This window comes from Lacrimispora sp., from assembly GCF_046972725.1.
In the GTDB taxonomy this organism is placed as follows: domain Bacteria; phylum Bacillota; class Clostridia; order Lachnospirales; family Lachnospiraceae; genus Lacrimispora.
This window is the reverse complement of record NZ_JBKVXF010000003.1, coordinates 234637-292307: the sequence shown is the minus strand read 5'-3', so window position 1 is coordinate 292307 and position 57671 is coordinate 234637. Positions and strand designations below refer to the sequence as shown.

At 41.5% G+C, this 57671-nt stretch carries 50 protein-coding genes (1 of these 50 running past the window's edge); 5 read left to right on the top strand and 45 right to left on the bottom strand.

Annotated elements, in window-relative coordinates:
- Nucleotides 1–288: the beginning of a hypothetical protein gene (locus ACLTWA_RS13815; protein ID WP_412328482.1), read on the bottom strand. Its footprint begins 1659 nt before the window's first position; 288 of the gene's 1947 nt are visible here — the first part of the coding sequence; its start codon is at nt 286–288; its stop codon lies off the left edge, out of view.
- Nucleotides 289–566: 278 nt separating this feature from the next.
- Between ACLTWA_RS13815 and ACLTWA_RS13810 the strand changes: the two genes are divergently transcribed.
- Complete coding sequence (locus ACLTWA_RS13810) at nt 567–1733, top strand: IS110 family transposase (protein ID WP_412327493.1); 1167 nt, start codon at nt 567–569, stop codon at nt 1731–1733.
- Nucleotides 1734–2659: 926 nt separating this feature from the next.
- Here the strand turns inward: ACLTWA_RS13810 and ACLTWA_RS13805 are convergent.
- The 15 genes from ACLTWA_RS13805 to ACLTWA_RS13735 form a co-directional block, all read right to left on the bottom strand.
- Complete coding sequence (locus ACLTWA_RS13805; RefSeq protein WP_412328481.1) at nt 2660–3118, bottom strand: GtrA family protein; 459 nt, start codon at nt 3116–3118, stop codon at nt 2660–2662.
- 4 nt (nt 3119–3122) lie between these two features.
- A complete protein-coding gene (locus tag ACLTWA_RS13800; RefSeq protein ID WP_412328480.1) occupies nt 3123–3830 on the bottom strand; it encodes a glycosyltransferase family 2 protein in 708 nt (235 codons plus the stop codon).
- Between the two features lie 88 nt (nt 3831–3918).
- Nucleotides 3919–5094 (bottom strand): glycosyltransferase family 4 protein, encoded by a 1176-nt coding sequence (locus tag ACLTWA_RS13795; RefSeq protein ID WP_412328479.1) that lies wholly within the window; start codon nt 5092–5094, stop codon nt 3919–3921.
- A gap of 4 nt (nt 5095–5098) precedes the next feature.
- Nucleotides 5099–6298 (bottom strand): glycosyltransferase family 4 protein, encoded by a 1200-nt coding sequence (locus ACLTWA_RS13790; RefSeq protein ID WP_412328478.1) that lies wholly within the window; start codon nt 6296–6298, stop codon nt 5099–5101.
- Nucleotide 6299: 1 nt separating this feature from the next.
- A complete protein-coding gene (locus ACLTWA_RS13785) occupies nt 6300–7376 on the bottom strand; it encodes a glycosyltransferase family 4 protein (RefSeq protein WP_412328477.1) in 1077 nt (358 codons plus the stop codon).
- 13 nt (nt 7377–7389) lie between these two features.
- Nucleotides 7390–7755, bottom strand: a complete 366-nt coding sequence (locus ACLTWA_RS13780) for a hypothetical protein (protein WP_412328476.1) — start codon at nt 7753–7755, stop codon at nt 7390–7392.
- Between the two features lie 68 nt (nt 7756–7823).
- On the bottom strand, nt 7824–8885 hold the full coding sequence (locus tag ACLTWA_RS13775; RefSeq protein ID WP_412328475.1) for a class I SAM-dependent methyltransferase: 1062 nt from the start codon (nt 8883–8885) through the stop codon (nt 7824–7826).
- Nucleotides 8869–10158 (bottom strand): ABC transporter ATP-binding protein, encoded by a 1290-nt coding sequence (locus tag ACLTWA_RS13770; RefSeq protein ID WP_412328474.1) that lies wholly within the window; start codon nt 10156–10158, stop codon nt 8869–8871. The genes ACLTWA_RS13775 and ACLTWA_RS13770 overlap by 17 nt, the downstream gene beginning before the upstream one ends.
- Nucleotides 10158–10934 (bottom strand): ABC transporter permease, encoded by a 777-nt coding sequence (locus ACLTWA_RS13765; RefSeq protein ID WP_412328473.1) that lies wholly within the window; start codon nt 10932–10934, stop codon nt 10158–10160. The genes ACLTWA_RS13770 and ACLTWA_RS13765 overlap by 1 nt, the downstream gene beginning before the upstream one ends.
- 15 nt (nt 10935–10949) lie before the next feature.
- Complete coding sequence (locus ACLTWA_RS13760; protein ID WP_412328472.1) at nt 10950–12119, bottom strand: glycosyltransferase family 4 protein; 1170 nt, start codon at nt 12117–12119, stop codon at nt 10950–10952.
- 6 nt (nt 12120–12125) lie between these two features.
- Complete coding sequence (locus ACLTWA_RS13755) at nt 12126–13385, bottom strand: glycosyltransferase family 4 protein (RefSeq protein WP_412328471.1); 1260 nt, start codon at nt 13383–13385, stop codon at nt 12126–12128.
- Nucleotides 13386–13473: 88 nt separating this feature from the next.
- Nucleotides 13474–14595 carry a glycosyltransferase gene (locus tag ACLTWA_RS13750; RefSeq protein WP_412328470.1) on the bottom strand — a complete coding sequence of 374 codons (1122 nt, stop codon included), beginning with the start codon at nt 14593–14595 and terminating at the stop codon, nt 13474–13476.
- Nucleotides 14567–15964 (bottom strand): exopolysaccharide biosynthesis polyprenyl glycosylphosphotransferase, encoded by a 1398-nt coding sequence (locus ACLTWA_RS13745; RefSeq protein WP_412328469.1) that lies wholly within the window; start codon nt 15962–15964, stop codon nt 14567–14569. Before ACLTWA_RS13745 ends, ACLTWA_RS13750 begins: the two co-directional genes overlap by 29 nt.
- A gap of 233 nt (nt 15965–16197) precedes the next feature.
- On the bottom strand, nt 16198–17763 hold the full coding sequence (locus ACLTWA_RS13740; protein WP_412328468.1) for an O-antigen ligase family protein: 1566 nt from the start codon (nt 17761–17763) through the stop codon (nt 16198–16200).
- 712 nt (nt 17764–18475) lie between these two features.
- Nucleotides 18476–20194, bottom strand: a complete 1719-nt coding sequence (locus ACLTWA_RS13735; RefSeq protein WP_412328467.1) for an N-acetylmuramoyl-L-alanine amidase family protein — start codon at nt 20192–20194, stop codon at nt 18476–18478.
- Between the two features lie 479 nt (nt 20195–20673).
- Between ACLTWA_RS13735 and ACLTWA_RS13730 the strand changes: the two genes are divergently transcribed.
- The 3 genes from ACLTWA_RS13730 (at nt 20674) to ACLTWA_RS13720 (ending at nt 25668) form a co-directional block, all read left to right on the top strand.
- On the top strand, nt 20674–22497 hold the full coding sequence (locus ACLTWA_RS13730) for a sugar phosphate nucleotidyltransferase (protein ID WP_412328466.1): 1824 nt from the start codon (nt 20674–20676) through the stop codon (nt 22495–22497).
- Nucleotides 22498–22616: 119 nt separating this feature from the next.
- Complete coding sequence (locus ACLTWA_RS13725; RefSeq protein WP_412328465.1) at nt 22617–23726, top strand: cell wall-binding protein; 1110 nt, start codon at nt 22617–22619, stop codon at nt 23724–23726.
- Nucleotides 23727–23868: 142 nt separating this feature from the next.
- Nucleotides 23869–25668, top strand: a complete 1800-nt coding sequence (locus tag ACLTWA_RS13720; protein ID WP_412328464.1) for a GH25 family lysozyme — start codon at nt 23869–23871, stop codon at nt 25666–25668.
- Nucleotides 25669–25856: 188 nt separating this feature from the next.
- Here ACLTWA_RS13720 and ACLTWA_RS13715 read toward each other — a convergent pair whose 3' ends face one another.
- The 19 genes from ACLTWA_RS13715 to ACLTWA_RS13625 form a co-directional block, all read right to left on the bottom strand.
- Complete coding sequence (locus ACLTWA_RS13715) at nt 25857–25958, bottom strand: putative holin-like toxin (protein ID WP_412328463.1); 102 nt, start codon at nt 25956–25958, stop codon at nt 25857–25859.
- A 137-nt stretch (nt 25959–26095) separates the two neighbouring features.
- Nucleotides 26096–27043 (bottom strand): glycosyltransferase family 2 protein, encoded by a 948-nt coding sequence (locus tag ACLTWA_RS13710; protein ID WP_412328462.1) that lies wholly within the window; start codon nt 27041–27043, stop codon nt 26096–26098.
- Between the two features lie 58 nt (nt 27044–27101).
- Nucleotides 27102–28484 carry a hypothetical protein gene (locus ACLTWA_RS13705; RefSeq protein ID WP_412328461.1) on the bottom strand — a complete coding sequence of 461 codons (1383 nt, stop codon included), beginning with the start codon at nt 28482–28484 and terminating at the stop codon, nt 27102–27104.
- 18 nt (nt 28485–28502) lie between these two features.
- A complete protein-coding gene (locus ACLTWA_RS13700; protein ID WP_412328460.1) occupies nt 28503–30332 on the bottom strand; it encodes a hypothetical protein in 1830 nt (609 codons plus the stop codon).
- Between the two features lie 20 nt (nt 30333–30352).
- The gene (locus tag ACLTWA_RS13695) at nt 30353–30988 is read right to left on the bottom strand and encodes an SIS domain-containing protein (protein ID WP_412328459.1); all 636 of its coding nucleotides are present in this window, start codon (nt 30986–30988) and stop codon (nt 30353–30355) included.
- Nucleotides 30976–31572 (bottom strand): D-glycero-alpha-D-manno-heptose-1,7-bisphosphate 7-phosphatase, encoded by a 597-nt coding sequence (locus ACLTWA_RS13690; protein WP_412328458.1) that lies wholly within the window; start codon nt 31570–31572, stop codon nt 30976–30978. Before ACLTWA_RS13690 ends, ACLTWA_RS13695 begins: the two co-directional genes overlap by 13 nt.
- Before the next feature lie 34 nt (nt 31573–31606).
- Nucleotides 31607–32677 carry a GHMP kinase gene (locus ACLTWA_RS13685; protein WP_412328457.1) on the bottom strand — a complete coding sequence of 357 codons (1071 nt, stop codon included), beginning with the start codon at nt 32675–32677 and terminating at the stop codon, nt 31607–31609.
- Complete coding sequence (locus ACLTWA_RS13680; RefSeq protein ID WP_412328456.1) at nt 32674–33381, bottom strand: nucleotidyltransferase family protein; 708 nt, start codon at nt 33379–33381, stop codon at nt 32674–32676. The genes ACLTWA_RS13685 and ACLTWA_RS13680 overlap by 4 nt, the downstream gene beginning before the upstream one ends.
- 93 nt (nt 33382–33474) lie before the next feature.
- Nucleotides 33475–36588 carry a glycosyltransferase gene (locus tag ACLTWA_RS13675; protein WP_412328455.1) on the bottom strand — a complete coding sequence of 1038 codons (3114 nt, stop codon included), beginning with the start codon at nt 36586–36588 and terminating at the stop codon, nt 33475–33477.
- Nucleotides 36575–37354, bottom strand: a complete 780-nt coding sequence (locus ACLTWA_RS13670) for a class I SAM-dependent methyltransferase (RefSeq protein ID WP_412328454.1) — start codon at nt 37352–37354, stop codon at nt 36575–36577. The genes ACLTWA_RS13675 and ACLTWA_RS13670 overlap by 14 nt, the downstream gene beginning before the upstream one ends.
- Before the next feature lie 13 nt (nt 37355–37367).
- The gene (locus ACLTWA_RS13665) at nt 37368–38687 is read right to left on the bottom strand and encodes an ABC transporter ATP-binding protein (protein WP_412328453.1); all 1320 of its coding nucleotides are present in this window, start codon (nt 38685–38687) and stop codon (nt 37368–37370) included.
- A 22-nt stretch (nt 38688–38709) separates the two neighbouring features.
- Entirely contained in the window at nt 38710–39522 is an 813-nt protein-coding gene (locus ACLTWA_RS13660; protein WP_412328452.1) for an ABC transporter permease, read from the bottom strand.
- A gap of 15 nt (nt 39523–39537) precedes the next feature.
- Nucleotides 39538–40092 (bottom strand): dTDP-4-dehydrorhamnose 3,5-epimerase, encoded by a 555-nt coding sequence (rfbC, locus tag ACLTWA_RS13655; RefSeq protein WP_412328451.1) that lies wholly within the window; start codon nt 40090–40092, stop codon nt 39538–39540.
- A 192-nt stretch (nt 40093–40284) separates the two neighbouring features.
- Entirely contained in the window at nt 40285–41262 is a 978-nt protein-coding gene (locus tag ACLTWA_RS13650) for a glycosyltransferase family 2 protein (protein ID WP_412328450.1), read from the bottom strand.
- A gap of 17 nt (nt 41263–41279) precedes the next feature.
- A complete protein-coding gene (locus tag ACLTWA_RS13645) occupies nt 41280–42884 on the bottom strand; it encodes a DUF2142 domain-containing protein (RefSeq protein ID WP_412328449.1) in 1605 nt (534 codons plus the stop codon).
- The gene (locus ACLTWA_RS13640; protein ID WP_412328448.1) at nt 42865–43236 is read right to left on the bottom strand and encodes a DUF2304 domain-containing protein; all 372 of its coding nucleotides are present in this window, start codon (nt 43234–43236) and stop codon (nt 42865–42867) included. The genes ACLTWA_RS13645 and ACLTWA_RS13640 overlap by 20 nt, the downstream gene beginning before the upstream one ends.
- Before the next feature lie 16 nt (nt 43237–43252).
- Nucleotides 43253–43951, bottom strand: coding sequence for a glycosyltransferase family 2 protein (locus ACLTWA_RS13635; protein ID WP_412328447.1), 699 nt, complete (start codon nt 43949–43951; stop codon nt 43253–43255).
- Nucleotides 43951–45195 carry a lipopolysaccharide biosynthesis protein gene (locus tag ACLTWA_RS13630; RefSeq protein ID WP_412328446.1) on the bottom strand — a complete coding sequence of 415 codons (1245 nt, stop codon included), beginning with the start codon at nt 45193–45195 and terminating at the stop codon, nt 43951–43953. Before ACLTWA_RS13630 ends, ACLTWA_RS13635 begins: the two co-directional genes overlap by 1 nt.
- A 92-nt stretch (nt 45196–45287) precedes the next feature.
- Nucleotides 45288–46730, bottom strand: a complete 1443-nt coding sequence (locus ACLTWA_RS13625) for a lipopolysaccharide biosynthesis protein (protein WP_412328445.1) — start codon at nt 46728–46730, stop codon at nt 45288–45290.
- A gap of 150 nt (nt 46731–46880) precedes the next feature.
- Here ACLTWA_RS13625 and ACLTWA_RS13620 point away from each other — a divergent pair, with 150 nt between their 5' ends.
- Nucleotides 46881–48317 (top strand): L,D-transpeptidase family protein, encoded by a 1437-nt coding sequence (locus ACLTWA_RS13620; protein ID WP_412328444.1) that lies wholly within the window; start codon nt 46881–46883, stop codon nt 48315–48317.
- A 102-nt stretch (nt 48318–48419) separates the two neighbouring features.
- On the opposite strand, the gene ACLTWA_RS13615 is transcribed toward ACLTWA_RS13620, so the two are convergent.
- The 10 genes from ACLTWA_RS13615 to ACLTWA_RS13570 all read right to left on the bottom strand — a co-directional run.
- On the bottom strand, nt 48420–49403 hold the full coding sequence (locus ACLTWA_RS13615) for a glycosyltransferase family 2 protein (RefSeq protein ID WP_412328443.1): 984 nt from the start codon (nt 49401–49403) through the stop codon (nt 48420–48422).
- Nucleotides 49400–50386 (bottom strand): ATP-grasp domain-containing protein, encoded by a 987-nt coding sequence (locus tag ACLTWA_RS13610; protein WP_412328442.1) that lies wholly within the window; start codon nt 50384–50386, stop codon nt 49400–49402. The genes ACLTWA_RS13615 and ACLTWA_RS13610 overlap by 4 nt, the downstream gene beginning before the upstream one ends.
- 59 nt (nt 50387–50445) lie before the next feature.
- A complete protein-coding gene (locus ACLTWA_RS13605) occupies nt 50446–51555 on the bottom strand; it encodes a DegT/DnrJ/EryC1/StrS family aminotransferase (RefSeq protein WP_412328441.1) in 1110 nt (369 codons plus the stop codon).
- Between the two features lie 39 nt (nt 51556–51594).
- Complete coding sequence (locus ACLTWA_RS13600) at nt 51595–52515, bottom strand: glycosyltransferase family 2 protein (protein ID WP_412328440.1); 921 nt, start codon at nt 52513–52515, stop codon at nt 51595–51597.
- Between the two features lie 35 nt (nt 52516–52550).
- Nucleotides 52551–53447, bottom strand: coding sequence for a glycosyltransferase family 2 protein (locus tag ACLTWA_RS13595; protein WP_412328439.1), 897 nt, complete (start codon nt 53445–53447; stop codon nt 52551–52553).
- A gap of 13 nt (nt 53448–53460) precedes the next feature.
- Nucleotides 53461–54438: a glycosyltransferase family 8 protein gene (locus ACLTWA_RS13590; RefSeq protein WP_412328438.1), complete on the bottom strand. Its 978-nt coding sequence runs from the start codon at nt 54436–54438 to the stop codon at nt 53461–53463.
- A 154-nt stretch (nt 54439–54592) separates the two neighbouring features.
- The gene (gene glf / locus ACLTWA_RS13585; protein ID WP_412328437.1) at nt 54593–55693 is read right to left on the bottom strand and encodes a UDP-galactopyranose mutase; all 1101 of its coding nucleotides are present in this window, start codon (nt 55691–55693) and stop codon (nt 54593–54595) included.
- Between the two features lie 221 nt (nt 55694–55914).
- Nucleotides 55915–56745, bottom strand: a complete 831-nt coding sequence (locus ACLTWA_RS13580) for a pyrroline-5-carboxylate reductase family protein (protein WP_412328436.1) — start codon at nt 56743–56745, stop codon at nt 55915–55917.
- A gap of 232 nt (nt 56746–56977) precedes the next feature.
- Entirely contained in the window at nt 56978–57379 is a 402-nt protein-coding gene (locus tag ACLTWA_RS13575; RefSeq protein WP_412328435.1) for a metal-dependent transcriptional regulator, read from the bottom strand.
- A partial coding sequence (locus ACLTWA_RS13570; RefSeq protein WP_412328434.1) for a hypothetical protein occupies nt 57366–57671 on the bottom strand: 306 nt, incomplete at its 5' end. The genes ACLTWA_RS13575 and ACLTWA_RS13570, both read right to left, overlap by 14 nt.

The window sequence follows — 57671 nt, the reverse complement described above, 5'->3', positions numbered from 1 at the left end:
ATAATGATTGCTGTACCTTGCATTGTCGCTTTCATGCATATGAATTTCATTATTATATTCTGCTTCAAGAGCCTCTGCTTCGTTGTAAAATTCTTCCTTTGCGTTACTTAAATCTTCTTCTGTAATCCCAAATGAAAAATGATTTTGAAAAGCTACAGTCTGCATAATATATTCTTTACCATCACCTTGAACACCTGGTGTAACAGTGAGTAAACGCAATGCCGCTCCGATAACAAAAACAACAATTAATATTACAGAATATTTGTTGCTCTTAAGAGTTATTTTCATATGTTCCCTTGTATGATAATTAGGAAGTTAATTATCACACGTTCCTTTCTTTTTAATATCGTGGTTATAATACATTCAGATACTGTGGACTTTTGATTTTTTCCTGTAGCTTTGACTACTCAACTGGAGTGTATTGCCGCTACCTTTATCTGAATTGTTTATATGCTGGATGTACCGGAGCACTTTGTTCCAATGAGTACTTATTTCAATCAAGTCTACGATGATAATCGCTGGTGGATATCACGGTATCAGATCTTACGAAAGGGAGGTACAACCTCATGATTTACGTTGGTATTGATATTGCCAAACTTAACCATTTCGCCGCTGCCGTTTCTTCGGAGGGCGAGATACTCATTGAGCCGTTCAAATTCACTAATGACGCTGATGGCTTCCAACTGCTGATTTCCAAAATCGAATCATTCGATAAGGACAGCACCATCATCGGTCTTGAGTCCACGGCACACTACGGTGACAACCTTGTTCGATACCTTGTTGCCAATCTTTACAAAGTGTGTGTTCTCAACCCTATTAAGACGTCTCAGATGCGAAAGAACAACATTCGCAAAACTAAGACAGATAAGGTCGACACTTACGTTATTGCTAAAACTCTAATGATGCAGGATTCCTTACGGTTCGTCAGCTTCTATGATCTTGATCTGATGGACTTAAAAGCTCTTGGACGCTTTCGCCAGAAAACGATAAAACAGCGAACCCGCCTTAAAATCCAACTGACAACCTATGTTGATCAGGTCTTCCCGGAATTGCAATACTTCTTTAAATCCGGTCTGCATCAGAATGCTGTCTATGCCCTTCTTAATGAAGCACCTTCTCCTAACAAGATTGCTTCCATGCATATGACTCATCTGGCAAATCTGCTCAAAGTGAAGTCTCATGGTCACTTTACAAAGGAGCAGGCCAAAGAATTAAGAGTTCTGGCACAGAAGTCTGTCGGTGCAAACGACAGCGCTATATCTATTCAGATAACCCAGACCATTCAACAAATCGAGTTACTGGATAGCCAATTAAATAAGATTGAAGCAGAGATGACGGACATCATGAATTTCAATGAATCAGTCATCATGACCATTCCTGGTATCGGATACATAAATGGCGGAATGATTCTTGGTGAAATAGGTGATATTCACCGTTTCTTAAGTCCTAACAAGCTGCTTGCTTTTGCTGGTTTAGATCCGTCCGTATATCAGTCTGGAAACTTTCAGGCTAAACGAACTCGTATGTCCAAACGTGGCTCTCGTGTACTGCGATATGCCTTAGTAAATGCAGCTTGGAACGTTGTAAGAAACAACGACACCTTCAAGGCTTATTATGATGCCAAGAGGGCAGAAGGCCGAACTCACTATAATGCCCTTGGGCACTGTTCCGGCAAGTTAGTCAGAATCATCTGGAAGATGCTCACTGACGAAGTTGAATTTAACCTCGAATAAGAGGTCTGTATACCAATATCGATAGATTTTGAAAAAGCACCCTCAGGGAGCTCTATTAAAGTTACCCTATTTTACCATCGATACGAAATAGAATTTTTTGCTAATTTATGATTGACTTTTCATAGCTGGTCTCCTTTAATAACTGCACTTATATTTTTTTAAGTCAGAAGTTTGCTTGCAACATGATTAGGTATAATGCCCAAGACATTTGCCACTATTTTCACGACCATAACATTGATAAGCAGTCTTTCTCCCCCACATACACAGCCAATCTACTATTCCTTAGCCCGTTCTGCATGCAAAGAATGAAATGGGTTCGTGCATAAGTACTTTTTTAGTTGAAGCCGCACTTTGAAAAACCTTTTTTCAATTTATCACATAGACAAAGAATACTGCTATCGCACAGACAATAATAGTACTAACCATTGTGCTTGCCCCTAACAGATGATCCATCACCCAATATACAACTATATGCACTACCGTTATGCAAGCACCGAAAATAAATAGGGAATAATATCCTTTTATTTTTAATATAACTTTCATATATTCATATTAATCACGTATTTCTTTATTAATCACCCAAAAATCTTAAAGTGCCTACTGGCCAATTTTAACAATTCGGGGAACATTTATTAAATTCACATCTCCTTGTCTTAGTCTAAAAGAAATATCAACAAATTTCATTTTTTTAAATCAGAAAATGGAGCATTTATATCAGGTATCTTAACACAAAATTACAAGTGCAAAAGAAAGCATACGATACGCTCCACATATGCTCTTCAATCTCCACGAGCAGCACATTTTCTGATAACTGCATTGCATTCCGTTCTTATTTTCCAAAACACTTTAAAATCTATTCACTTTATCAGCCCATTGGGATCAATCTTAAAAATATAATCTGCTTCATTTTAAATGACTAATCATCGTTATCTAGACATTATCACCTCATCATTCTTCGTTCCCTCTCTATACTTATTTTTTTTCTTAAATATAACAAGCTTGCTTGCCAAATAATTCAAGATAATCACAACTATATTAGCAACAAGTTTCACTAAAACATCATCCAACACGAAAATTTCTACGAAAATGAACATACAAGCCCAGTCAAAAACACCTGTTGCTAATCTGCAACAAAAAAAAGAAACCATTTCTCTCAAAATTCCACAGGTTCCTTTTACTTCACTATAAAAAACCCATTTTCTATTAGTGACATAAGCAAATAAAACTGCTACAATCCAGGAAATTATTGTACTGAGCATAGTTGAAGCGTTCAACAAATGTGCTATCAACCAGTAAATCACTACATTGACTAGTGTTGTACAAATTCCCAAAAGCAAATATGGCATTATATCTTTGTATTTACCATAAATTTTTTTAATATCCATATTGCTATTTTATTCCCTTCTTAAGTAATTTGAAATCTCCTAAAGATTTCCAGCCTATTTTCAAAATTTTAGGAATATTAATTGAATTAACTCCGCCCTGACGAGGTTTAAAGGTAATTGTCTTAAATGTCATCTTTTCTTTGTAATATGCAAAGTATGTAGTCATCATAATATTAGGCAAATTATAAGTTGATGGCATCTTGTACAAATACTTCTTTACGATATTGGCCTTCATCAAACGAAACGGTGCATTCGCATCCGGAATTTTTACTCCAAAATATATTTTAAGCAAAAAGCATACAACATGTTCTACAAAGGCTCTTGATTTCCCATCACCTCTAACAACACGTTTACCAAATATACCATCATAATGATTTCTCATATTCCAAAACGCGATAAACTCATCAGGATTTGTCTGTCCATCAGAATCTGTCTGAAAAATATAATCTGCCCCCTCTTTAATTGAATAATCATAAAGAGCAATCACTTTGGGTCCATGCTGTTTTCCTGTATCTGACAGAATAACTAATCTCGGAAATTTTTTTTGTAGTCTAAGCAAAATATCATGTGTTAAATCAAGACTTCCACTATCTGCAATAACTAATCTCGACTTTTCGTTCTTTCCCTCTAATACTGTATACCATGACTTAACAGTCTCCTCAATATTCTCCTCTTCATTATAAGCAGGCATAACCACATACAAAATATCCATTTTATTTCCTCTCTCTCATTTCTTATGACACTTGGTTCACATTTATATAGTCTCTTTTTGAAAACATGGGTTGGGAAAATTGAGTAAATTAACTTTTAATAAAATCCAAATACTTTTTTGTTATCACTTCCCAAGAATAATTCTCCAACACAAATTTTCTCCCATTTTCTCCCATACTATTCGCTTTTTCTACATTGTCTATCAAATAATTTACACAGCCTTCAAATTCAAAATAATCTTTAAAATACAATCCTCCCTCTGCTTGTTCCGCAAAATAACTGGTAACATTACAATCTTGATGTACAATAATCGGACGACTACATAACCAGCTTTCCATAATAACTAAGGAAAAACTTTCATTCTTAGAAGGTTGACATAAACATAGTGAGGCAGTAAAAGCATCATATTTCTCCTGCATACTTACAAATCCTAAATCAATAACATCCGATCTTATATCTTTAGAAATCTCAATTTCTCCACCACCAATTAAAATAAGTTTAAGTTCATTTATATTTCTTTTCTTATATTCATTAAAATATTGCACTAATGTATCAACATTTTTTCCTTTATCTTTACGGCCTGCATACACAATAAACGGACTATTTATATTATACTTTTTTCTAAAAGCCGTTTCACTACCTTTAACATCCGTATAAACGCCTTCACCTAAAACTGCTTGTTTCACATTTTTAAAATTGAATACTCTATTTGCTAAATCATATTCAGGTTGAGCATGATAAATAATCCCTTTAATATGCTCAAATACATCTTTATATATATCTAAGTACAAATAACTCTCATCATGAAAACATGGAATTAAAATAGCTTTCTCTGGACATGCCTTGCAACCATAATATGTGGTTCCAAACATATACGGAATATAAATAAATGCATCATATTTATTACTGTTTTCATTAATATATCGGTACATTTCTGGAGAGTTTATCATTTCTTCTATATATGTTTTTTCTTCCGCTTTACTTATCTCTATTTGATTCATCAATTTGTAGTTAACTTGATCAAATAATCTAACATTTCTTTTTCTTACAGGAAAACGTCTTACTGGTATATCATATACAAATTCTATACCTTGCTTATAATAATTTTGATTCCAATCACTATTAAAATCCTTTACACAAGTTGTAATTACCTCAACATCAATATTGGCTTCATGAAGGTGTGTTGCCAGACCTCTAAGTTCCATTTCAGCACCTCCTGGTATATTTTCACCAAACCAAGGAGGTACAAAAGCAATTTTCTGCATACTATCACTCCCTTTCAGTACTATGTTCATTCAGCTCTGATATATAGTTTATAAGCTTTGTTAATTTACTTATAATAATATTCCATTGATAGTTATCTGCAACATACTTTCTTCCATTAATCCCCATATTACGTGCAATTTCTGAATGTTTTAAAAGAAAATTCAAACTGCCCTCAAACTCAAAATAATTATTGTAATAAAGGCCTGCATTACTTTTAATACAATGACCTTTTAATACATCACACCACTCATTAACCAAAACAGGAATTCCTAAAGCCATAGCTTCCAGAACCACTATAGATAAACTTTCAAATTTTGATGGCAATATCAATAATTTTGCGCCACTAATACCATTAAACTTCTCTTCGTCGCTAACATATCCCAAATCTAAAATATCTTCTCTTTCTGGCACATTAATTACACTTTTTCCCATCAAAACCAATTTAACATTATTCAAATTCCTTTTTTTATATTCGTTAAAATAGCAAAATAGCTCATGACAGTTTTTTCCTTCATCTATTCGACCAACATAAATGATGTATTCGTCTAATTGATATTTATCCTTAAACTGTTTTGAATCAACCTTATTGGGAATTTCAATCCCAGCACCCCCAATGTCACTTTTTATATTACTATTTTTAAATTTTTCATTTACTAATTTTTTTTCTTCAATAGTATTATAAAAAATTGCTCGGGGAGATTGGAATAATCTATTAACTATATTCATTTTTAAAAAAGGTTCATCATGCGCATCTGGAACTAATATAGCTTTATCTTTAACAAATTCAAGTCCAAAAATAGTTTGATAATAAAGATATGTGAAAAATACAAATACATCATATTTATTTCTGTTTTCAATTATATAATTCAATAAATCCGGTACTAGTGGACCCTGTTTTTCCATCCAATCTTTTTCTTCATCTTCCGTTAAACCCTGATATAAAAATCGTCCATTAATTTCATCAAACTCTTTTTGATTCCGCTGACATTTAACTGAAAAACGTCTTACCATTACACCATTAATATATTCCAATTTATGTACGTATTCATCTTTCCATGACATATAATCAATAGCCTTCGTTGTAATGACTTCAAGTTCAACACTTTCTTTTATATGTTCTGCAATTTGCCTACAATGAAGCTCTGCTCCCCCATTAACTTCCAAGCCATAACGCTGAACTACAAAACAAACTTTACGTTTCATTTCAATCCCCTATAAATTCTTTCAAATAGTTCATAAATAATTTTTCTACTCTTTTATTTGAAAAATATTCTAATCTTTCTTTTTGATTCATAATAATTCTACTTTTTAAATCAGTATCCTTCATAATTTTATTAATTAATTCAGCCGTAATTATCGGATCCTTTTCTTTTAATAATATCCCCCCCCCTCCTAACGTTTCTCCAATTGCACAATTATCATAAGCAATAATCGGGATTTCAAAATACATGGCTTCTACGAGAGGAACACAAAACCCTTCATGCTCGCTCATACACAAAAACAAATCTGCAATTTTATAGTAAGCTAAAATCTCATCAAATTTGACATGTCCTGTAAATATTACACCATCTAATTCTAAAAGTTTCACATATCGTTTTAGTTGTTTATCATAATTCTCTAATCCGTTACAGGATCCAACCAAAAATAATCTTGACTTTTTATTAATATAATTATGATAATAATAAAAAGCTTTAATAACGTCTTCTTGTTTTTTATTAGGTGCCATTCTCCCAGTAAATAAAATATTTATATATCCATCGTCTTTATATTTATTCAGAATATTGTCATTAGGCTTTTTGTCATAATCTTCGAAAGGAATAATAATAGGTAAAACATCAATATTCATCTTATATCCCATTTTTATCAATTCTTCTTTATTAAATGACGAATCAGCTAATACATATTCAACTTTATCATTTAAATATTCTGTTTCTTTTAATCCTTCTCTGCATAATTGTTCAAGTTCAGAACTATATCCACAAAAAAAATGGGAAGGAGTAATATTATGGTATATAACAATTTTTCTCGCTGAAAAAGTTTTTATCTTATAATTAAGTTTCGTTCCTGTAGATAAATGATAAATGATTATATCATTTTTAGTAACCTTTTTTAATTTTTTGATTGGATTCACAATAGTAGGAGACAATCTTTTATCAATATTTTCCGCATAAACTTCTGTTGAATAACCACTTTCAATTAATAAATTTTTAATGGCTAATACATCATTACTTACAGCGTCTCCATATGAAATCGTAGGTAATAACTGAATAATCCTCATCATTCTTTCTTTACTCCTAGTTGCTTTCATCTTTTTGATTAGCCATATAATTATCGATTTGATTCAAACAATTAACAACATATGAATTGAATAACTTTTGATCATTAATTATTGGGCGAAATATAATATAATATCCTTTCCGTACAATCCTTTTTAACACCTTTTTTATTCCCACACTATTATTACAAGAAGAATTATTAGCACTTAAATTAGCCATGTATAAATTATGTTTCCATTCACTTAATAAAAACTTATTTTTCTCCTCTACTTTTTCAATAACTACATCCGAAAAACTTAATATACTTTTATTATAACCTCTTTCTTGTATCTCTTTTCGTATCTCTTCCATTATTTTTTTTACATCAATTCCATTATCTTGCATATTCTCCCCTGTACCTTTCCATTAAGATATGGTTTGGCTTTCCTCTCTTAAAAAGTAACAATATAATTTTATTTTCTCACAATTAAAGTGTAATCGCAATATCCAAAAATATTATCATTGATTTTCTTTATGCTTTGATTAACATCTTCTAAATTTTCTATACAATTACTAATTACTTCAGGTATCTGAAATGGAGTTTTTGAAAATGGATTATAATATCTTTCTATTTCTTCAAATCCCGCTATTGTAAACCAATATTCTGCAGTAAGAATGTGAGTGGGCTTTATATGTGATGCATCCAAATAAAAATTCCAATACGTACTTAAATTTTGAGAATTTGGCGTTTCCATTATAAAGTAACTTCCCTTTTTCATTTTTTCGTATGCTTTTTTAATTAAAGAAATTGCATAATCGGTAGATAAATGTTCGATAACTTGAGACATAAAGATCCCATTTAAAGAATCATCTTCTAAGCTATTTAAATATGAAAGGGCATCTCCATACACCACATGAAGTCCCATATTATTACAGTAATCTACAAAAGGCTGATAATTATCAATCCCTACAGCTTTTACACCATTTTCTTTCAATAATTCTAAAAACTCTCCTCGTCCACTGCCAATTTCCAAAACGTTCCCAGAATCAAACTTAGTATAAAATTTAACATATTCTCTTTGACTAACTTTAATTACTTCCCTACTTCCTCTAAACTTATTTTCAAAATCAAAATAATCTATTTCCCCTTGTTCCAAAAGCTTTAAATCAGAAGAAATGTTTAATCTATTTTTGACATACTTTAAAACAGCATCTTGTTCTATTTTTTCTTTTTGAAGAAAATCTAGTTCCAATTTCATTTTATAAAATTGTTGTATCATTGAATCTATTATTTCATAATCTGTCTGAACCAGTTTTTCTAATATCTCAATAATATCATTATTATTTTTCCACCTTCCCCTCCATGGCATAAGTAATTTATGTGAGATAAAAATAAAAAATTTATTAATAAAACACTTATTAGAATTAAAACCTATAACCTCATTATTTTCTTTAACTTTAACAGCTTCTAAATTTTCCAAAAGATTTTCTAGTGTTTTTTTATATTCAAGGAAACCTTCAATATCTTTTTGCATTCTCTTCCTCCAACATATTCCAAGCATGATTAATTCGAAAGATTCCAACATCACTCAAAACAGAATATATTTGAATTTTATGTGCTGCTTTAAAATAATCAACAGGCGTTCCCATATCACTTTCAATTGCAAGATCGATAATATATTCCCCAGGTAATAATGGAACTTGAGAAAGTAAAATTTCAAAGCAACCCTTTTTTTCCAAATCAAATTCTGCCATGTTATCAATCCACGTATTAGTCCCATAACAATGCACCCCATCACTTCTGTAGATACCAATACCAAAAACTGCTTTTTTAACCTTTTTTTTAACTTCATACTCTATTCTTATACTAATATCTTCCCCAGTGCAAAAAACATTCTTTAAAGAATGTTCTTTATCATAACTATTAATTTTCACAATTCTTGCATATCCATTTCCCCATCTTTGTTTCTTATTCTCAAGAATTTCACTCTTATTCATTTCTTTTTCTTTATTTTTATTTCGAAATTTTTCTTCTAAATCTAATTCTTTTATCTCTATAGTATCGTTCCTCTTTTTTCCCATAAAATCCATATATGCAAAGTGTACATCTCTCGAAATTCCAGCCTGTACCACTCTACCATCCTGTATCCAAATACTCCGCTCACAAATTTGTTCAATTTGTCCTAATGAATGAGATACAATTACAATAGTCGTTCCATTTGCCTTTATTTCTCTCAATTTATTAAAGCACTTAGCTTGAAAATTAGTATCTCCCACCGCAAGAATCTCATCAATTAACAAAATATCCGCATCAACATTTATCGCAACTGAAAATGCCAGTCTCATATACATTCCTGACGAATAAGTTCTTACTGGGTTATCAATAAATTCTTCTAGTTCGGAAAAAGCTATAATATCATTTAACCTATCATCAATTTCTTTCCTTGTCAAACCAAATATAGAAGCATTCGTATATATATTCTGCCTTCCACTCATATCAGGATGAAAACCAGCGCCAAGCTCAATCAGACTAGATACTCTCCCCTTCATCTCAATGCTTCCCGAATCAGGGTACATGATTTTTGTTAGTAGCTTTAGTGTTGTACTCTTTCCGCAACCATTATGACCAATTAAGCCAACTGCTTCTCCTTTCTTCACCTCAAAGCTTATTCCCTTTAGTACTTCACGTTCCTCATATCTTCTACGTTTACTAAATAAAGCTATTTCTTTTAAGGTTCTTCCTTTATCCATGTATATTTTAAATTTCTTTGTTATATCATGTACTTCAATTGCATTCTCTGGTTTCATTATAGTTCCTCCGCAAAATGTCTTTTTAGTTTGGAAAATGTCACCAATCCAATTAATAACAATGCCAATCCTAAAAACCATGCATGTGCTAAAGTTTCTATTTCTGGTGCTTTTTTATAATATAAAATATCGCGATAAGCAACTATTATAGGTGTCATAGGATTCAAATTAAATATTGTACGAAATTTCTCTGGAACCATATCAACAGAATACATGACTGGAGTTAGAAACTGCCATGCCATAGTAACAATTCCGAGAATATACTCCACATCCCTTAAATATACTGTTATAGCAGAAGAAATCAAAGCCACACTCAAAGAAAGTATATACTCCACAATCATAATAATAGGTAGATATAAAAGCGCTATAGGATTAAGTCCTTTTCCAGAAAGAACTAATACTGCAAAAATAACCAAAAAGCTTAATAGCATATTTACGAATTGGCTTGTTACAAATGCTATAGGAAGAACTTCTCGTGGAAAGTATATCTTCTTCACCATTTCCTTTTGAGACCAAATGCAACTGGCTCCACCTGAAAGAGATGTATTAAAAAATATCCAGGGAATTAAAGCAACAAATAAAAATAAATAGTAATCCTCTATGCCACTTCTCATGATAACCGAAAAGACCATAGTATAAACCCCTAATTGCAGCAAAGGGTTAATAAACGTCCACAAAAATCCTAACGCAGATCCTTTATACCTTCCATTCAAATCTCTTCGAACTAAACTAAATATCATTTCTCTATAAGCATACAACTCTTTTAAAGTATTCATAGCATTTCTGTCCCTCTATAATTCTATCATTTCAATATATTTTTCAACAGTTTTATCCCAATTATAATTCTCTCTCACATATCGCTTACCTGCGATCTGCATTTTTTTATACTCCGTTTCATTATCAAGCAAAAATTCAAGACCGCTTTCAAATTCCTCATAAGATTTGTAACTAACCCCCGCCTTGCTCTTATTACAATGTCCTACAAGGACCTCACATGCTCCGTTTACAAGAACCGGAACGCCCATGGACATAGCCTCCAATACCACAAGAGAAAGGCTCTCATGCTCTGATGGCATTATTAATAATTTAGCACCGGCAATTGCAGAACATTTCTCTTCCTCACTAATAAATCCCAAGCAATGTATCCTTTTATCTTCCGGCTTAGCTATCATCATTTTTCCCACAACAACCAGTTTCAAATCCTTTTGTTTTGCTGTATTAAATCGAGAAAAAAAAGAAAACAGTTCATCACACTTCTTACTTGTATCGACACGCCCCACATAAACAGCATAATTAAAATCTATATTATATTTTTTTTTAAATAAACTCCCATCTACGTCATCACAAATATCAATACCAGCTCCTGCTACTCGATGTGGTATTTCTTCATTTTTAAATAAGCATTCCACAAACGTTTTTTCTTCATCAGTAAGATATACAATTCCCTTAGGGCTTTTAAAAAGCTTCCGGTATGTATTAAAATAGATGCAGTACTCATTATGAGCAGTAGGTACAAAAACAGACTTATCAGCTACTTCCGGTAACCCAGCAACTGTTGTATAATACAAATATGTGACAAAAATAAATACATCATAATTATTCTTTTCCTGCTTTATATACTTAACCAGTTCTGGACAATATGGACCCTGTGCTCTAATCCAGACAGGTTCTAATATTTTCCAAAGTGCCGGAAGGCTCTTAACTAACTTATTAAAAAGTTTAAACTCCAATACATTACGAGGTTTTTTCACAGCATATCTTCGAACCAACACCCCATCTACAATCTGAGTACCTTGTAAGTAATAGGGTGACCAGGTATCATAATCCAACGACGTAGTAGTTAATACCTCAACATCATAGTAATCTTTAAGATGTTCAGCAAGTTTTTTTGTATAATATTCAGAGCCTCCGTTAACTTCTGCACCATACCTCTGATTTACTATAGCAATCTTCTTTTTCATTATGCATCATTCCCTATATATATTATCAATCCTATTATTGATAATTTCTACTGCCTGAGCCATATTTAATCGTTTTTCAATATGTGCTTTAGCCTGTTTAGCCATCTTTTGATAAAACTCCGGCTTTTCATAAAGTTCTTTCATATAAAAAGCGGCCTGTTCCACATCAGGTTCCGCCCAATGATTTCCTTTTCTAAACAGACCCATATCTTGTTCTAATTCTATTAATTCGAAATCAACTAAACATGCGGTATCCTTTGTCATAAACTCCGTATTCGAAGACCAATTTGTAGCTATAACCGGAGTTCCCAAAGACATTGCCTCCGCCAGTACCAGACCAAATCCCTCTGCCCTATGAAGTGACACCACAACATCAACACACTTGATAAGACTATTCACCTGATCACGGTTCAAAACTTCTGTAATAAAATATACATTATTATAATTTTCCAACTCCAGCCTTAGTGCTTTTTCCTCTTCAGCCGTACAGTTATTTATCTTGATAACCAATCCCGTCCGATTTTCTTTACTAAAAGCCTTTTTATAAGCTTCTAATACTGCTCCCGGATTTTTCCTTTCCGTCATGCTTGTTCTGTCATACATCATTAAAAACAGAAATTTGTCTTCTGGCAAAACAAAATCTGATCTTTGATATTCCTTTTCCACCTGCACGGATACATGATATGGAATGGTTATAACCGGCAAATCTGTCTTTTTACGAATACTCTTACTAATAAATTCTGATGGTGTCCACACTTCATCTAATAAATGAAAACATGGCACCCATTCATCTGGAAACTCTTCCAGCTCCCAAAGCCAAAAACCTATATTGTACCTCTTATCCCAAAAAGATCGGTCCATTTGTAAAAATGCCAATCCCAGTTCATGTGGATTAATATGGATCAAATTAATATTATAAGGCAGATTATTTATTATTTTGGAATCGAACCTTGTATTAGTATTAGACATAAGACCCAACTGATTATATTGATAAATCGAATATGGCAGTTGACATTCCTCCAATTCGTCTGCAACCAAACGGCAACTCTGTCCCAATCCCGTATCGGCTTTTATATTACCAATTAAGTTAATACCATCTTTATATTCTCCTCGTTGAAAAGGCTTCCGTTCTATCTTCAAAATCTTTTTATAACTATCCTGTATCATCTTCCTCTTCATATGACGAAGCATCTCATACGGAAAAATTCTTAGAAGAACTGGTTTTAAATAGCCCGTCACATCCAGTAATACTCTCGATATATTCATATAGTTTCTCCATCAATCTAATAATCCATTTAAAACCACATTTGCTGTAGGAAAACACTTTTATACATATGCTCTTTCATCTATATCATTATGCTTTCAATAACTCCTCATATAATTTTAATATTTTATCAGACATAACATTTATTGTATAACAGCTCTCCAGCCTTTTTCTAGCTTCCTTCCCCATTATACACCGTTCTTCTGGATGATTTATAATCCATTGCATGGCATTTCTTAAATCCTGAACGTTTCCTGGCTCTACTGTCAAGCCTGTGATACCGTGAATACTAACTTCAGGAACCCCACTAGGTAGATTCGTATTAATCACTGGCTTGCCGTAAGCCATTGCCTCCAATTGAACCAAACCAAAAGCTTCACTTTTCTCTATTGAAGGTAATACAAATACATCACAACTTGAAAATGCATGGTAAAGTTGTTTTTCTTCAACTCTACCAAGAAAATGAATGCGGTCAGACATACCATGCTCATCTACATAACACTTTAACTTATCCTCTAGATTTCCACTGCCAATTACTGTCAGTTCTGCATCTTTTACCGCTGCAAAGGCCTGGAGTAAAATATCAATACCTTTATAATATACAAGCCTTCCAACAAACAAAAATCTGCAATATTTAGTCAAATTGGGAGCAGCGTCTTTTAAGTACTGTTTTCCTTTTTTTTCAATCTCATCATTAACGGCAAATGGAATTGTAATGCACTTGCTCTGATAAGGTTTTAAATAAGAAGATCCCTTAATAACCCCATCCGCTCCAACAATAATAGCATCTACCCGTTTAAGGAACAGCTTCATAATTGGCCGATATAAAATCATCAGTTTTTTTTGTTTTACTACATCACTATGCCAATATAGCACTACCTTTCCTTTGTAACTGGAAAGTAGAAATGCCAAATCCCCAAGAGGAAACGGAGCATGAAATTGAAGAATATCTTTTCCCCTTGCCTCTTTTCGCAATTCCCATAAGAAGCTAAAAGAAATTGGTAAAGAAAAAAGGATGCCAAAGCTTCCACAGCGGTGTACGGGAATACCATTAACAATTTCTTTCTTCCCTATCCCTTTTGGTTGACAGACCAAAATACTCATTTCCGTTTTTTCTTTCAAAGATTCTGCTATATGCTGAACAGTCCGTTCGATACCTCCAATATCCGGATAATATAACTTATTAACTTGTAATATCTTTATCTTCTTCACCATATTCTCCCGGAACTAATGTAGCAGTAGTTTGTCCTTCTGCCACCCCTTCTGTGCTATCCTTCATAAATATAACCTTCAATGTCATTAATATTAACTTTAAATCCAATCGAAAAGAATAATTTTCTATATACATTAAATCCATCTTTAGTTTATCATAGGGTGTTGTATTATATTTCCCATAAATCTGTGCATAGCCCGTTAATCCCCCTTTTACCTTTAAACGGTAATCGAATTCCGGCATATATTCCCGATATTCCGCAGCTATTTGAGGGCGCTCTGGCCTTGGGCCTACGAGAGACATTTCCCCTTTTAATATATTAAATAACTGCGGTAGTTCATCAATGCGGGTTCTTCTTATTAGCTTTCCAATAGGTGTTATTCGAACATCACCTTCTGCTGACAAACGAGCTATCCCATCCTTTTCTGCATTCATAATCATACTGCGGAATTTATATACGTCAAACTCCCTCCCTCCCATGGTGAGGCGTGTTTGTTTGTGTATAATTGTGCCGCCATCATATAGCTTAATCAGAACAGCCGTAATTAACATAATAGGAGAAGTTACTAAAATCATCAAAATTGAAAAAGCAATATCAGTTATACGTTTCAATAACTTCTGTTCAAATGTAAAACCATTATTTCTAGATATAAGTAATGGAGTATCAAATATATGCATGTCATCTGAACCTCTAAGAATAATATCAGAGATTTTAGGGGAAAGGTAGGTTCTAATTGATTTTTCAAAACAGTACTTCATTATTATATTTCGATATTGCGATGGAATATCACCGATAATAACCGCTTCATAATTTTCAACTCTTTTAAATATGTAATCCATGCCTTTCTTTATGTCTACAGTTTCACAAATATTGTATTTATCATTTCGAGTATTAATCTTAGCTTTCAATCCAAAAACGGATCTTTCCCCATAGATTAACAACATTTTCTTTGCCGGAAACACGAGACTATATATCCATTGAAATAAGTTTGTCCAAACAGTAATAATCATAAATTGAACAATTGTTAGAATTATAAGAGGTACAACATTTACAAAATGGCGATCCAGCAAACAAATCTGTAAGTATGTAACAGCATTTAAGCATATACCAGAAAGCACCTGCGAATAAATAATATCACCTTTCTTTAAATACCCTACCTTAAAACCACCATAGGTATTTGTAAAGAAAAAATACAATGCTCCATATAAAGTTACCATCAACCAATTTCCTTTGCGAAAAAATGGTAATTCAATATTTTCATTATAGCATTGTAGCCATACAATCCAGAACAAAACCATCTGTAATGATATGGATACCGCTGAAAACAAAAACTTTATTATTCGCTTAAACTGTTCTTTTTGATTCATATTTTTTAACCTCTATCCTTACGCTTACCTCCGCGACTCTAATAGTATAACATAACTAACCAGTTTAATACAATCTTCTCCATAACAAAATAGGATGTTATTATTTAAGAATTTATGAATATTCTTCCTCCAAAAAACTCAAGGTAATCAATGGATTACATAATATCCATCACATGCCTTGAGTTCACTCTTAAAATATATATTTGTTTCAATAAGAAGTCTATAAGTTATATTCATTCATATATCCTTTTATTAGCACTTAACCCAATTAATAACCAAAATACAGGCGTAGTTATAGGAAGGTTAAGATTAACAAACGCTTGAACGCTATAGCAAATAATTCCAAATACAATAGCTATAACAACGGGATTATTTTTATTTAGCCTTAATGAATTGACTATATTACTAACAATAAACATTAAATACGATCCTAAACCTGCAATACCGACGGTAATTAACAAATGTAAATACTCATTATGTGCACTATCAAATAATTCATTATATGGATTATTTGCAGTTCTCTGTAATATAAATATGCCAAACGTTTCAGGCCCAAAACCGATAAGTTTTTTAAAAAAAGAAAGTTCTGAAAAACGTTCCATTGCATTTCTCCAAATATATCCTCGATGAGTTCCCCAATCATCATTAAACACAAAATAGGAACTTAAATTACCATACTTTGTTGAATTATCCAGAATATTTATATCATACCAAATATACAATATGCTTATTAAAACAATTGCTAAAACTAAGAGCCAGATATATTTAATGGCATTTCCATATGTCTTATCATCTTTGTGCAGTTTAATATCCGCAACTTTCCAAATAAATATAACCACCCATAAGACAATCACTATAAAAGGTAATTCAGGTAGGTTAATAACCATATTGAATGCACTTTTTATACCTAATACTCTATCTCCCAAAAACTCATTTAGAAAACCGATAATTTGTACTACTGTAAAAAAGGTTGCAATAATAACCAAATACTTCCTTATTCCATTTTTACGATGAAACATGAAAAATGGCAGTAAAGAAAATAATGCTGCTAAACTGAGATATGCATTATCACTTACACCCATAATAATAGAAAAAAAACCTATAACCATACAAAAATAATAAAAAACAGATCTCTTGAATTCTTTATTCAAAGCAAATAATACTGTTGATATTGCCACTATAATACCTACGTAAGCAGTATAAGTATTAATATTACCAATTGTAGAAGTAAAAATTGCTCTTTGTTCTGGAACCATAGGAGCTTTAAACCCAAGAATATCCATTTTAAAGTAATCTGTAATTCCAAATAAGCATACAAGAATACCTGCTATAAGAATTATATCTATATGACCTGTTTTTAACTTCCACAGCTTACTCACACAAAAATACGACACCACATACCAAGTGATTAAAAACAACCCAGTAAATCTGCCTTCATTTCCCCAAAAAGCTTCATATACATAATCTGATGTAATAGTTGATAAAATGGCGATTAAATAAAATGCTAGAACAGAATAATCTGCAAGTGAAAAATTCATAAAAATGCTTTCAATAAAACTCTTTCCCGATAAATAGCCCCTTTTAATTCGCTGTGCAGCAAAACAACCAACGACTATAATAAACATTGTAATGGAACATATACAATAATAGTAATATTTAGCGGCAAGAATATCAAAGTATTTATCTCTTACAAACAAGGGCAGTCCTGCACCAACCAATATAACATACGCACTTATAGCAAAAGAAACCAAGGTATCACTTTCACCTTTCCTGTAATCGTTTCTATTGAATTCCATCATAATTTATACCCCTTCTACAAAGCCATATTTTTTCACTAAACATTTTTCATTTAGTAAGTATATCATTTCCTTATCTATAAAACAACATGACATTTTCTAAAATATACTTACAATATCTTTAATCATTCATTCCTAATGGACGTTTAGCCAATATGCTAATATTGTAATTTTATGATCTTGTTTCACGATAGTTCTCATCTTAGATTTGTACCATGGAACGCATACTAACCGAACATATAGCACATGCATAAAATTGAATAGAGCAAAACTTGTTCTATAATGAATATTGGGGTTTGCTTGAAAAGCATACTTTTTGTTATATTACAATACTTCTATAAGAAGCCTCTTAAATTTATTATCCCAATGAAAGTTTAATGATAGTGGAAGCCTCCCCTTGTAGATGTATCATAATTCTACAGCTAGCTCATATGAGGAAATATGTTTTTATGGCATCTGCCAGATGAATTCTTATCACGGACAGGAACAAGAATTCGATGACCGGATTTCTAATGCCAGAGGGTTTGCATTTCAGAATTCAAGAAATGTAAAAAATCTTCAATTTTTCAAGGAAAAACAGAGTGGGATCCAAAGAATCCCACCCCAACTATTGGCAAAGAGCCATATTAACAAAGAACCCGTTAAAAATACGGATAGACGCAGAGCAAAAGCTCCAAATCCCATATAGATTTGGAGCTTTTAGTTGTAGTAATTATTAGCTTTCTACAAATACTCTCTTGATCTCTTTATTAGACTTAACTTCATAGCAACGATCATCGCCATCTTTAGCTTTGCTCTTGCCCTTCTGTACTGTACCAGAAACATTCACAAGTCTATACTGAGTTGTTATAGTACCATCAGTGTGATCTTTTGCCAAATTCTCAACATCATAGTATTCATCATAATCTTTGTCTTTACCAGCAGGAATCACAGACGTAGCACCAATATCATCTAAGAATTGTTCTGTAGATAACATTTTAATCTCTTTGAATTTATCGCCGTCTTTAGTAATCTTAATCACGGAATACTTATCGTCTTTATCCGCTTTCATGAGCATACCACCTAAGTAGTATTTGTCATCATCAATACCGAACTTGCCCTGTCCTTTTGAACTTCCGGACTTATTAAACAGGAATGAGAAGCTATCGCCATCAATACTTACAGTTTGTTTGCCAGTTTTCATAGAACCGTCATCACTGCTTCCGAAATAATAAAGTCTGTAATCCATATTGTAGATATTAGACATATTTGCTTTAAAATCATCTTCAGTGTCGAAGTGATTATCAGCAATCTTATCGCTCTTCTTAATGTCCTCAATCTTAGTTGTGCTTCCTTCTACAAACTTAACAGCTCTTAAGCCATCCTGCATTGCACCATAATGATCAAATGCATATTTCTTACCATTAATGGTTTTAATCTCAGATGCAACCAGCTTACCATCTTTGTCTGAATAGTACCAATTGCTTGAATCATCATCATAATCACTTTCATTCAGGTAAGAATCAGGAACTACCTGGAACCAGCCTTTAGTAACTCTTGCACCGTCTTCTGGGCTTCCGTAATATCTGAAAGCAGTGGTATTTGTTGCAATTGCAGCTCTGTTTATAACGTTGCCATTTTCATCTTTTATTTCTGCCTGACTAGCAGTTGAAGGTGTAGCCTCCCAGTTTACCCACTCGGCATTCATACGGCCATATTTATCAAAGCTGTATTTTTTGCCATTGATGGTTTTGCCTTTTTCGTCAGTCATCTTCTTACCATTGCTCTTGAAGTAGAACCAACGTGTCTGATTTTCATCATCAAATACATTCTTGCTGGAGCCACCCTTCATGGCTTCTTCATAATCATTGTCTGTGATTTCTATAGAAACCCAGCCAATTGCCTGTGCACCATCATTTTCATCGCCACAATAGTACACACCATTCTGCCATTCATCTTCTTCAGTAGTTTCTCTCTCACCATCAGAATTGATCCAGCCATAAAGCATCTTGCCTTCATCATCAAAGATATATTTCTTGCCATTGATTGTCTTGAAAGAAGCACTTGTGCTTGTATCTGAGCTCTTATATGCCTTACCATTAGAGCCAAAATAGTACCAGTGATTTGCTGGTTCTTCATCATCATCGCCATAATCTTCATTCTCAACGGAAACCCACTTGTTGGTTACCATAGCACCGTTCTCATCTACATAGTAGTAGTTATCGTTGTACTCAACGATAGCATCGGTAGCCATCTCGCCATCTTCGTTTAAGTAGAACCAGTTGTCACCGGATTTCTCCCATTTCTCTGTTTCTAAATCTCCGCTCTTATCATAGTACACCCATGTACCGTTTTCTTCCTGCCAGCCTGTTGCTGCGAAAGAAGACATGGAAGCGCCTACTGCAAGCAGTGCTGCTGTAGATAAAACAGCAACTAATTTGGTCTGCTTTTTCATAATTAATGCACTCTCCTTTTTCTTTTTGATATACTTTTTGAAATTCCTAATTGCATTACGAGGTAATTATACTTCCTATAATGGAAATTATCAATACTTTTTTTACTTTTTTTGCATATTTTTCAAAAAGCAAAAAATATTTACATTTCCTCCAGAAGCTATCAATTCCTCCATCACATGGAACAGTATAATACATTTTTCAGGAAAATACTATAACATTTCTCTGTTCATTTTCTTACATAATCTTTACGAAATTGGATTTTATATGTAAAATTGTACTTTATTTCATACATGAAGGGGATTTTGCCCTGGATATGTATATTTTAGCAGGTTAAATCACTTTTTCTATCTATTTTTTACTATGCAAAACAGCTGTATTCCTATATTGCTTTTTACCTGCTGAATGGTATAATGTTCACATAGATCTTATAAGTTATTGATTTTGAACACATTCATTTTATATACGGAGGGTTAATTCTATGGACCGCAATGTCATTATCTGCCGCTCTATTTTGGAGAATCCGGCTGTTACACAGAGAGAGCTGGCAAAGGAGCTTCATGTTTCTCTTGGAACGGCCAACAGTCTGGTAAAGGAGTGCCTGGAGAAGAATCTGATTACAACCGGAAGGAAAAAGGATTCCTATGAGCTCCTGCCTAAGGGACAATCTTTATTAGATGAGAATAAAGTAGATGGGGCTGTTATTATTGCCGCAGGCTTTGGTTCCCGCTTTGTTCCCCTGACGTTTGAAATGCCAAAGGGGCTGCTTGAAGTATTCGGAGAGCGGATGATCGAACGTCAGATCCGCCAGCTTCATGAAGCCGGAATCACGGACATTACGATTGTGGTGGGATATTTAAAAGAGAAGTTTGAATATCTTATGGATAAATATCAGGTTAAGCTTTTGTATAATTCTGAATATTCAAAGAAAAATACGCTGGCAACTATTTATCATGCCCGTCACCTTCTGGAGGGACGGAATATGTATGTGCTCTCTTCGGATAACTGGATGAGACACAACATGTACCATGCTTATGAAAGCGGTGCCTGGTATTCTTCTTCTTATATAGAAGGGGAAACTTCTGAATGGTGCCTGAATTATAACAAAAAGGGACGGATCCTTGAGGTATTTGTCGGGGGGACCAATCAATGGGTGATGTACGGACCAGTGTTTTTTTCAAAGGAATTTTCCAGACAGTTTCTTCCCGTACTGGAGGGCTATTATCATCTCCCCGGAACAGAGCAGTTTTATTGGGAACATGTATATATGGAAATGCTTTCCGGAGAAGCTGCAAAAAGACTTCCAAAGCTGCCCCAGGCAAAACAGGAAATCCATATGTTTATCAACCGCAGACCGGCAGACGAGGTGTATGAATTTGAAAACCTGGAAGAGCTGCGCCGTTTTGACATTAAATATCAGCGTCATTCGGATAATGAAGCGATGGAACTGGTTGCCAGAGTGTTTGAAGTGCCGGAGTCAGACATTACGGAGATCCGGTGCTTAAAGGCGGGCATGACCAACAAATCATTTTTGTTTAAAGTTAAGAATAAACATTATATCTGCCGGATTCCGGGTCCGGGAACTGAGCTTTTGATCAACCGGCAGCAGGAAAAGGCGGTTTACGATGCACTCCATGGGATGGATATTACGGAAAAGGTGATTTATCTCAATGGGGAAACCGGTTATAAAATCGCAGAATTTTATGAAGGTGCTCATAACGCGGACGCGGAAAACGAAGAGGAAATCAAAAAATGTATGGCTCTTGTCCGGAAGTTTCACGGGTCCGGGTTAAAGGTTGAACATTCCTTTGATCTTAAGGAACGGATTGGATTCTATGAGAAGCTTTGCAAGGCCCAGGGGGATATTTTATTTGAAGATTACAGCATGGTGCGGCGGCAGATGTCAGAGCTTTTGGAACGGTTAGAGGGGCTGGGGCATAAAAAGGTTCTTTCTCACTTAGATACGGTGGTGGATAATTTTCTTATGCTGCCTGATGGATCGGTCCGTTTGATTGACTGGGAATATGCCGGCATGTGCGATCCCCTGGCTGACATTGCCATGTGTGCGATCTATTCCTATTATAATGAAGAACAGACTGACCGGCTTATGGAGATTTATTTTGAACGGAAACCTACTACGGAAGAGCGTTTTACCGTTTATGCCCATATGGCTCTCGGCGGTTTTTTATGGAGTCTTTGGGCGGTCTATAAGGCAGCGTTAGGAGAGGAATTTGGAGAATATACCATTATCATGTACCGGTATGCGAAAAGCTATTTTAAAAAGTGCAGCAATATTGTATTATAATGGCATTTTTGGAATTTTGTCTGCAAATCGTAATAAAATATTTAGGTATTATTACCTTTCCTATGCTATAATGGCATTATGTGTAAAAAGTAACGCTAGAACAGGAGGAAGAAATCGGTATGCGATATGGAAAAAAGGCGGCAGCTCTTTTGCTGGCAGGACTGATAGGGACTGCTTCCCTGGTACCAGCAAATACTGCCTGGGCGGCAACCGGATGGGTTTCGGAAGGATCTCAGTGGAAGTACCTTGACCAGGATGGGTCTGTTCATAAAGGATGGGTAAAGACATCAGACGGCACCTTTTATTTCCTTGATCTCTCCACTGGCTATATGGCTACCGGATGGAAACAGATCAACGGGAACTGGTACTACTTTCATTCCAATGGTGCCATGGCTACCAAGTGGATACAAAATGGCGGAAAATATTATTACCTGATGGATGATACCGGAATCCTTGTAAAGGGCTGGTTAAAGATCGGTAATGATTATTATTATATGAAGGGCGACGGCTCCATGGCCACCGGATGGCGGGAAATGGACGGCGGCTGGTATTATTTTAAAGAGAACGGAACATGTGTCATCGGTTGGGGGAAGGTTGGGAACGATTGGTTCTACTTCGGTTCTGACGGCAAGATGGTAACCGGATGGAAACAGATTGACAATTCTTATTATTATTTAAACGGGGATTCTAAGACTGTATTAGGAAAGATGCTGACCGGGTGGCTCAACGACGGCACCAATAAATATTACATGGATACCTCCAATGGGAAGATGGCTCATGGCTGGAAGCAAATCGACGGTTCCTGGTATTATTTTAATGATTCCGGACATATGATGACCGGCTGGATCCAGCTTTCCAATGTTTACTATTACCTTGATCCTTCTACCGGGAAGATGGCTGCTAACACAACGCTTACGATTGACGGAAAGAGTTATACATTTGCTTCTAACGGAGCATACCAGGGGAATGGATCGGTCCCGAATGCTGCTTCAGGAAATGAGCCTACGCCGTCTTCTACCCCTGCAGGCGGGGGGACAGGTACTGTACCGGGTGGCTCAGATTCCACAGGTTCCGGCAATTCCGGTCCGGGCGGGAGTTCCTCCGGCAATAATAATTTAAGCGGTACTCCTGGAAGTTCTACTAGCGACACACCGGGCGGCGGATCATCCAATCCTTCCAATAACGGTGTGTATCAATTGTCTCCGGGACTCACGACAGGTCCTGGCTGATCGAACTGATTGTTTATCTGTGTGGGTATCTGCACCTCGGCGCAGATATCCGCATTTTTTATTTCTACATTTTTTATTTCCGCATTATTTACTTAAGAAAAATGAAGTATAAAATAAACATTGTTGATAAGGAGGTTTCATTTTGAGACACAAAAAGATAGGGATGCGGTTTGCCGCAGCAGCGTTATACACCTTTATTGGAATATCGGCCGGATTCTATCCTGCTATGGATTCCTTTGCGGCGGCTGGTTACGAACGGGTCAACGGTTATTACCAGATGAGGGACGGTACTGTTCTTGACCGGGTCATTGCAAGAGGAATCGACGTTTCCAGGTGGCAGGGAAATATCGATTGGTCTGCAGTAGCGGCAGATGATGTCAGCTTCGTTATGCTGGGCACCCGTTCAAAGGGGATTGTAGACCCTTATTTTCACACCAATGTGCAGGGAGCTTCTGCGGCCGGACTGAAAGTGGGAGCCTACATCTACTCTCTGGCCACCACTCCTGAAATGGCAAGAGCGGAAGCGGATTTTGTTCTGGATCTGGTGAAGGAATATCCGATCTCATTTCCTATTGCATTTGACGCGGAGGACAGCGCAACACTTGGCACACTGCCTCCAAGCCAGGTAAGTGAAGTCATCAACGCATTTTGCAGCCGGATCGAAGAGGCAGGCTACTATCCCATTGTTTATGCCAATGACTACTGGCTGAGCAACAAGATCGATTTATCTCAGATGAATTACGATGTATGGGTCGCCCGCTATGAGGCAATGCACAAATATGCTGACCCCATCATGTGGCAGGTGACAAGTACCGGTTCCATTCAGGGAATCAACGGCAATGTTGATATCGATTTTCTTTATAAAGATTTAACGCCTAAGCTCCCTGGCAATCTGTGGAGGACCATTGGCAACAAAACCTATTATTATCAGAACTATTCTATCCAGAAGGATGCATGGATCAATGACGGGACCGGATGGTTTTATATGAATGGAGACGGCCAGAAAACAACGGGATGGTTTGAAAAGGATGATCAGCGTTATTATCTTGATGAAACTTCCGGACGAATGGCAACAGGCTGGAAGCAGCTTTCTGATCAATGGTATTTCTTTAACGGAAGCGGTGCCATGAACAAAGGCTGGCTTGAGGATAACGGCTCCCGCTATTATCTGAATTCTGATGGTTCCATGGCCTCCGGCTTTATGACGATCGACGGACAGCGTTATTATTTCAACGAATCCTCCGGCCATATGGCAGTGGGCTGGAAAAACCTGGACGGAAAATGGTATTACATGCATGACAACGGAGTTATGGCTACCGGCTGGCAGGATATTAACGGCAAACGGTACTTCTTGAAGGATGACGGAATTATGGCCACCGGCTGGCTGACGGAAGGGAATTCCAAATATTACTTATCGGACAGCGGAGCTATGACCACCGGCTGGGCGAAGCTTAACGACAGCTGGTATTACTTCCAGCCAAACGGAACCATGGCTACAGGTTGGATTAATGAAAACGGCACCTGGTATTATCTTGGAGCAGATGGCAGGATGCAGACCGGCTGGTTGGATGACCGGGGCACCAAATATTACTTAAGCACTTCTTCCGGTAAGATGACCGTTGGCTGGAGAGAAATCGACGGCAGCTGGTATTATTTCAATGAGGGCGGCGGTATGGCTACTGGTATGGCTGAGATCGGCGGCAAGCAGTATTATTTAAATCCGTCAGACGGTAAGATGGCTGCTTCCACTACCTTTGAGTTCAACGGCGTTTCTTATACGGCAGATTCTGATGGTGTCTGCACGGTAACACCACAGGAGACAGGTGATACAGGTTCTGCTCCGGCTTCGAATGAAACGGCTGCTCCTTCCGCACCTTCTTCCGATGAAGCTCCAAAGTCTTCGGAAAGTGCTGCAAAAGAAATCGGGCCTGGTATTCGATAAAAAAATGTAATAAAAAATACGATTTGAAAGGGTTTCTGCAAACCAGTCAAATCGTATTTTTTTCTTTACTTTTATTGCGGCATATGTTATATTTTATTTAGAGAGCAACCGCCCACAAGGTGGAAGCTTCCGGATGAAACTAATTAGCTCTCAAAGAGAGCCGCCTATCCTGCTGCTGACAGGGTAGGCTATTTTTTTGGCTTATTATCCCTATTATCTAAATAGGCAAGTAAAGCAATGAGGAAACTACCACCTAAAAACAATAATGTTAATATCTGATATGTATCCATCTGCCTCACCTCCCTTCTTTACCATGTTCCATATATGGAACACAGAAAATCCAGAAGGCAGCCACCCTGTACACGATTACTCCTGCCACTATTCTAACAATAAATTCTTAATATTACAATAAAAATCACTTCATTTTCTACCTTTTATCCTCTTCATCCACATTCATTGTCTCACCCACAATATAAATAGGCCTGTCTTTTAATTCTGCGAAAAGAATGGCGATATAATTCCCAATGATTCCTACAATCAGGAACAGGACTGAGAACATAAAGCATATCAGCACAATGGTGGTCGCATAGCCGTTGGGTGTGCCAATTCTGGCCCAGCTCCATATGGTATAGATCATCATGGCAAGGCCCATGATTCCGGCGCCACAGCCGGCATAAATACCCAGCTTCAGAGGGAGATTGGAAAAGCACATGATGGTATTTAAGGAAAAGGCAATGAGCTTTTTCATGCTGTATTTGCTCTCTCCTGCCACCCGCACTCTGGCTTCGTATTCAATGGTTGTGCGGCGAAAGCCGATGTTCTGCACATAACCGCGGAGGAAACGTACCTTTTCCCTGTAATTGTCCTTAAGCACTTTGCACGCCTTTTTCGATATTGCAAAAAAGTCAGAGGCATTGGGTTCAAACTTCACATCAGAAAGCACATTGATCAGATGATAGAAGGCAGAGGAAGCCAGATTTTTCACCCAGCCTGCAGATTCATTTTTAGTGCGGACCATATTTATGATATCATAGCCTTCTGTGAACTTCTTAACGATCTCCGGAAGATATTCCGGAGGATGCTGCAAATCCGCATCCATGCAGACAATGCCGTCTCCGGTGCTGTAATCAAGTCCTGCAATCATGGCAGCTTCATGACCGAAATTCCGGGAAAAGCTGATGACCTTTACGTTTGGATCTTCCAGGGACAGGCGGGTAAGCACTTCCATGGTGCTGTCCTGGCTTCCGTCATTGACAAAAATAAGTTCATAATCCCAGTCAAGTTTATTTAAAATACTGGCCGTTTCCTCATAGAACCGGTTGAGAGCCAGCTCTTCGTTGTAGCACGAGACTACGACCGATAGTGTTTTTTCCATATTTATGCTCCTCATGCAATGCCTTTTGTAATTCATCATTAAAAGGCCGCATCGTCGATTATTCTGCGCTTCCATCGGTGCGGAAGACACTATATCCGTTTTCCTTTAAAATCGTCAGCGCACTTCGCACCTTTGCACCGCTGTCTTTCCGGCCTGGACGGTATTCAAAATTTGCCCGAAGCTCGTCATCGGTATATTGTTCAAAATCACGGGCCATTGCTGCCCTTTTTTCAAAGTTCTCTAACCGGTAAGGGGCTTTTTTTATTTCGATATATGTGGTGTAACAATTCCCTGCCAGAAACAACGCACAGGCTCCGGCGGCGGCGAACCGCAGAAACGGAACGGCTTTCTTTCTTTTTACCGGAAGCACCAGAGCAAAGGTCAATAAAATTCCCAGAATTCCGGCCTGATACTGCAGTGCATATCTGGAACTCAGACCATAATTCTCCTTTAGGAATATCCATCTGGACAGTACGATGAGCACGTGATTGAGCCCGCCGGACACCAGGAGGATGAACGGAAGCACTGTCTTTTCATAAAGGCGGTATTTCCAGTTATACCAAAGAGCCAGCAGATAGAAACCTATGACCAGAAGTCCCAGTAAGAGAAAAGGAAAATTGGTATGAAAGATCTCTTCCGCCCGTTCTCCGCCGATGACCATGGAGGAAAAGGACTTTATAAAAAAGCGGACAAAAAATCCCGGGGTTTCTTTCAGCTGGTCGAATATCGAACCTGTGGCCGGTGCCGCATGATCCTCCACCGCGTAGGTATTGCTCCATAAATATAACAAAAGGGCAATCAGAGTGCTGATACCGTATATCAGATAACTCCCCTTTCCTTTTCCTTTTTTCATCAGAAAGAGAAATCCGCAGGCCAGAATGACAGTGACCGAGTAGATGGCACAGTATGGCCCTGCCACCAGCAGAGTGGTAACAAACGGAAGAAGAATTAGTATTCTCCGGTCCTTTGGTTTTTCTTCTCTGCTCCATACCCGGTCCAGAACCACGTAGTGGTAATAGAAGAAGGCAAAGGATAGGAAATGGGCCCAGCCGCTTCCATTGGTCAGCATCTCCCATTTATTCAGGCTGAATAATACCACCATCAGAACTCCAAACCAGAGAATGGAAAGATTTTTCCTGAAACAGTAGGCGGCCAGAACCATTCCCGATAATCCAAGGGCAAGAACACCTAAAACCCGGTCAAACATGATGTTATATCCGAAAAAGGATATATTGAGGATTCTTCCTATATAATTGACCGGTATCCGGGTCAGGATATCGGGCAGGAAAAACTTGTCCGGATTCCATACGTCAGGCAGATAACTGTTGACCAGGCGGACGTAATCAGAATAAATCCCGTCACAGGTAGCGGAAAAGACATACCAGAGGCCAAACACAGTCCCCAAAAGAGGGAAGAAATAATAAAGATATTTTCGATTCATGCCTTCACCTTCCGTCTTTTAATTTGCCGTTATATCAGCTACTACGGAAAGGCGGGTCTCCCCTCTCTGCTCCGTGGCTGCATCGTAATAAAAATTGCTTTCAAACGTTACTTCCGAAACCTGGGAGGGCGGTACATCGAATTCAGCGGTTACGGTGCTGGCATTGATGGGAATCACTCTCTGTTCACTGCCGTTGACCGTCACCACCATATGCTCCAGTCCGGTGATAACTCCGGGATAGTAGAATTTAAAGTAGATCTTTCCTTCTTTTCCTGCCATGATGCGGGCCTTGGCGCTCTGGTCCAGCCAGCCGTCTTCATAACAGCCATAGATCCGTTCAAACTTTAAGTTCCGCACAAAATCTGTAATATCCTGGAAGGCATCGTGAGCCGGATCCTCCCTTATAACCAGCATATTCGGGGTAATCAGACCGATGGAATTGATGGAGTCAATGAATGTGACTTCCGTTCCTTCTGCTGTCCTCTTTTTGTCAAAAGTCTTAAAAAAGGTCTGGGCGGTAAAGTCACTCATATCATAAGTATTGCCAAGGATGTATATCTTTTTCCCAAAAAGTTTTTCCTTGTATTTTCCGTAAGTCTCATCTGCAAGGGAGTTATAGCGGAGCTGGGAGGACCAGTAATACAGATTTTCGTATTTCCCCCGGTAAAAGCTCTCAATGGGAAGCATAAGAATCCCGTAAAGCAGAAACAGGCCGCAATACAAAAGGGGTCTGGTCAAATCTCCTGCTTCCTTTTTTGGTACTGTTACACCGCACATGTAAGCGGCAAACAGCCATGCAGCCGTCATGGATACATAGATCCATCTGGTTTCCACCCTTATGGTTACGCTTGAGGAGCCGATACAGAGTGCAAGGAATAAAAGGAACAGGCCAATGACCTTGAACCGTTTTTTCCGTTCTTTGCGCTCCCGGATCACAACGGCCAGGAAAATCACCGTCATTACAAGAAGAAAAAGGTCTGCCACCACCACAAAGACACGTACCCATGCAGGAGATGCGCTCCAGCTTAACCCATTTAGATGTTCCGGGCCTGCATTGATTCCAAAGATGTATAAGACCTGACTGAATGCATATGTTATAATGGATTGGATGCTGAAAGTGTCTGCCACTGTAGTTCCGCCGGTTCCGGCAGGAGAGATGCTTCCGATGGTGAAAAAACGGATGGCCTGAACGGCGGCAAACACAACGGTAATTAACAGCCACGGTGCTTTCCGGCGCTCCTTTTTCATAAGGTAAGCCGCATAAAAGAGAGGAAGGAGTACCATATAGCGTTCATGGATGAAGCAAACGCTGAAATACAGAAACATGGAAACAGGAATCAGGGCTTTTGGCGGCTTTTCCTCTGTCAGATAACGGTAAAGACAATAAAAAATGCCGATGGCCGCCCATAACGCCAGGCTTTCCATCAGGCCCCATACCTGGCTGATCTGATAATAAGACATTCGGGATAGCAGATATAAAATCCCACCCAAAAAGCCGATCGTCCATCTTCCGGACAGCCGTTTTGCAAACCGGTATACGGTAAATGCGATACAGACATTGATAAGTATATTTATAGGAACGAACCAGCCCATATGTCTGCCTACCACCATCAGCTCCAGCCATGCAGCCAGATTATAAACAAAACGGAACCGGGTGCTTCCTAAGGGGAAGACAAATTCACGGAACGACTGCTCTCCGTAACAGGACCAAAGATAGAGATCATCCATATAAAGCCCCTTTATCTCGATTCCCCGGTTTATGAAGAACGCAAAGGCCAGCAAAAGTACGGCTGCAATGACTTCGTCTTTCCATACCGCTTCCTTACCTATCCATTGTTTGTCTTTCATCTTATCCTCCTACCCGTAATTTAAAAAAACCGTTCTTCCAGCATCAGACAAAGTGCATGATAGATGGGAAGATGGAGTTCCTGAATCTTAAAGGTTTCTGTTTCCGGTACCACGATGGTCACACCGGCTGCTGTTTTCAGTTGTCCGCCGTCTTTTCCCGTAAGTCCGATGGTTTTCATGCCGAGAGCTTTGGCCGCTGCCATGGCATACATGACATTTTTAGAATTCCCGGACGTGGAGATTCCAAGAAGTACATCTCCTTTTTTCCCATAGCCATAGGTCTGCTGGGCAAAGATCAAATCTCCGTCCACATCGTTTAAGAATGCAGTGGAAAGGCCCGGGTGACCGGTCAGGGCAATGGCAGGAAGGCCGCCCTGAAGCTTTTGAGCCAGTTCTTTTCCCCGTTTGGGATCGGCTTCCATCAGTTTTTCTGCGAATTCTTCGGAAACAGCACGGCGTTTTACAAATCCCTTCATCAGCTCTCCGACGATATGCTCCGCATCGGCACAGCTTCCTCCGTTTCCGGCAATCAGAAGCTTTCCTCCGTTTTCATAGCAGGATTCCAGCACTTCATAGGCTTTTAAAATCTCAGCCCTGACACCGGTAAGGGCCGGATAACGCTCCATCAGTTCCTCCAGATACTTCATGGGTTCCATATGGTATTTCCTCCTTCTCGTAAGAGTATAAAATCAGCCGCTTCCTTCATGGAAGGGGCATAAAAATCGAAAGCCTTTTCTTTCTCTTCTTCCTTCATGGAGCCGTATAAATCCGCGCCATACCCGGTTCCTACCAATATGGAACTCACTCCATACCGTCTTCCGGCCTCCGTATCCAAAAGTTTATCCCCGATCATATAAGAATGAGCCTTATCCACGGAATAAAAGGCTTCTGCCATTTCAAACATTCCTGTCTCCGGCTTGCGGCAATGACATGCCTTTTTATATGGTCCGATTCCGTGTACCGGATGATGGGGGCAGTAGAAAAAATGGTCGATGGCAGCGCCTTCCCTTAAAAGATACTGATTTAAGGTCTGATGCAGGGACACCACATCTTCTTCCTTATAATATCCTCTTGCAACTCCTGCCTGATTGGTAACTACCACCAGCCGGAAGCCCTGTGCCTTTAAGCGTTTCAGGGCTTGTGCCACTGCCGGAAGGATCACAAGATCTTCCGGGCGGTGTAAATATTCCACTTCCTGATTGATGGTGCCGTCACGGTCTAAAAATACGATCTTATCCATAGCTTCCCGATTCTCCTGCTGCCTGATAACTTGATTACAGGTTAAAATGATATTCTCCGTCCGGTATCTTTACCCGGATATCCGGATAATCCCACCGGGTTTCATCAGTGATCCACGCCTGAGCTCCCCGGAGTTCAAAATTCCAGTCGGTCAGCTGTCCGCCCACAGCTTCCATACGGGCAGCCACCTTATGACGCACGTTATAAGGGCAGTATATCAGTAAGTATCCGCCGCCGCCGGCCCCTAACAGCTTTCCGCCGAGAGCACCTGCTTTTAATGCCTCCTCATAAAGTTCATCGATCTGAGGGGTGGTGATCTTGCTGCTCATACGTTTTTTGCTCTTCCAGCCATAATCCAACAGCTTTCCAAAGCTGTATAGATTCCCTTTCAAAAGCTCGTCCTTCATGGCGTATGCCAGTGCTTTTACTTCGCACATGGCATCAAAGGGATCTTTCTTTTCATAGTTCTTCACCTGATCCTTGATGATATTGGCAGACACGTGGATATTGCCGGTATAGCATAAAAGCAGGTTGTATTGAAGCTCGTGGATCACTTCTTTTTTGATTCTAAGGGGATTGACCACCACGTTGTTGCGTCCGTGGAATTCAATAAAGTTAAATCCTCCGAAGGTGGCCGCATACTGGTCCTGGTAGCCTCCGTCGATCTTTAAATCTTCCCGTTCCACCTTATATGCCAAGTCTGCCATGGCATAGCTGTCCAGCTCCACGCCCTTCCATTTGGCCATGGCGGTTAAAAGAGCCACCATAACCGTTGAGGAAGTGCCAAGACCGGAGCCTGGAGGTGCATCGCACTGGAGATATACTTCACAGCCCTGTTTGATGTCCATGGCCTTTAATGCTGCGGTCACAAGGTCCAGACGTCCGTCGTATACATAATTTTCATTGGTATTGTATTTGACAGTCATATCAAAGTCCAGGGAATGGACGATGATCTGGTCATCTTCTCTGGGAACGATGGAACAGTAGGCATATTTATTGATGGTGCTGCCGATGATGGCACCTCCCTGTTCTTCACAAAAAGGAGCTACATCCGTACCGCCTCCCCCAAAGCTTACCCGAAGGGGCGCACGTCCTCTGATTATCATACGATCACCGTTCCTTTCTTTATATCTTCCATGAACCGGTAATAATCCTCCGGCACGCCGATATCTATGAAATATCCGTCATTGACAATGCCTCCCAGCTTCTTTTCCTCAGCAATCCAGCGGGGGATCATGTCATGCTCTAAAGATACCTTTCCTTCCGGAATTGCATCGAGCAGGGAACGGCGAAGGTAATAAACGCCTCCATTGATGGTTCCCCGGCATTTTTCTTCGGTCTTCTCATCAAAGGTTTTTAACCAGCCATCTTCCAGTACAGCCTGTCCGTAACGGGATACATCAGGCACCTCTCTCAAAACAAGGGCCATATCAAGATCCCGCTCCTCACTGAGGGCCGTCAGCCGCTTGTAGTCAATCTGGTAAAAGGTATCTGCATTCAGCACGAAGAACCGGTCATCCGTCACCTTCTGTCCGGCATTCTTAATGGCTCCGGCTGTGCCCAGAAGTTCTTCTTCATAGGCATAAGAAACCTTAATCTCCCAGGGGGAACCGTCTTTAAAATATTCTTCCACCATAGAGCCTTTATAGCCAACGGCAAAAATGATCTCTGAAACTCCATGTTTTTTCAGTTCCAGAACAACATATTCCATAAAGGGCTTATCTTCAATCAGTGCCATAGGCTTTGGCCTGTCATTTACAACGGAACGGAGCCGTGTACCAAGACCTCCTGCCAGCAAAACTGCCTGCATACCAGTTTCCTCCTGTTCACCTTTTCATTGGTTCATTCAACGAAACATCCTTATTATATCACAGATTCTTTGTAACAATCTACTATCCTTCTTTTAGAAGTCTTCCCCAACCACGCTCCAGGCCGCATCCACGCTGTGATACCTGCGGATATAGCTCTGGGTCGCCCGGCTCATCTGCAGACAGCGGCCCCCATCCTGATACAGGGAGAGGACCTCCATGGCAAATTCCGCCGGGTCATCCTTTATGGCCATTACCTGTCCGGCATCAGGGATTCCTTCCGCACCGATGGAGGTGGTGACTACCGGAGCGCCGTGATACAACGCTTCTATGACCTTTCCCTTCACACCTGCACCGTAACGCAGGGGAACTACCACGATCCGGCAGCTGGCATAGAGTCTTTGAAGCTCTTCTTCAGATACAAAACCTTTTACCACGATTCCATTGCCCGGCTGTTCCAGGGCCTTGATTTCATCGGTCACCTTAGAGCCTACAATATAGAAATTCACCGGCATCCGTTCTCTTATCAGCGGGAATATATCCTGTGCAAACCATAACACGGCGTCGGCGTTTGGCGGATGGGCAAAGCCTCCCACAAACAGCAGTCCTTCCCGCTCTTCAAAATTCTCAGGAATATGGTTTAAAAACTTCTCAAATACATAAGCGACAATGGCTTTTACATGAATGGAGGGCTCGATCTCATGGATGGCATCCCGTTCCACATAAGACGGATAATAGGATACCGCGGCCTTTCTCATCAAACGCAGCTCCATGGATTTCCAGTACTCAGAGGCTTCCCTCTTTTCCGGATCTCCCGTCAGCTCGTATTCTCTGCCTTCCCGAAGGAAATGAAGGTCGTGACCGTAATAGATCACCTTCATGGCTGTCTTATTCTTAATGAAATCCACATATTTGGCGGCGATATGGGGACGGTTCAAATAGGCCACCTTGATGTCATCCCCATGTTCCTTTAACCAGTCCCAGATCTTTGCCTGATATTCTTTTCCATAGAGGATCTCGATGCCCATCTGCTGGAGCACCGTGGAATACGGCTCTTCATGCAGAAAGTTATCCCCAAGGAATTTAACAACATAGCCTTTTTCCACAAACATCTGCAAATACTGGAAGGTGGTCTTGGAGCCGGCATCCCGGTCATAGGTGGGTACATAGTGGTCGATTACAAGAATGATGTCCTTATTCTGGCTTCTCTCCCTTGCGCGGAAGGGGTCCGGATTTCCGTCATTCTCACTTTGTTTCTTGAATTCTTCTGCCCATTTTTCCCGTAACTTTAAGCTGTTTTCCACTTGATAGCGTTTTAGGCCGGAGCCGTTGACATCGGTGCCGTTTGAAATGCCCTCAAAGTGAATGACTTTGGAAAGGGGCTGGTAAACCACCCGGTACCCTGCTTTGCGCACTTCAAAGGCAAGGTCAGAATCTTCACAGTAAGCAGGTGCAAAACGCTCATCAAAACCGCCGATTTGTTTCCATAACTCATTGGATAAAAGAATGGCGGCACCGGAAATGTAGTCCACATCCTTGACATAGTTATACTCCGGCTTCTCCGGGTCATCCAAACGTCCGTAATTCCAGCCGGAGCCGTCGCTCCAGAGAATGCCTCCTGCTTCCTGCAAACGTCCGTCAGGATAAACCAGCTTAGAGCCTGTCATACCGATGGACGGATCCGATTCGATCAAATTCACCAGACTGGAAAGCCAGCCTTCTGTGACCTTGGTATCGTTATTGAGAAACATGATATACTTGCCTCTGGCTGCCCTGGCTGCCTGATTGCAGTTTTTTAAAAATCCCTGATTGGTCTCATTTCTGCAGATCACCACGTTTTCCGTAAACTTTTCCAGTTCCCTGGTCGCATCACTGGAAACGTCATCGGCAATGATCACCTCATAGACCACATCCTTTGTATGCTCCAGAATAGAGACCAGACAGGCATAGGTATAATGGATCTGGTTGTATACAGGGATGACAATGGAGACCATGGGGTGGCCTTCCCGGACAAAGCGAAGTTTGCCGTGGGTCCGGTACTGCTCTCCGATCTTCATATCTCCCTCGATCAGATTCCTTCCTTCCTCTGTGGTATAGAGACGGAAGGATTTCAGCGGATGAAGGAGTGTATTTTTCCCATAATAAAAATATTTCCGTTTTTTCGTTCCTTCCGGAAAACAGTCATTAAAAATCCGCTTTACCTTTCTTCCCACACGGTAGAACAAGGCTTCATGACGCCTTAAGCGGTCAATGATCTGCTGCATGTTCTCACAGTCCTGACGGAGCGTGTTTATGATCATCTCCTGATTGGTCACGTGGTTGTCTGTCAGCCGCTTGATCTCCTGCTGCTTTGTGATGGTCACATCCTTTTCATGGAGTTCCATTTCCATCTGGGAAATCCGTTCTTTGGTATCATCGATGATCTTAGAAAGCCGGAACATATCTTCCGGCAGCGCGTGAGTCTCATGCATGTAGTTGACCAGATAAATCTGCTGGTTCTCCCCGTGGACATACTCCTGAAAATGGTGTTCCATCTGAAGATAGGCCTGGGTCCGTTCTGGTTCCACACCGAATTCTTCTAAAAATGCCTCCATAGAAGCATAAGCCAAAATGCTCTTATACTGTTCATAAAAATAATAAAGCACCCGGAATTTTACAAAGGTGACCGGGACCGGGAAGGAAAATACCCACTCATAATCCAGACAGTAAGGGCCGTCTTCCGTTATCATGATGTTCTCAAAGAGACAGTCGATGTTGGAGGCCGTAAATGCCCAGTCTTTCTTGATGGATTCCTCTTCTTTGGAAAGTTCACCAAATACCTGAGTGAATTCGGGAGTGATATGAAACGGAAACATGCAGTCATCTTTTACACTTAAGATCATGGCAAGAGCATCTTCCATCGGTGCGACAGGCACTTTTCCATCGGTGATCTCTTTGCCCAGAAGTTCGGATAGGGTCTCTCCTTTTAAAAACTCAAACCGTGCCGTCCGGCCGTCGGGACTTACGGAAACCTCCGCTACCTTTAACCTCTGGTTTTGCTCCTTAAGACTTTTATATTTTTCTTCCAGGGATCTGATATGTCCGGTTCCTTCATCCCGCAGGGCTGTTTTTTCCACAAAGGGAATGCCGTTTTCTTCCACCAGACTGGTGCGGATCTGGAACGCTTCCCTGCGGGTCTTATTATATTTTACAAAGTTAATTTTCTTCATGGCAGCTCCAAATGGTTAAGAATGAATTGGCAAATGTTTCAAACTGTTTTCCTTCACATACCTCGTCAAACATCTTTCCTAAATCAAACCGGAGATATTTGGGATAATCATAGGCTAAAATGGCATGAGTCAGATCTCCCTTGGCCGGCAGATAAGCGTCGGAATACAAGGTTACCGGAAGTTTATAATCAGGCATGGGATAATAAAAAGAGACTTCTCCTTCTGCCTGTTCATTTCCGCATAACAGCTCCATAAGTTCTGTTCTTGACAGACGGATTTTATCCGGGACAGCACCTGCCTGATATTTCAGTCCCAGACGGTTGCATACAGAAATAATCAGCTTCCCGCCTGGTTTTAACAGGTTCTTTGCCTTTTCGATCTGTTCTTTTACTGGTTCTTTCAGAGAACCTGTCATGACCACATAATCAAAGGTTTCCTGGTGAATGGAGTCAAAATCTCCATTTACATACCGGATATTGTTACGGTCCTGATGGCGGAGACGGTTAAAGGAAAGGTTGTTCTGGTTTAAGTCAAGGACGGTCACATGGCTTACCCTGCGGCTGTATAATCCTGTAAGAGCGCCGTAATCAGAACCTGCCTGGAGCAAAGAAGCTGACGGTTCAAACGCATACCATTCCAGCAGATTTTCCCGGATATCTGACAGTGCATACAGATAGTCCGGATTGGGGTTTTCTGCCAGCAGCTTCTTAATATCTCCATTATATTTTAAATACAGATTCCTGATCTCAGGGCTTAAATCGTTCATCAATGCTTCCTCCTTACTTTCCTGCCCGGTGAAGCTCTAAGCTTACTTCCGGCTCCATATCGTAAACACCTACTGTATTTTTATTGGAAATGACCGTGATACTTACGATATCATACAGGCGGTGATAGACAACATGTTCTCCGTTCTCAAATCCGGTACAGCTCATGGAAAGCAGATACTCGCCTCCCTGAAGGGTCATTTTCTGTTTAAATTCCACCTCATATTCATCGCCGCTTTTTACCGCCTTTACATCGGCTGCCTCATACATGGTATTGGTTCCGGTCAGATCGGCTCCCCGCTTGTCCTTGATGGTATAAGTAAAAATAGGGGTCTTGATCTCTCCATGAAAGCGAATCCGCTCCCTGATGGAAAAATACTCTCCCTTTAATAAAAGGTTGGTCACATTTCCCCGCTCGTCAAGAAGACCGAAATCCACGATTTCCGCCTTCTTATCCCCATATTCGGTACGGTTTGGATTGACCGTAAGCTTTTCCTTCATAAGACCTTTTGGAAGGTCCTTTGCCGCCTCTTTTCTGGATATGGCCTTTTCCCCTGAAAAATCGTTTAGCTCCGATAAGTCATCCATCTGGTTGGCAAGGATCTTCTTATATAAATCCACCATTTTCCCAGGTTCTCCCTGAGCAATGAAATTTCCTTTATTGAGTACGACCACCTGGTCACAGTATTTAATAATCGCACCCATATCATGGGTCACCATCAGAATCGTGGTTCCATTTTGACGGATCTCCTCCATGCGGCGGTAGCATTTGGCCTGAAAAAACACATCTCCTACGGAAAGGGCTTCGTCAACGATCAAAATCTCCGGTTCCACATTGATGGCAAGAGCAAATGCCAGGCGGACGAACATACCGCTGGAGTAGGTTTTTACCGGCTGATAGACAAAATCTCCGATGTCGGCAAATTCCAGGATATCCTCAAGCTTTTCATCCATTTCTTTTCGGGAAAATCCCATCATGGTGCCGTTCATATAGATGTTCTCGATTCCGGTATAGTCCATGTTAAATCCGGCTCCCAGCTCCAGAAGGGCAGAAATGACACCGTTTACCTTAAGGCTTCCGGACGTAGGTGTCAGCACTCCGGTGATGATCTTTAAGATGGTGGACTTTCCTGAGCCGTTGGTACCGATGATTCCAACCGTCTCCCCTTTTTTTACATCAAAAGAAATGCCGTTTAAGGCATAGAAATCCCGGTGATAGTTTTTATGGGTGGGGCTTAAAGTCTCTTTTAAACGGTCAATGGGCTTTTCATATAACCGGTATATTTTTGTTACATCACTTACTGTTATTGCATTGTTGTTCGATTCTACGGACATTGAATCCTCCATACTAAGCAGATCACAGCACATCAGAGAAGTGCGGACGCAGCTTTTTAAATACTTTTAATCCTATGAGCATCAGGACAATGGTCACGGTCCAGAAATACAGGCCAAGGGTCGGCCGTTCCACCAGCCAGTGCCCGGTCAGCATGCTGTCTCTGTATCCTGCCACTACATAATAAAACGGATTTAATTTAAGCAGGGTAGGCAGCCAGGAAGGAATCTTCGGGAACATCTCCGGTGCCCACATAATCGGTACCAGCCACATGCCAAACTGAAGAAAGATTCCAATGATCTGAGCCATATCCTTAAAAAACACCTGAATGGCGCTGGTAAAATAAGAGATGGCCAGACCAAGCATGGAACTTGCAAAGGTATAGTAAAGAATCTGGATCCAGCTTGCCTTTGGAAAAATTCCGTAGCAGAAAAATATTGCAATCATGATCAGGGCAAATATTCCATGGACCATAAGACAGGAAATCAGCTTGATGACCGGAAGGATCTCCACCTGAAATACCACCTTTTTCACCAGATAATTATATTCCTGCAGACAGCCGGTTCCCATATTCAGCACTTCACTGAAATAGAACCAGGGCACGATACCTGGAATCAGCCACAGCACATAGGGATAACCCGGTACTGGGGGTACGCTCTTAAAGCCCATCTGGAATACAAAAAAGTACACCAGTACCGTAGCCATGGGCTGTAAAAACATCCAGGCGATGCCGAAATAAGAGCCAACAAACCGTTTCTTAAAATCTGCTTTCGATAAATCCAGGATAAGTTTTCTTTTTGAAATGATTTCTTTTAATAAGGAAACCAGATAATTCATGGTTTTCTCCTCTCACTAAAATTTAAAGGTTTCCCGGATTCCGCTCCACTTCTGATCTTTCTCGGAAATAATCAGCTCCATGCCATCTGCAATCGGCCATTCAATACCGATCTCCGGATCGCTCCATAAAATACCGCCTTCATCCCCCGGATGATAGAAATCCGTACACTTATATGCAAATTCTGCTTCGTCAGACAGAACCAAAAAGCCATGAGCAAAACCTTCCGGGATATAGAACTGCTTTTTATTTTCCGCAGACAGCTCCACACCGAACCATTTTCCATAAGTCTCAGAAGAAGACCGCAGATCCACTGCCACATCAAATACGGTTCCTTTCACCACGCGAACCAGCTTTCCCTGGGGAAACTGCTTCTGGAAATGAAGGCCGCGCAGAACTCCCTTTACGGACATGGACTGGTTATCCTGTACGAATACCATGTCAAGTCCGGCCTCTTTAAAATCGTTCTGGTTATAAGTTTCCATAAAATAGCCCCTGGAATCAGGAAATACCGTTGGTTCAATCACATAAAGACCTTCTATTTCACAAGCTGTTACTTTTATCTTTCCCATATTTTCATGCTCCTTTACCTGTCAAAACATTCTTTTACCTGTAGCATTCTACCACAACTTGGTACATATTTCTATGATATCAATAATTTTTTTGAAATTAAGAAGAAAACTGTAAGAATTTGCCTTCTAAGAGAAAACTGCAAAAGCAGCCCGGCCTTTCTAATGTTTTAAAAGCCGGGCTGCGTATTGATTTTATGTTCTTTTGTCTGAAAGGAAAGCATTATTCCAGTATGACTGGTTCATGGTACATTTCAGTATGAGCCACCGGGGCAGGGACGCATACCGTTTTCCCATGAAAAAGCCCAGATATTTAAAGCCGCTCTTTACCATAACGCCTGGAATCAGCCAGTATTTCTTTTGCTTTGCCAGCCAGGAGCAGGTATTTTTCACCAGACGGATTCCTTCGCTTTCCGATCTTATTCCTTCAAATACCTCCGGATGGTCCGCCTGAGAGACCGCAAGATCGAAATTCCGGTGAAACTGGGCCTTGCAGCCATAATTATGGGAATGGCAGACCTTTGCTTCCGCCACATAAGCCACCGCCTGTCCACGATATCTTACTGCATTGCCTGCATAGATCATATCTTCGTTAAAGATCGCTGGTTTTACAAATCCGCCGTTTTCCAAAAATACCCGCCGGTCATAGGCACAGCAGACGTTGGAAGCAAAGAATGTCTTTATTCCAAGCCGGGGCAGGTCTGCCATTGTCTTTACCCGGCTCTCATCCGGATAATTAAAGGAACGGGTATACTGCTCTGCCAGGGCACAGTCCGGATTGGGAAGCTGCCTGGCATAAGCCTGCACCACCGGTTCCCCATGTTCCCCGGTCTGATCAAGCCCTTTTAATAATGCCCCGATCAAATGCCTGTCCGCAGGAACCGCATCATCGGTCATGAAAACCATAACATCGGCCTTGGAATAACCGGCTCCAAGGTTCCTGGTTCCGCCATGATCAAATTCTTCCTTTGTCACATGGTGGACCTCCAGGTTTTCAATCGCATCAAACTCCCCGTCTTTCCAATAAGACTTTTCCGTATTGATGACAATGATCTTTTCTATGGGATAAGACTGCTTTTCCAGACGGTTTAACAGGCGTTTTAATGTATCATCCGGCTTATAGACCGGAATGATCACATCCACCGTCTTATTGTTCGGTTGTTTTTCTTCCATCTTCATTTCCCTTTCCGTCATAAACGCAGAGATGCCGTGGAGCAGATCCGAATCAGGGCATAGATGCTCACGAAACATTCCAGATACCAGGCACTTCTCCTTAAATCTGCCTTTATGGACAGGTTTTTATCAAATATTGTCAGCAGCACCAAAGGCAGAAGGGGAATAAAATACCGTCCCTGCACTCCGGTGATATAGGTCAGTTCCTTTGGGGTCCAGCCAAGCAGCATGGACGCCAGAACCAGACAGGCACTTAAAAATACCAGAAAAAGCAGAAACCATTTCTGCCCCGTCTTTAAAGGGACCTCCTCTCCTTCTCTTTTTAACACACTGATAAAAAGAGCATAACACAGCAGGAGCAGGCAAAACGGCGGAACCGTAAGGTTCGGATCCAGGTTTCCCAGAAAGCCGCCCAGCATGGTCACCAGATAATACCCCAGCTGGGTCACAAAGGTTTCATAGTAAACCATAAAAATATCATAAGGCCGGTTTATTACATCAGAAAGGGTATAACCTGCTGCCTCACTCCAGCCCACATAGCTTTCTGTCTGGGTCGCCCAGGCGGCAAGCACCAGTCGGTTTACCAAAAATACGGCCAGAAGCACAGCTGCCAGAACACTGAAGAAGGAAATAAAGTACTGCTTTTTTGACTGGAATTTGGCTGACGGGATAAACAGGCAGATTCCGGCCAGGGGCAGATACACGATTTTTCCAGGCTCCAGGAGAATCAGAAAAAGAGCCAGAAGTACCGTATCCTTTACCGTCACTTTATCCTTTTCAAACGCCAGATAAAAGCACCAGGAAAAGAACATCATGGACAGCCCGATAAATACGGCATCATAGGAATAAGAGGCCGCAAGGTGAAGCGTCATCGGCAGACAAGAGACTGCCATGAGTACCTCCTTTTTAAAAGGCATGACGCGGACTGCAAAGTAAGACATTGCCGCAAATGCCAAAAGATTACACAGCCGCCCCAGCATAACGAGGGGAATATATCCCAGCTGCAGAAGCCTTGCAAGAGTGATTCCTGCCGCCTGTGGCACATAGACCACCGGAGAGGTATTGACCGGGATTTCACTCCGCACAGTGACTCCCTGGCTCTCATCCTTGGAAAACAGCCCGGTAAGAACCATGTTGTAGGAAGTCTGCCCGGCTTCCGGGGTGAGTCCTGGGACATCATCTCCGCTTCTCACCAAAACATTGGCCCCGCGGCTGATCCGTTCTTTTTCTTCTTGTGTCGCATGGGAAAGGAATTCCTCATCAGCTACCGCCTGTTTTCCCATGATCTGGCTGGAAAGACGGTAGGCGCTTATAAAATGAGCCGCTTCATCCGGCGCAGTAAAGGGCGGAAGAACCAGAATATAAAACAGGCCCAGGAGCAGGATGGTCACCGGATACATCCAGTCCGAAAGTTTCTCCTTTATCCACAAAAGAGCGCCCAGACAGAAAAGAAATCCACAGCCAAACACGATCATCCACCAGTAGAACCGCCGGACCGGCTCAAATGCAGGAGAGGGAATCCTTATAATAGTTTCCTGATAAGACGACAGGAAAAGAAAAGCGAGAAGCAGGATGCTTCCCGCCGTAAGCGCCAATCCTTTTTTATTCCTGATGAGATTCACGTTTCACTTCCTCCTTTTCCCGTTCTTCTTCCCGGTCAAGTGCAAAGGCCTGGATCAGCTCCGTGACCCTCCGCTCCAGCTGGGAGATCTTGACAGACTGGAAAAACACCTTTACCAGCAAAATAAAGATCATAAAGGTGAAAATAAAATTTGCCGTGGAATAGGTTCCCACCATACGGGATATAAAATCCGCCAGCCGGGGGAATAAGCTGAACACCACCAAAAGCAGGGCAAACATGACCCAGAAGATGGAATCCTCGATCTTCATTTTGGAATGGCGGATTTTTCTAAGTACATAGCATGTAAGCAAAACGGAAACACATATCAGCACGCATCGAAGCAAAACCGTCATGACATTCTCCCTTCTATTATCTTCTGTCCCTGATGCGGAAGCTCTGTACCAGTAAAATGGAAAACAGCATCTTCCCCATATAGCGGGCCGCATTCCAAGGACTTAAATAGCTTTCTCCAAGAATCCGCTCGTCCATGACCACCGGAATCTCCGCAACCTTTGCGCCATGACGGATCAGATAAGATATGGTGTCCGGTTCCGGGCCATAGTTTAAACCGTCAGCAAATTCCTTGATCATCTTGTGGCTGAACATGCGCATGCCGGAGGTGGGGTCCTTTACGCCAACCCCGGTGGTAAACCAGATGGCGGCGCTCAGCAGACGGCTTCCAAACATCCGCAGGGAATGAGGCTTTCTCTCTGTCATAAACCTGGAACCGATCACAATGTCATAGCCCTCATCCATCTTCTCTTTCATGGGGAATATGTACTCGGGCCGGTGCTGTCCGTCACCGTCAAACTGTATGGCATACCGGTATCCGTGCCGGTGCGCGTATTTAAGACCGGTCTGAAAGGCTCCCGCAAGGCCAAGATTCACAGGCAGATCGATGATTCTCCACCGGTGCCTCCGGCAGATTTCTGCAGTATCATCGGTAGAACCGTCATTGATGATCACATAATCAAACATAGGGTAGTTTTCAATCACACCACCCACCACACGTTCGATATTCATGGCTTCATTATAGGCTGGTATTACTACCAGTACTTTATCCTTCATTATCGTATCCCTTTCTTTTCTTTCCCCAGAACAAAGACTGCCTGTCCCATAAAGCAAAGCATTAAAAGCAGCATGGAAAGCATATAGGAGAAAGCTCCTCCGTTAATACCTCCTGCCTTCACGAACCAGAAGGACAGAAAGAAGGACAGAATGCAAACCGGTACATAACCGAAAAATATCCGTTTTTGCCGTTTCATGATTACCAGTACATAGTAAAACAAATTCATGACCGCAAAGAATCCTCCGCCCAGCACAATGGCAAGCAGTCCGGATTTATACGGTTTCAGTTCCACATCAGAGATGGCTCCAAGAACCGGAACCCCAAGGACCCAGGCCCCTGCCAGTGCTATCACCGTAAGAAGCAGTATGATTCCTGTCAGCTTCCCTACCTCTTTCATAAAATCTCCATAGCTTTTCTCCTCCCACAAATAAGACAGCTTTGTAAGGAAGGGCCGGATAACAAAATTTGCCGCAAGATTAATGACTGAGGTAGGCATAAAGATTGCCACAAAAATGGCATTATCCGTGGAGGTCATCTGGGCATCCACCGCATATTTTGCCATGGCAAAGATGAGTCCGTCCAGAAATACAGATAAAAACAGCAAAAACCCATCCTGTAACAGCTCCTGTGCCTTGCCGGCCCTTTTTAAACGCTCTATTCCCGGAACCTGTTTTGCTGTCCGTTTATCAAAGAGTAAGATTCCGGCGCCCTGGGAAAGGACTGCAGCAACGCTTGAAAATACCAGATCCTTTGTAATTGCCAAAGCCGCCAAAAAGCAGCACACGGACAACAGGGTCCGGAACGTCATGGCCTGTCCCGTCAGATACAACCGGCCGTTCCTCTGAAATTCCGACTCATACACATCGGCAAACCCGTCCAATACCTTATATAATACCATCAAAAACACCACAAGAGCCTTTTCTCCCGTATAACCGGCTGCCGGAATGAACGTATTCCACAGGATATAAGCGATTCCCATAAGGACTGCGGCCTGACAGGTAATGTACCGGGCCTGACGGTATTCCCCAAAGGTATACGCTCTGCTGATATCCGTGCTCTGTAACGGTCTCATGCCAAAATAGGCCACCAGAAACATCTGCTGCCCGAAGGTGCTGAAGGCAAACCCAAAGATCCCGCCCTGGTCTGTGCCTGCCATATGATTCACAAGGGCCGTAAGGACCATACTGGAGCCTGCATAAATAAGGCTGCCGATCATGTTCCAGACCACATTTTTTCGTTCCATCTTTTTAAGTTCCTCTTAATCGCCCATACTTATAACAAGCTTCCCCTTATTCTACAATATCTGACGGAAAATGTAAACCTGGAACAATCCCCCTAATGCTTCCCCCAGCCAGCCGTCCGGCACAGATACAAAAATGCTTCCAGCCGGAACACCCAGGACAGCCCTGCATAAACCAAAACACCTGCCAGAATCTGTACCACAAGGGTGAAAAGCGTTCCTTCTATTATATACTGCACACCGTACACAACCAGGCCCATGGCTGCTGATACAAGCAGAGAGGGGAACACGTCCCTCCACTGCTCATAAAAGCTGTAATGAAGCAGCTTCTTGTTGGGATGGGCATTGATAAAGGTACAGATAAAATCTGTCACCGCACGCAGAGCCACCATGGTGTAGATCCCAAAAGGAATGCTTATGATCAGGGCGATCACACTCACCGCTTTTTTTATGATCTCTAATTTTAAGAAAATCTCACTTCTCCCCAGCGCATTGATGGCCTGCAAATTAGCCACGTGAAGAGGCCATGTGGCATAGGCCACGCAAAGAAGCCGGAGCATGGGAACACAGGGAAGATACTGATCCGTTAAAAGCAGCTTTACCATCGGTTCTGCCACCGCAATCAGCCCCGCCATCATGGGAAACACCAGATAGGAACTGGTAACAATGGACCTGCGGACCATACTCTTTACTTTTTCCCGGTCATCCTGACAGGCAGAAAAAGCAGGGAGCATGACCGACTGGATCGCCGCACCTAAATTATTGGCAATCAATGCTGGAAACTGGTTTCCTCTTGAGTATTGCCCCATCATGGCGGAATTATATATTTTCCCGATAACAAGTCCGTATACATTGGTGAATACACTGTCGATCAGGCCGGAGCAAAGAATCTTCCAGCCATAGGAAAACAGCTCCTTTGCTTTCTTGACGGAAAATAAAAGCCTGGGGCGCCATTTCACAAGCACTGCCAGAACCGCCATCAAAAAAAAGCTGTAAAAAAACTGCTGCATGGCAAGGGCCCACATACCGCCGCCCTGAAATGCCATCACCACTCCGATGACTCCGGAGCCCAGGGCTGCAAAAATACTGGCAAGGCAAAGCTTGCGAAACTCCATGTTTCTTGCCACTGCCGCAGACTGCACCGATGTGACCGCACCGAAGAACAGGGTCACTGCCAGAATGCGAAGCACCGGACGGAACAAAGGCTGTCCATAAAACCTTGCCACTGCCGGAGCAGAAAAAAACAGGATTATATATAAAACCGCTGCGATGCCTGCGCTGATATAAAAAGCAGAGGAATAATCCTCCTCATCCACGTTCTGTTTTTGGATCAGGGAGGTGTTAAAACCACTCTGGACAAACACATTCCCAATGGTTATAAATATCATGATGAGCATGACTTCCCCGGACTCCGCCGGGGTCAAAAGCCTTGCCAGCAGAACGGAGACGAGGAACTGGATTCCCTGTGTTCCTCCATTTTCCATCACTTTCCAAAACAAACCGGAAAGGACTTTATTTTTTAAATTTTCCTGATACATACTGGTCATTCCCCTCATTCTGCCAATTAACAATTCCGCCTTATTGTACTATATTACCCATTAATTGTAAATCGTCTCTAGCATTTTGCGTTTAATCATGATAAACTATCTAGGATTATATTCAATTTTTTAGTATTCAGGAGGTACATTATGACGCGTAAACAAATACACGGTCTGGCAGTATTCTTCCTGACAGCTGTTCTGATTTCCGGACAAGCTTCTTTTGCCTGGGCAGACGAGGCGCGCGGACCGGGATTTAGAAACGGCGTTCCCATAAGTCAGGATGACAGTCAGACGGAAACCACAGATCAAGACAGCAATCAAATACAGGAAGCGGAAACCGCTTTGGCGAATGCCGGCATAGACATCGGAAAAGAAGCAGAAGGAAACGGTGAGGATGGCGTTGTGGATGAAGCCGCCAAAGCGGCACAGGAAGCCTTAAAAGCCAATTTCCCGCGGCTTCAGACCACCGTTATGGTCGGTGACAGCAACTGGTCACAGCCCTTTGTAAACGATGCGTGGATCACCAACAACGGGGAAGGCTTCCATGGAATGTCCACCTTCCTTACGAATATTGTGGGCAACGTCCTTTACCGGACCTATACCTCAAGTACCGGCTGGTCTCCATGGGTCATGAACGGACAGCAGACCACCAATTATCCCAACGACGTGAACGTGGAAGCCGTACAGATGCGCTTTTCGGGCTACGTAAACAATCAGTTCGATCTTTATTACACCGCCCAGTTAGAGGACGGCACTACCATGGACTGGGCAAAGAACGGAACCGCCACAGGAACCATGGGAACCGGACATTATATTACCGGACTGCGGATGGCCTTCTATGCCAAAAATTCCCAATTTCCTTATGCCACAGAAAAGCCTCTTGTCTCAGCCGTTCCGGATGGAATGCAGCTGGTGGACGGAGCTCTTCGTTATGTAAACGGAGATGGCACTGCCTTTACCGGCTGGGCATGGTCAGGCAATGAACGGTATTATTTCGTTGACTCTGTCCCGGTAACCGGCTGGCAGTACATCGACGGCTACAAGTATTATTTTGACGAAACCGGAAGAATGCTTTCTGATTTAGAGCCTGTCATTGGCGCAAAGGGTCCGTTCTTGATCAGTATCAATAAGGAAATGAACACCATGACCATTCTCGCCAAGGACGGAAACAACGGTTTTATCATTCCGGTAAAATCCTTTTTGACCTCCACCGGCCCGGATACTCCTTTAGGAACATTCCAGACTCCGGCCAAATACCGCTGGAGAGATATGAATCACGGAATCTTCACCCAGTATGCCACCCGCATCTGGAAGGGATTTTTAATTCATTCCATTCTCTACAGCAGTCCCAATGGCATGACTCTGGACTCCAGTACCTACAATTATTTAAGCATTGCCGAGTCTGCCGGCTGCGTCCGCTTATTATCAGGAGATGCCAAGTGGGTGTATGACCACTGCCCTCTTGGAACAACGGTTACGATCTACAATTCTCCGGTTCCCGGACCATATGAACGTCCGGCCATTGAACAGATCATACCGGACTCACAGACCTGGGACCCGACGGACCCGAATATCGCCCGTTAATCCAGAATCTTCATGTACATAAATACGCCTTGATCCAGGCGGTAAAAGCCTGGGTCAAGGCGTATTTTCATGTGTTTCTTTTTGCAGCTTCCGGTCCTTCTTTTATGATTGTTTCAAAAACTTTTTCCTTAGAAATCCATAAAGCCCCGGTGTCCGGTACTCCATCTGAATAAAAAATCTGGTTCTTGGTGTCAGTTCTTTATAATATTTCTTATATTCAGGATTTAGAATCTCTTTAAACTGTCTGGTATTGACCATGGTGTGATAATAGGTCCGCTTGTCCGCACTTTGAATGGCGCTCCGAAGACGTCCTTTCGTTGCCTCATCATACATCCGGTAAACCTTTTTCATTCGCTGGTAATAGACCTGCTGTTTTCTTTCGTAGTCTCCGTTCTTTCCTTCCATGGTCCAGGAACCTGCCACTCCGACCCGGTATGCACTCATGGCTTCATCGAAATAATAGCCATAGCCTTCACTGGCGGCAATCAGCTGGATAGGGGTATCTCCTACGGGACACTCTACATAATAATCGGGAAGATCTTTAACGATCCGGGAAGGAAATGCCATGGAGGACATGGCGTAGCCAGAGGACTTATCCACAATCTCTTCCGGGGAAATGACCCTGTTTCCACAATAAGGGCGCATCTTTCCCTCGGTCAGTGCTTTTCCCACCAGTTCGATCCGGGCACTGTGGATGCAAAGGGTGCAATCGGGATGGGCCTCCATGTAATCCACCTGCTTTTGCATTTTATCCGGTGATATCCAGTAATCATCACCGTCACACATAAAGATGTATTTTCCTCTTGCACGCGGGAAATTAAACGCTCCGCTGATGTTGTCGATTCCCTGGGAGTACTGGTTCTCTGTCTGGATCAGAGGACGCACCTTTCCGGGGAACCTTTTTTCGTATTCCCGGAGAATATCTCCCGTTCCATCGGTGGAGGCATCATCGTGGACAAGGATCTCAAATTCAAAACTGGTTTTCTGCATCAAAAAACTGTCCAGAGCCTGACGGATATAATCTTTATGATTATAGGTGACACAGTTTACGCTGACCATGATTTCAGAATCCCTATTGCTGCTCATACCCTTTCGCCTCCTTCCCCGGTTACTTTTGTAATATATTCCTCATATTTTCTGGCAATGTACATGCCTGTGACCCCATGAAACGGTTCTATCTTCTCTCCGGCAAAGCATTTTACATGATTGGTCACACAGTCATAGCCTGCCAGACAGGAAAACTCCACGCCGCCGGAGAAACGGGGATTGCACTCCAGCATATGATACATGCCGTCTTCTCCTTCAATAAATTCAAAATTAACACATCCGCTAATCTTTAAAGCCTGAGCGATCTCTCTGCACATATCCTCTAACACCGGATCTAAAAATACCAGGACAGAGGTTCCGGCTCCATTGGCGGTGCGCAGCAATTCTTTCCGGCAAATCACCGCGCATTCTCCGGAAAACTCCTGTCTTACGATATCCACGGTGATGATGCTCCCTTTATAAAAAGGCTGCACCACATAGTCACCGGCATTGCTCAAAGAAAGGAAGCTTTTCATCTCTTCTATGGAGGAGATATAATGAAGGCCCTGACTGCTTCTTCCATTAAAAGGCTTTACCACCGCAGGGTAAGACAGCTTTTTTATATCCGCATTTTGTAATTCCAGGGTAGGAATGGGATATCCCATGCCTTTTTCCAGCAAAAATAAGCTGATCGCTCTCTTATCTCTGCATATGCGGATAGTTTCTTCTGGAGACAGGCAAAGGGTTACTCCCTGTTCCTTTAGTTCACTTCTCCGGAGGTTCCACACATCCACTTCTGCATCGGTAAGCACGATCAGATAATCAGCATGTTCCTTCCTGCAGATGGAAAGGAGCTGGTCAACATACCGTTCCTCGTCGGTGGCATAGGGAACCTGGTAAAAAGAATCCACCTGTTTTGCATCTGCAATCCATTCCGGGGGATAAATATCACAGCCCACCACACGCATGCCGTTCTTTTTTAAATTCTTAATCACGATATCTGCTGAAAATGACCCGATTGCCGTTACCAGTGCCGTATCCATAATAGCCTCCTGTCTGATATCTTTTTATGACTCCACGGTTTTTGCCTCATCACACGTTCTCATCTGGCATGGATAATAATCTCGCAGATCCGGTCCACCTGGCTCAGAGGAAGATCGGCATACAACGGAAGCGTCAGAACGCTGTCTGCCGCTTTTTTGGCCACCGGCAGGCTTACCTCCTGAAACAGTTCCTTGTAGCAGTCAAAATCTGTGATCAGCGGATAAAAATATTTCCTTGCAAAAATATGATGGGAAGCAAGAAGCTCATACACTTCGTTCCTTGTAAGGGAGAAGCCTTCAAAGGCAACGGGAAAATAGGCATAGTTTTCCCGTATGCCTTCCTTTTGCGGGTTAAGCCGTATGCCTGGAATCCGGGATAAGTGTTTCCGGTACCGTTCTGACACAAGCCTGCGCTTTTCGATATTATCCCTTACGTGGCGAAGGTTACAGATGCCCATGGCAGCCTGAAACTCATTCATCTTTGCATTCCCGCCGATATACTCCACCGATTCTTTTCCTGTGATTCCGAAATTTTTCAAATAATTTAATAAGACCTCCAGCGACGGGTCCTGAAAGGCGACTGCACCGCCTTCAATGGTATTAAATACCTTTGTGGCATGAAAACTGAACATGGAAGCATCTCCGTAAGTTCCGATTCCCCTGCCATGGACTTCGACCCCAAAGGCATGGGCCGCATCATAAATCACTTTTAAATGATGCTTCTTTGCGATGGCTTCGATCTTGTCCACCTCACAGACATTTCCATACACATGGACCGGCAGTATGGCGGTGGTTCTTTCGGTGATCAGCGCCTCGATTTTGTCCGCATCTATGGTATAATCCTCCTCTTTGATGTCACAGAACACAGGCGTCAGATTATTTCTCATGATGGCATGGGTGGTGGAAGCAAAGGAAAAAGGTGTGGTGATCACTTCACCGGTAAGGTTCATGGCCTGCAGTGCCATCTCCAGTGCCATATGGCCATTGACAAACAACAGCAGGTCGGGAACCTTCAGATAATCTGAAAGCTGGTCCTTTAACCGGTCATGAAATTCCCCCATATTGGTCATCCAGGAGGTTTCCCAGATGGGTTTGATCTCTTCTATAAATTCTTCATAAGAAGGCATGGACGCCTTTGTCACTAATATATCTTTCTCTTCCGGTACCATATTCCTTTATCCTCCGATTTCCATTCCGCCCAAGGCAGGTCAGATGGAAAGCATCTGGCCAAAGGTCCTTATGAGGGTGCTTTTATAAAATTTGTATTTCCAGATGGTGTGCATCTTTTGCATCCGGTTCATGCTCTGCAGATTGATGAATTGTTCCAGAGTCACCCGCTGCTCTCCGGTCATTTCCGTTCCGTAGCGGTCTAAAAACAGCTCTGCCTGCAAAAACATGTTTCGGTACTGCTGCCGCACACGGTCCTTATGTGTCAGCCTTTCGGCATACTGCCTGATGCCGCTTTTGGACCCTACCTGATTGCTTTCATGCTGCCGGTAAAGCAGCAGGGGCCGGTCAATATAAGAAATCTTCCCAAAGCAGCTTGCCACCAGCCCCAGCCACCAGTCATGCATCATGCAGGTCTCCGGGATATAGGACAGATAAGGAGAAAATCCCTGATTGATCATGACCGTATTCCCGGTGATGTTATTCTCCACCAGATAATGACTGAAACGGTTATCTTCAACAGCGATCTTCTGGTATTGTACCATGGACTTATGACGGATATTGCCGCTTTGGTCTGTCACGGACAAATCTCCGTGAACCAGCAGAGGTACTTCTTTTCCCCACTGCTTCTCCAGACGTTTCATTTCTTTTAATGTCACCTCTGTTTTATCCGGAAGCCATATGTCATCCTGGTCACAAAGCATGACGTAATCATCCGAAACCTCACGAAGGAGGCGGAAGAAATTGTTCTGAGGACTGCCGGATGCTTTTTCATTCCTAAGGCATCTCACCCTGTCCGGATGCTTTTGCTCATATTCTTTCAGGATTCCAGGGGTATTATCCGAAGAGAGATCGTCAGATATTACAATGACCAGTTCTTTATAAGTCTGGTTTAAAATAGAATCCAGCTGCTGTCTAAGGTATGCCTCGCCGTTATACGCAGCCAAAAGCACCGTAACCATAAGACGTTTCTCCTTTCCTTAAAGAAGGGACCAAACTACCAGGACAGTCCCACAATTTTTGTCAGAAACCAGATTTCAGCCATTAAAAATCCAAGAAACAGTTTTATAAGCATTTCTTCCAGACGGTTGATCTTTAAATAGGTTTTATAATAATGAAGCTTGCTTTCATGAAGCAGTGCCTGTCTTTTTAAAATGGATTCCACACTTTTATTAATGGATACCGAATGAAGATGGACATAGGACTGATCCAGTAAGAGCACGGTCTTATACCCTTTTTCTTTCAGCTTATGTCCCAGAATCTTTTCTTCATAGTAGAGAAAGACTTCCTCGTCATAAAGGCCGCATTCCATCAATGCCTTTGCATCTGCCAGAAATAAGGAGCCGCAAACCGCATCCACAAAAGCGTATTCCTTGTTTTCATTTCCCTTCCGGGTCATGTTCCTTCTGATCTCCGGCCTGTCATTGAGCCAGGGCTTAAAGAGCCGTCTTGTAATAAGTCCGGTATCAAGCAGGTCCAGGAACACGCCATGAAGTCTCCAGCTGGACAAAGCCACCTGCCCTGTGCCATCCCTTATAACGGCTGCTGCCACAGCCAGACGGTCTTCTCTGGAAAATACCTCCCTCATGGCATGAATGCATTCCTCAGAAACCTTTACATCCGGATTAGCGATCAATACGTGCGTGGCATGGAGTGTGTGGCATGCATAACGGATTCCAAGATTGTTTCCATAGCCATACCCGCCGTTCTTCGGCGCACTGAGGAAGTGAACCTTTTCATCCTCCAGTTCCTTTAACCGGACCGGAGAATCATCGGTGGAATGGTTGTCCACAACTACAATGGAATCCAGGCATTGATAATCCCGAATGGCATTTACCAGATCTTCTGTGGTTTTTGCATCATTATAATTGAGAATGATACAGCTAACATTCATATCCGCTCCTTCTTTAAGAACCCTTCCGGGAATTGATCATCCGCATGCCAAAATGCCTGCTTACAAAATCCCGGAACGGCGGACACAAAAATGTGCCGTAGTTCATCAGATGATAGGCAACCATATAAAGGCAGCTTCCCTTTTCCTTTGCCGTTTTGGCCCATGGGGTCAGTGAAAGATAATGGTCATAGGCCCTGCGGTAGGGATTAAGATTCCCTTTTTTCCAGGGCCGTTCATCTCCCATATAATGAACAATGACCGGGTGCCGCTTTGCCTCTTCAAAGGAGGCTTTTGATACTGTTTTATAGACCGGAGACAGCCTTACCAGATGACTGTAACGGAAATATTTATAGTTGGTGAAAAAATTATACCGGGGAGACAAGGGTTTGATCCGGCCTTTTAAGGCTCCGTTCAAGGTATCCTGATCTCCTGCAAAAAGCGTTCCTCCCATGGAGCAGTAAAAATCCAGAAGCATCTTCTGTACATCTGACTGCCTCCACTGTTTCATATCAATCAAAAGGACTCCGGAATTAAAATAGGGAGCTTCCGGCAACAGGCCGATCTCTTCCTTAACAGAAGGATAAATGGTAGGTTCCATAACGGCTCCCAGCATATAAGGCCCCAGCTCAGTTTCCCACAGCCGTTGTAAGGAAGACAGCACCACTGTATCACAGTCTAAATACAGCACCCGCTCCACTGTCTCCGGCAAAACTTCTCCTACGAACAATCGGGCCATAATGCTTAAATCAAAGCCTCCGGTGTTCACCTCAAAGGAAAACCGCTCCTTTAAATCTCCCAGCTCTATGATTGTTATCTCCCGCCCGAACAGTTCTCCAATGGCCAAAAGCCGTGTTCTTGACTCCGAAGAAAAACCCATGGACAAGATATAGACATGAAGCTCACCGGCTTCTTTGTTATGGTCCATAAGGGAATAGAGCGATACTCCCAAGTGTCTGGCATACTGATCGTTGGAAGCATATACAACCTTCATAGAACCCTCCGTTCCGTACCTTTTTTTCATACCTTTAACTCCGTAGTATTGTACTATATCTCACCGGAAAAGTAAACAACCTGGTGAACCGTCCCATTTTCCCTGCGCTGGCAGCGGAAATCAATAATGAGACAGTACACCAGGATTTTAATGATTATTTCAGTTCTTCGTGTGCCATCTTCATGGCTGATTCAATGACCTTGTCCATATCGTAATACTTATATTCTCCTAACCGGCCTCCAAAAATAATATGGGGTTCCTGCTCAGCCAGCATACGGTATTTTTGAAACAGCTCCTGATTCGTTTCGTCGTTGACCGGATAATACGGTTCCATGCCTTCGCTCCAGTCCTTTGGGTACTCTCTGGTTATGACCGACTTTTGCTGAGTACCGAATTCAAAATGCTTGTGCTCAATGATTCTGGTATAAGGGGTTTCCCGGTCCGTATAGTTTACCACCGCAACGCCCTGGTAATTATCCGTATCCACCGTCTCTGTCTCAAACTCCAGGCTCCGGTATTCCAGCTTTCCGAACTGATACCCGTAAAAAGCATCAATCATTCCAGTATAAATAGTCTTTTCTCCCAGACCGTCATAATATTCCCGCTTCTTTAGATAGTCTGTCTCCAGTTCCACGTCACAGCCTTCAAACAGCTTATCTATGATCACATTATAACCGCCGATGGGAATTCCCTGATAGGAATCATTGAAGTAATTGTTGTCATAGGTAAAACGGACCGGAAGACGCTTAATGATAAATGCCGGAAGCTCCTTACAGTCCCTTCCCCATTGTTTCTCTGTATAGCCTTTCACCAGCTTTTGGTAAATATCCGTTCCCACAAGGCGGATGGCCTGCTCTTCCAGATTTGCAGGTTCTCCGGTTACTGCATTCTTCTGCTCCTCGATCTTTGCCTTTGCCTCGGCCGGAGTGGCTACGTTCCACATCTTGCTGAAGGTGTTCATATTAAAGGGAAGATTATACATCTCACCCTTATAATTGGCAACCGGGCTGTTGGTATAACGGTTGAACTCCGCAAGCTCATTGACAAATTTCCATACTTCTCTGTTGCTGGTGTGGAAGATGTGGGCGCCATAGCTGTGCACATGAATCCCTTCGATTTCCTCGCAGTAGATATTGCCGCCCATATGGTTTCTTTTCTCTACCACAAGACACTTTTTGCCCTTCTGTCGGGCCAGGTACGCAAAGACACCGGAATACAGACCGGCTCCTACAAGCACATAATCATACGTTTTCATGGTTACTTCTCCTGTCATTTTATAAACTGTGCTTATTATATCATGTCCTATACGTTTCCACCAGCCAGAAAAATACGGTTATTTTGTGTGGATTCATAAGAAAAGGCAATTATATTGAATCTATATGTGGAAGAACATCCCTCCGGCCTTTAAAAACGAATGACACAACAGACAGCTGCGTGTCCCTTTTTCCCTGTATTTTCATGGCTGGGCTGGATTGGTCAGGAGCAAGAGCGGAGGACAGACTGCCGTATTTCCGCAGAAATTTCTTTGGTTCGTTTTATTCCCTTTTTCAATGCGGCATCAAGAGATTCCCCTTTTGACAAACTATTAACAATTGCCTCGGTCACTCCGCCCTTCGTAATCATTCTGTTTACATAGGACTCCTTATCAGATTCATTGGCAAACGATGGCAGCACCTTAGCGGCCCAGGAATACAGCTCAGGAAAAATCGGGTATTCTTCCTTGACTTTGTCAATGGCCATCTGCTGTTGTTTTGGATCTGCAGATTTTATGATAGCCGCAGGCATGCAGACACCTGCAGTAAAGACATCTAACTCCTCTTCACTTCTGATATTAAGGTACTTCAGATTCATTCTCTGGAGAATTTGCTTTAGTTGATGATTCTCCGGGTACATTGCTGTGACTCCTTTTTCGGATTTTATGGTGTCCGGCCCGCTGAGCATCATCCGGTATACGCTTTTACCAAGAATCTGATGAAGCAGGCTGATGGTAACACCTGCCATACAGGAAACAAGAATTGCTTTTCCGCTGGAAGCGGCCTCTTTTATTCTCATAATGTCCTGTGGTTTCAGTGTGATAAAAACCAGATCTGCTTCCCTGAAAATCTTTTCATTTTCCGAAAGACAAGAGGTCAATCCCTGATCTGCAAGCCTTTTTAAGGTAAGAGGGCTGCTTCCGGAGGAAATCAGCAATTTCTCTTTATCAAATCCATGGCTTAGCAGTGATTGTACGATTGCCTGTCCCAAATGACCACATCCCACGACCCCGATTCTTAAATGATTCATAAATTCTCCCGTTTCATTCATCATATCCTGTATCCTTTCAATAGGTCTTAACCAAATAGAAAAACGCTTATTGGTACACAATTGCTCTGCTCTACATACTACCGCAGGAATGAGAAAAAAGTCAATACCATTTACCATGGGCTTAAAGACCGTTCTTAAAAATAAAATGCGTCTTGTCCGGCAGCTTATAACAGCCAGTTTCAAGACGCATTTGTATCACCTCAATATTTTACATAGCCCGATTGGTCCAGATATTTTAATCATCTGATTTTATTGCTTTGCAGTTGATTTCTTTCATTTTATTAAATGTTTCCGGGCTTACAAAATGCTCGAACCGGCAGGCATCCTTGTGAGCATTTTCTTTTCCTACGTTGAGAATATCCGTTAGAAAGCTTTCAATCACTACATGGCGTTCAAAGATGGAAGTGGCATAATTTAAGCCAGCCTCTGTTAAAATAAGATTATGCTCCTTGTCCACAACGAGCAGACCCTCACTGCAAAGTTTCTTTACAGCGGCGCTGACACTTGGCTTTGATACACCAAGTTCATTTGCAACATCAACGGAACGGATACAGCCGCCCTTTTGATGCAGTAACAAAATCGCCTTTAAATAGGTTTCTATAGATTCACGGCTTTTGATTGGTTCATGCGGCTGCATTTGACCGTCTCCCTGTAATTAATTGGCTCCTGCCGTACACAGACAGATCACTTCTCTTCGTCCTTATCATGCCCGTCTCCATGAAAACCTGTCCCGTCTTGTTCCACTTTGCCACTTTGTTCACTCTGATTTCCATTGTCGGCATAATCTTTCTGGCCGCTCTGATTTCCATTGCCACCAAAGCCTTCTTGACCGTTCTGGCTTCCATACCCGCCATATCCTCCAAAGCCTTCTTGACCTCTTTGATTTCCATGACCTCCATATCCTCCAAAGCCTTCTTGGCCGCTCTGAT

What these genes read in the sequence shown, in the direction of transcription:
- ACLTWA_RS13810 (WP_412327493.1), top strand. Translation starts at nt 567, where the DNA reads ATGATTTACGTTGGTATTGATATTGCCAAACTTAACCATTTCGCCGCT.
- ACLTWA_RS13805 (WP_412328481.1), bottom strand. Translation starts at nt 3,118, where the DNA reads ATGGATATTAAAAAAATTTATGGTAAATACAAAGATATAATGCCATAT.
- ACLTWA_RS13800 (WP_412328480.1), bottom strand. Translation starts at nt 3,830, where the DNA reads ATGGATATTTTGTATGTGGTTATGCCTGCTTATAATGAAGAGGAGAAT.
- ACLTWA_RS13795 (WP_412328479.1), bottom strand. Translation starts at nt 5,094, where the DNA reads ATGCAGAAAATTGCTTTTGTACCTCCTTGGTTTGGTGAAAATATACCA.
- ACLTWA_RS13790 (WP_412328478.1), bottom strand. Translation starts at nt 6,298, where the DNA reads ATGAAACGTAAAGTTTGTTTTGTAGTTCAGCGTTATGGCTTGGAAGTT.
- ACLTWA_RS13785 (WP_412328477.1), bottom strand. Translation starts at nt 7,376, where the DNA reads ATGATGAGGATTATTCAGTTATTACCTACGATTTCATATGGAGACGCT.
- ACLTWA_RS13780 (WP_412328476.1), bottom strand. Translation starts at nt 7,755, where the DNA reads ATGCAAGATAATGGAATTGATGTAAAAAAAATAATGGAAGAGATACGA.
- ACLTWA_RS13775 (WP_412328475.1), bottom strand. Translation starts at nt 8,885, where the DNA reads ATGCAAAAAGATATTGAAGGTTTCCTTGAATATAAAAAAACACTAGAA.
- ACLTWA_RS13770 (WP_412328474.1), bottom strand. Translation starts at nt 10,158, where the DNA reads ATGAAACCAGAGAATGCAATTGAAGTACATGATATAACAAAGAAATTT.
- ACLTWA_RS13765 (WP_412328473.1), bottom strand. Translation starts at nt 10,934, where the DNA reads ATGAATACTTTAAAAGAGTTGTATGCTTATAGAGAAATGATATTTAGT.
- ACLTWA_RS13760 (WP_412328472.1), bottom strand. Translation starts at nt 12,119, where the DNA reads ATGAAAAAGAAGATTGCTATAGTAAATCAGAGGTATGGTGCAGAAGTT.
- ACLTWA_RS13755 (WP_412328471.1), bottom strand. Translation starts at nt 13,385, where the DNA reads ATGAATATATCGAGAGTATTACTGGATGTGACGGGCTATTTAAAACCA.
- ACLTWA_RS13745 (WP_412328469.1), bottom strand. Translation starts at nt 15,964, where the DNA reads ATGAATCAAAAAGAACAGTTTAAGCGAATAATAAAGTTTTTGTTTTCA.
- ACLTWA_RS13740 (WP_412328468.1), bottom strand. Translation starts at nt 17,763, where the DNA reads ATGATGGAATTCAATAGAAACGATTACAGGAAAGGTGAAAGTGATACC.
- ACLTWA_RS13735 (WP_412328467.1), bottom strand. Translation starts at nt 20,194, where the DNA reads ATGAAAAAGCAGACCAAATTAGTTGCTGTTTTATCTACAGCAGCACTG.
- ACLTWA_RS13730 (WP_412328466.1), top strand. Translation starts at nt 20,674, where the DNA reads ATGGACCGCAATGTCATTATCTGCCGCTCTATTTTGGAGAATCCGGCT.
- ACLTWA_RS13725 (WP_412328465.1), top strand. Translation starts at nt 22,617, where the DNA reads ATGCGATATGGAAAAAAGGCGGCAGCTCTTTTGCTGGCAGGACTGATA.
- ACLTWA_RS13715 (WP_412328463.1), bottom strand. Translation starts at nt 25,958, where the DNA reads ATGGATACATATCAGATATTAACATTATTGTTTTTAGGTGGTAGTTTC.
- ACLTWA_RS13710 (WP_412328462.1), bottom strand. Translation starts at nt 27,043, where the DNA reads ATGGAAAAAACACTATCGGTCGTAGTCTCGTGCTACAACGAAGAGCTG.
- ACLTWA_RS13705 (WP_412328461.1), bottom strand. Translation starts at nt 28,484, where the DNA reads ATGAATCGAAAATATCTTTATTATTTCTTCCCTCTTTTGGGGACTGTG.
- ACLTWA_RS13700 (WP_412328460.1), bottom strand. Translation starts at nt 30,332, where the DNA reads ATGAAAGACAAACAATGGATAGGTAAGGAAGCGGTATGGAAAGACGAA.
- ACLTWA_RS13695 (WP_412328459.1), bottom strand. Translation starts at nt 30,988, where the DNA reads ATGGAACCCATGAAGTATCTGGAGGAACTGATGGAGCGTTATCCGGCC.
- ACLTWA_RS13690 (WP_412328458.1), bottom strand. Translation starts at nt 31,572, where the DNA reads ATGGATAAGATCGTATTTTTAGACCGTGACGGCACCATCAATCAGGAA.
- ACLTWA_RS13685 (WP_412328457.1), bottom strand. Translation starts at nt 32,677, where the DNA reads ATGATAATCAGAGGACGTGCGCCCCTTCGGGTAAGCTTTGGGGGAGGC.
- ACLTWA_RS13680 (WP_412328456.1), bottom strand. Translation starts at nt 33,381, where the DNA reads ATGCAGGCAGTTTTGCTGGCAGGAGGTCTTGGTACACGGCTCCGTTCC.
- ACLTWA_RS13675 (WP_412328455.1), bottom strand. Translation starts at nt 36,588, where the DNA reads ATGAAGAAAATTAACTTTGTAAAATATAATAAGACCCGCAGGGAAGCG.
- ACLTWA_RS13670 (WP_412328454.1), bottom strand. Translation starts at nt 37,354, where the DNA reads ATGAACGATTTAAGCCCTGAGATCAGGAATCTGTATTTAAAATATAAT.
- ACLTWA_RS13665 (WP_412328453.1), bottom strand. Translation starts at nt 38,687, where the DNA reads ATGTCCGTAGAATCGAACAACAATGCAATAACAGTAAGTGATGTAACA.
- ACLTWA_RS13660 (WP_412328452.1), bottom strand. Translation starts at nt 39,522, where the DNA reads ATGAATTATCTGGTTTCCTTATTAAAAGAAATCATTTCAAAAAGAAAA.
- rfbC (WP_412328451.1), bottom strand. Translation starts at nt 40,092, where the DNA reads ATGGGAAAGATAAAAGTAACAGCTTGTGAAATAGAAGGTCTTTATGTG.
- ACLTWA_RS13650 (WP_412328450.1), bottom strand. Translation starts at nt 41,262, where the DNA reads ATGGAAGAAAAACAACCGAACAATAAGACGGTGGATGTGATCATTCCG.
- ACLTWA_RS13640 (WP_412328448.1), bottom strand. Translation starts at nt 43,236, where the DNA reads ATGACGGTTTTGCTTCGATGCGTGCTGATATGTGTTTCCGTTTTGCTT.
- ACLTWA_RS13635 (WP_412328447.1), bottom strand. Translation starts at nt 43,951, where the DNA reads ATGAAGGATAAAGTACTGGTAGTAATACCAGCCTATAATGAAGCCATG.
- ACLTWA_RS13630 (WP_412328446.1), bottom strand. Translation starts at nt 45,195, where the DNA reads ATGGAACGAAAAAATGTGGTCTGGAACATGATCGGCAGCCTTATTTAT.
- ACLTWA_RS13625 (WP_412328445.1), bottom strand. Translation starts at nt 46,730, where the DNA reads ATGTATCAGGAAAATTTAAAAAATAAAGTCCTTTCCGGTTTGTTTTGG.
- ACLTWA_RS13620 (WP_412328444.1), top strand. Translation starts at nt 46,881, where the DNA reads ATGACGCGTAAACAAATACACGGTCTGGCAGTATTCTTCCTGACAGCT.
- ACLTWA_RS13615 (WP_412328443.1), bottom strand. Translation starts at nt 49,403, where the DNA reads ATGAGCAGCAATAGGGATTCTGAAATCATGGTCAGCGTAAACTGTGTC.
- ACLTWA_RS13610 (WP_412328442.1), bottom strand. Translation starts at nt 50,386, where the DNA reads ATGGATACGGCACTGGTAACGGCAATCGGGTCATTTTCAGCAGATATC.
- ACLTWA_RS13605 (WP_412328441.1), bottom strand. Translation starts at nt 51,555, where the DNA reads ATGGTACCGGAAGAGAAAGATATATTAGTGACAAAGGCGTCCATGCCT.
- ACLTWA_RS13600 (WP_412328440.1), bottom strand. Translation starts at nt 52,515, where the DNA reads ATGGTTACGGTGCTTTTGGCTGCGTATAACGGCGAGGCATACCTTAGA.
- ACLTWA_RS13595 (WP_412328439.1), bottom strand. Translation starts at nt 53,447, where the DNA reads ATGAATGTTAGCTGTATCATTCTCAATTATAATGATGCAAAAACCACA.
- ACLTWA_RS13590 (WP_412328438.1), bottom strand. Translation starts at nt 54,438, where the DNA reads ATGAAGGTTGTATATGCTTCCAACGATCAGTATGCCAGACACTTGGGA.
- glf (WP_412328437.1), bottom strand. Translation starts at nt 55,693, where the DNA reads ATGAAAACGTATGATTATGTGCTTGTAGGAGCCGGTCTGTATTCCGGT.
- ACLTWA_RS13580 (WP_412328436.1), bottom strand. Translation starts at nt 56,745, where the DNA reads ATGATGAATGAAACGGGAGAATTTATGAATCATTTAAGAATCGGGGTC.
- ACLTWA_RS13575 (WP_412328435.1), bottom strand. Translation starts at nt 57,379, where the DNA reads ATGCAGCCGCATGAACCAATCAAAAGCCGTGAATCTATAGAAACCTAT.